At 51.0% G+C, this 57671-nt stretch carries 55 protein-coding genes (1 of these 55 running past the window's edge); 35 read left to right on the top strand and 20 right to left on the bottom strand.

Features of this window, described 5'->3' with window-relative positions; all coding sequences use genetic code 11:
• Together WKJ03_RS05820 and WKJ03_RS05815 are read left to right on the top strand one after the other, a co-directional pair.
• A protein-coding gene (locus tag WKJ03_RS05820) for a TonB-dependent receptor (protein ID WP_337841229.1) crosses the window boundary here: on the top strand, positions 1–1835 show its 3' portion. It extends 1030 nt beyond the left edge of the window; 1835 of the gene's 2865 nt are visible here — the last part of the coding sequence; its start codon lies off the left edge, out of view; its stop codon occupies positions 1833–1835.
• A 98-nt stretch (positions 1836–1933) separates the two neighbouring features.
• The gene (locus WKJ03_RS05815) at positions 1934–3580 is read left to right on the top strand and encodes a sulfotransferase (RefSeq protein ID WP_337841228.1); all 1647 of its coding nucleotides are present in this window, start codon (positions 1934–1936) and stop codon (positions 3578–3580) included.
• Here the strand turns inward: WKJ03_RS05815 and WKJ03_RS05810 are convergent.
• The 3 genes from WKJ03_RS05810 to WKJ03_RS05800 all read right to left on the bottom strand — a co-directional run bounded on the left by WKJ03_RS05810 (position 3549) and on the right by WKJ03_RS05800 (position 7588).
• A complete protein-coding gene (locus tag WKJ03_RS05810; RefSeq protein WP_337841227.1) occupies positions 3549–5339 on the bottom strand; it encodes a tetratricopeptide repeat protein in 1791 nt (596 codons plus the stop codon). The two genes, WKJ03_RS05815 and WKJ03_RS05810, sit on opposite strands and share 32 nt — an antisense overlap.
• A 59-nt stretch (positions 5340–5398) precedes the next feature.
• Positions 5399–7141 carry a sulfotransferase gene (locus WKJ03_RS05805; RefSeq protein WP_337841226.1) on the bottom strand — a complete coding sequence of 581 codons (1743 nt, stop codon included), beginning with the start codon at positions 7139–7141 and terminating at the stop codon, positions 5399–5401.
• Positions 7142–7207: 66 nt separating this feature from the next.
• Positions 7208–7588, bottom strand: a complete 381-nt coding sequence (locus WKJ03_RS05800) for a hypothetical protein (RefSeq protein WP_337841225.1) — start codon at positions 7586–7588, stop codon at positions 7208–7210.
• Between the two features lie 146 nt (positions 7589–7734).
• Here WKJ03_RS05800 and WKJ03_RS05795 point away from each other — a divergent pair, with 146 nt between their 5' ends.
• The 8 genes from WKJ03_RS05795 (at position 7735) to htpG (ending at position 15743) form a co-directional block, all read left to right on the top strand.
• On the top strand, positions 7735–8049 hold the full coding sequence (locus tag WKJ03_RS05795) for a hypothetical protein (protein ID WP_337841224.1): 315 nt from the start codon (positions 7735–7737) through the stop codon (positions 8047–8049).
• Between the two features lie 53 nt (positions 8050–8102).
• Positions 8103–8936, top strand: a complete 834-nt coding sequence (locus WKJ03_RS05790; RefSeq protein ID WP_337841223.1) for a DUF692 domain-containing protein — start codon at positions 8103–8105, stop codon at positions 8934–8936.
• Positions 8926–9651: a putative DNA-binding domain-containing protein gene (locus WKJ03_RS05785; RefSeq protein ID WP_337841222.1), complete on the top strand. Its 726-nt coding sequence runs from the start codon at positions 8926–8928 to the stop codon at positions 9649–9651. Before WKJ03_RS05790 ends, WKJ03_RS05785 begins: the two co-directional genes overlap by 11 nt.
• 231 nt (positions 9652–9882) lie before the next feature.
• A complete protein-coding gene (gene apt / locus WKJ03_RS05780) occupies positions 9883–10431 on the top strand; it encodes an adenine phosphoribosyltransferase (RefSeq protein WP_337841221.1) in 549 nt (182 codons plus the stop codon).
• Between the two features lie 16 nt (positions 10432–10447).
• Complete coding sequence (dnaX, locus tag WKJ03_RS05775; protein WP_337841220.1) at positions 10448–12583, top strand: DNA polymerase III subunit gamma/tau; 2136 nt, start codon at positions 10448–10450, stop codon at positions 12581–12583.
• 141 nt (positions 12584–12724) lie between these two features.
• A complete protein-coding gene (locus WKJ03_RS05770) occupies positions 12725–13054 on the top strand; it encodes a YbaB/EbfC family nucleoid-associated protein (protein WP_337841219.1) in 330 nt (109 codons plus the stop codon).
• Between the two features lie 5 nt (positions 13055–13059).
• Positions 13060–13665 (top strand): recombination mediator RecR, encoded by a 606-nt coding sequence (recR, locus tag WKJ03_RS05765; RefSeq protein WP_337841218.1) that lies wholly within the window; start codon positions 13060–13062, stop codon positions 13663–13665.
• Positions 13666–13814: 149 nt separating this feature from the next.
• On the top strand, positions 13815–15743 hold the full coding sequence (htpG, locus tag WKJ03_RS05760) for a molecular chaperone HtpG (RefSeq protein ID WP_337841217.1): 1929 nt from the start codon (positions 13815–13817) through the stop codon (positions 15741–15743).
• Between the two features lie 60 nt (positions 15744–15803).
• Here the strand turns inward: htpG and WKJ03_RS05755 are convergent, their stop codons facing one another.
• Positions 15804–16100 (bottom strand): hypothetical protein, encoded by a 297-nt coding sequence (locus WKJ03_RS05755; protein ID WP_337841216.1) that lies wholly within the window; start codon positions 16098–16100, stop codon positions 15804–15806.
• 419 nt (positions 16101–16519) lie between these two features.
• Between WKJ03_RS05755 and WKJ03_RS05750 the strand changes: the two genes are divergently transcribed.
• From WKJ03_RS05750 to WKJ03_RS05725, 6 genes are all read left to right on the top strand, one after another.
• Complete coding sequence (locus WKJ03_RS05750) at positions 16520–17047, top strand: sigma-70 family RNA polymerase sigma factor (protein WP_337841215.1); 528 nt, start codon at positions 16520–16522, stop codon at positions 17045–17047.
• Positions 17040–17750 carry a DUF3379 family protein gene (locus WKJ03_RS05745; protein WP_337841214.1) on the top strand — a complete coding sequence of 237 codons (711 nt, stop codon included), beginning with the start codon at positions 17040–17042 and terminating at the stop codon, positions 17748–17750. The genes WKJ03_RS05750 and WKJ03_RS05745 overlap by 8 nt, the downstream gene beginning before the upstream one ends.
• Before the next feature lie 349 nt (positions 17751–18099).
• The gene (adk, locus tag WKJ03_RS05740) at positions 18100–18744 is read left to right on the top strand and encodes an adenylate kinase (protein ID WP_337841213.1); all 645 of its coding nucleotides are present in this window, start codon (positions 18100–18102) and stop codon (positions 18742–18744) included.
• Between the two features lie 52 nt (positions 18745–18796).
• Positions 18797–19780 (top strand): ferrochelatase, encoded by a 984-nt coding sequence (gene hemH / locus WKJ03_RS05735; RefSeq protein WP_337841212.1) that lies wholly within the window; start codon positions 18797–18799, stop codon positions 19778–19780.
• A gap of 2 nt (positions 19781–19782) precedes the next feature.
• The gene (locus tag WKJ03_RS05730) at positions 19783–20163 is read left to right on the top strand and encodes an MAPEG family protein (protein WP_337841211.1); all 381 of its coding nucleotides are present in this window, start codon (positions 19783–19785) and stop codon (positions 20161–20163) included.
• The gene (locus WKJ03_RS05725) at positions 20164–20922 is read left to right on the top strand and encodes an alpha/beta hydrolase (protein WP_337841210.1); all 759 of its coding nucleotides are present in this window, start codon (positions 20164–20166) and stop codon (positions 20920–20922) included.
• On the opposite strand, the gene WKJ03_RS05720 is transcribed toward WKJ03_RS05725, so the two are convergent.
• Positions 20904–21380, bottom strand: a complete 477-nt coding sequence (locus WKJ03_RS05720; protein WP_337841209.1) for an Hsp20 family protein — start codon at positions 21378–21380, stop codon at positions 20904–20906. The two genes, WKJ03_RS05725 and WKJ03_RS05720, sit on opposite strands and share 19 nt — an antisense overlap.
• 123 nt (positions 21381–21503) lie before the next feature.
• Positions 21504–22112 (bottom strand): thiol peroxidase, encoded by a 609-nt coding sequence (gene tpx, locus WKJ03_RS05715; RefSeq protein WP_337841208.1) that lies wholly within the window; start codon positions 22110–22112, stop codon positions 21504–21506.
• A gap of 151 nt (positions 22113–22263) precedes the next feature.
• Here tpx and WKJ03_RS05710 point away from each other — a divergent pair, with 151 nt between their 5' ends.
• The gene (locus WKJ03_RS05710) at positions 22264–23295 is read left to right on the top strand and encodes a response regulator (RefSeq protein WP_337841207.1); all 1032 of its coding nucleotides are present in this window, start codon (positions 22264–22266) and stop codon (positions 23293–23295) included.
• 5 nt (positions 23296–23300) lie between these two features.
• Entirely contained in the window at positions 23301–24263 is a 963-nt protein-coding gene (locus WKJ03_RS05705) for a sensor domain-containing diguanylate cyclase (protein ID WP_337841206.1), read from the top strand.
• Positions 24264–24266: 3 nt separating this feature from the next.
• Here WKJ03_RS05705 and WKJ03_RS05700 read toward each other — a convergent pair whose 3' ends face one another.
• The 4 genes from WKJ03_RS05700 to WKJ03_RS05685 all read right to left on the bottom strand — a co-directional run bounded on the left by WKJ03_RS05700 (position 24267) and on the right by WKJ03_RS05685 (position 29861).
• The gene (locus WKJ03_RS05700; protein ID WP_337841205.1) at positions 24267–25769 is read right to left on the bottom strand and encodes a SpoVR family protein; all 1503 of its coding nucleotides are present in this window, start codon (positions 25767–25769) and stop codon (positions 24267–24269) included.
• A gap of 50 nt (positions 25770–25819) precedes the next feature.
• Entirely contained in the window at positions 25820–27100 is a 1281-nt protein-coding gene (locus WKJ03_RS05695; RefSeq protein WP_337841204.1) for a YeaH/YhbH family protein, read from the bottom strand.
• A gap of 21 nt (positions 27101–27121) precedes the next feature.
• On the bottom strand, positions 27122–29044 hold the full coding sequence (locus tag WKJ03_RS05690) for a PrkA family serine protein kinase (protein ID WP_337841203.1): 1923 nt from the start codon (positions 29042–29044) through the stop codon (positions 27122–27124).
• Positions 29045–29273: 229 nt separating this feature from the next.
• Positions 29274–29861, bottom strand: coding sequence for a Fe-Mn family superoxide dismutase (locus WKJ03_RS05685; RefSeq protein ID WP_337841202.1), 588 nt, complete (start codon positions 29859–29861; stop codon positions 29274–29276).
• Positions 29862–30058: 197 nt separating this feature from the next.
• Between WKJ03_RS05685 and WKJ03_RS05680 the strand changes: the two genes are divergently transcribed.
• Positions 30059–30406 (top strand): Grx4 family monothiol glutaredoxin, encoded by a 348-nt coding sequence (locus tag WKJ03_RS05680; protein WP_337841201.1) that lies wholly within the window; start codon positions 30059–30061, stop codon positions 30404–30406.
• 52 nt (positions 30407–30458) lie between these two features.
• On the opposite strand, the gene rnt is transcribed toward WKJ03_RS05680, so the two are convergent.
• Positions 30459–31148 (bottom strand): ribonuclease T, encoded by a 690-nt coding sequence (gene rnt / locus WKJ03_RS05675; RefSeq protein ID WP_337841200.1) that lies wholly within the window; start codon positions 31146–31148, stop codon positions 30459–30461.
• Positions 31149–31266: 118 nt separating this feature from the next.
• On the opposite strand from rnt, the gene WKJ03_RS05670 reads away from it, so the two are divergent.
• Positions 31267–32133, top strand: coding sequence for an OmpA family protein (locus WKJ03_RS05670; RefSeq protein ID WP_337841199.1), 867 nt, complete (start codon positions 31267–31269; stop codon positions 32131–32133).
• Between the two features lie 57 nt (positions 32134–32190).
• Here WKJ03_RS05670 and mnmC read toward each other — a convergent pair whose 3' ends face one another.
• A complete protein-coding gene (gene mnmC / locus WKJ03_RS05665; protein ID WP_337841198.1) occupies positions 32191–34011 on the bottom strand; it encodes a bifunctional tRNA (5-methylaminomethyl-2-thiouridine)(34)-methyltransferase MnmD/FAD-dependent 5-carboxymethylaminomethyl-2-thiouridine(34) oxidoreductase MnmC in 1821 nt (606 codons plus the stop codon).
• Positions 34012–34167: 156 nt separating this feature from the next.
• Between mnmC and fabB the strand changes: the two genes are divergently transcribed.
• From fabB to purF, 10 genes are all read left to right on the top strand, one after another.
• Positions 34168–35382 (top strand): beta-ketoacyl-ACP synthase I, encoded by a 1215-nt coding sequence (gene fabB, locus WKJ03_RS05660; protein ID WP_337841197.1) that lies wholly within the window; start codon positions 34168–34170, stop codon positions 35380–35382.
• A 182-nt stretch (positions 35383–35564) separates the two neighbouring features.
• On the top strand, positions 35565–36680 hold the full coding sequence (locus WKJ03_RS05655; protein WP_337841196.1) for a 4-phosphoerythronate dehydrogenase: 1116 nt from the start codon (positions 35565–35567) through the stop codon (positions 36678–36680).
• Positions 36681–36696: 16 nt separating this feature from the next.
• Positions 36697–37716, top strand: a complete 1020-nt coding sequence (locus WKJ03_RS05650; RefSeq protein WP_337841195.1) for an aspartate-semialdehyde dehydrogenase — start codon at positions 36697–36699, stop codon at positions 37714–37716.
• A gap of 191 nt (positions 37717–37907) precedes the next feature.
• Positions 37908–40832 carry a FimV/HubP family polar landmark protein gene (locus tag WKJ03_RS05645; RefSeq protein WP_337841194.1) on the top strand — a complete coding sequence of 975 codons (2925 nt, stop codon included), beginning with the start codon at positions 37908–37910 and terminating at the stop codon, positions 40830–40832.
• Between the two features lie 61 nt (positions 40833–40893).
• Entirely contained in the window at positions 40894–41682 is a 789-nt protein-coding gene (gene truA / locus WKJ03_RS05640) for a tRNA pseudouridine(38-40) synthase TruA (protein WP_337841193.1), read from the top strand.
• A gap of 128 nt (positions 41683–41810) precedes the next feature.
• Positions 41811–42683, top strand: coding sequence for an acetyl-CoA carboxylase, carboxyltransferase subunit beta (accD, locus tag WKJ03_RS05635; protein WP_337841192.1), 873 nt, complete (start codon positions 41811–41813; stop codon positions 42681–42683).
• A gap of 9 nt (positions 42684–42692) precedes the next feature.
• Positions 42693–43967, top strand: a complete 1275-nt coding sequence (gene folC, locus WKJ03_RS05630; protein ID WP_337841191.1) for a bifunctional tetrahydrofolate synthase/dihydrofolate synthase — start codon at positions 42693–42695, stop codon at positions 43965–43967.
• Positions 43964–44686, top strand: a complete 723-nt coding sequence (locus tag WKJ03_RS05625; RefSeq protein ID WP_337841190.1) for an SPOR domain-containing protein — start codon at positions 43964–43966, stop codon at positions 44684–44686. The genes folC and WKJ03_RS05625 overlap by 4 nt, the downstream gene beginning before the upstream one ends.
• Before the next feature lie 59 nt (positions 44687–44745).
• Positions 44746–45234: a CvpA family protein gene (locus tag WKJ03_RS05620; protein WP_337841189.1), complete on the top strand. Its 489-nt coding sequence runs from the start codon at positions 44746–44748 to the stop codon at positions 45232–45234.
• Positions 45235–45254: 20 nt separating this feature from the next.
• The gene (gene purF, locus WKJ03_RS05615; protein WP_337841188.1) at positions 45255–46772 is read left to right on the top strand and encodes an amidophosphoribosyltransferase; all 1518 of its coding nucleotides are present in this window, start codon (positions 45255–45257) and stop codon (positions 46770–46772) included.
• A 68-nt stretch (positions 46773–46840) separates the two neighbouring features.
• Here purF and WKJ03_RS05610 read toward each other — a convergent pair whose 3' ends face one another.
• The 3 genes from WKJ03_RS05610 to WKJ03_RS05600 form a co-directional block, all read right to left on the bottom strand.
• Positions 46841–47440, bottom strand: a complete 600-nt coding sequence (locus tag WKJ03_RS05610; RefSeq protein WP_337841187.1) for a Yip1 family protein — start codon at positions 47438–47440, stop codon at positions 46841–46843.
• Between the two features lie 237 nt (positions 47441–47677).
• Complete coding sequence (miaE, locus tag WKJ03_RS05605) at positions 47678–48442, bottom strand: tRNA isopentenyl-2-thiomethyl-A-37 hydroxylase MiaE (RefSeq protein ID WP_337841186.1); 765 nt, start codon at positions 48440–48442, stop codon at positions 47678–47680.
• Positions 48443–48684: 242 nt separating this feature from the next.
• Positions 48685–49329, bottom strand: coding sequence for a hypothetical protein (locus WKJ03_RS05600; RefSeq protein WP_337841185.1), 645 nt, complete (start codon positions 49327–49329; stop codon positions 48685–48687).
• A 144-nt stretch (positions 49330–49473) separates the two neighbouring features.
• On the opposite strand from WKJ03_RS05600, the gene WKJ03_RS05595 reads away from it, so the two are divergent.
• Complete coding sequence (locus WKJ03_RS05595; protein ID WP_337841184.1) at positions 49474–49746, top strand: hypothetical protein; 273 nt, start codon at positions 49474–49476, stop codon at positions 49744–49746.
• Positions 49747–49885: 139 nt separating this feature from the next.
• Here WKJ03_RS05595 and lpxH read toward each other — a convergent pair whose 3' ends face one another.
• Together lpxH and WKJ03_RS05585 are read right to left on the bottom strand one after the other, a co-directional pair.
• Entirely contained in the window at positions 49886–50659 is a 774-nt protein-coding gene (gene lpxH, locus WKJ03_RS05590; RefSeq protein WP_337841183.1) for a UDP-2,3-diacylglucosamine diphosphatase, read from the bottom strand.
• Positions 50631–51128, bottom strand: a complete 498-nt coding sequence (locus WKJ03_RS05585; RefSeq protein WP_337841182.1) for a peptidylprolyl isomerase — start codon at positions 51126–51128, stop codon at positions 50631–50633. Before WKJ03_RS05585 ends, lpxH begins: the two co-directional genes overlap by 29 nt.
• A gap of 151 nt (positions 51129–51279) precedes the next feature.
• Between WKJ03_RS05585 and cysS the strand changes: the two genes are divergently transcribed.
• Positions 51280–52659, top strand: a complete 1380-nt coding sequence (cysS, locus tag WKJ03_RS05580) for a cysteine--tRNA ligase (protein ID WP_337841181.1) — start codon at positions 51280–51282, stop codon at positions 52657–52659.
• 9 nt (positions 52660–52668) lie between these two features.
• A complete protein-coding gene (locus tag WKJ03_RS05575) occupies positions 52669–52986 on the top strand; it encodes a hypothetical protein (protein WP_337841180.1) in 318 nt (105 codons plus the stop codon).
• Positions 52987–53000: 14 nt separating this feature from the next.
• Here the strand turns inward: WKJ03_RS05575 and WKJ03_RS05570 are convergent, their stop codons facing one another.
• Positions 53001–53885, bottom strand: a complete 885-nt coding sequence (locus WKJ03_RS05570) for a LytTR family DNA-binding domain-containing protein (RefSeq protein WP_337841179.1) — start codon at positions 53883–53885, stop codon at positions 53001–53003.
• A gap of 321 nt (positions 53886–54206) precedes the next feature.
• Between WKJ03_RS05570 and WKJ03_RS05565 the strand changes: the two genes are divergently transcribed.
• Positions 54207–54551 (top strand): helix-turn-helix transcriptional regulator, encoded by a 345-nt coding sequence (locus WKJ03_RS05565; protein WP_337841178.1) that lies wholly within the window; start codon positions 54207–54209, stop codon positions 54549–54551.
• A 1-nt stretch (position 54552) separates the two neighbouring features.
• Positions 54553–55515, top strand: coding sequence for a hypothetical protein (locus tag WKJ03_RS05560; protein WP_337841177.1), 963 nt, complete (start codon positions 54553–54555; stop codon positions 55513–55515).
• Positions 55516–55536: 21 nt separating this feature from the next.
• Here WKJ03_RS05560 and WKJ03_RS05555 read toward each other — a convergent pair whose 3' ends face one another.
• On the bottom strand, positions 55537–56664 hold the full coding sequence (locus WKJ03_RS05555) for a sigma-70 family RNA polymerase sigma factor (RefSeq protein WP_337841176.1): 1128 nt from the start codon (positions 56662–56664) through the stop codon (positions 55537–55539).
• A 3-nt stretch (positions 56665–56667) separates the two neighbouring features.
• On the bottom strand, positions 56668–57591 hold the full coding sequence (locus WKJ03_RS05550; RefSeq protein ID WP_337841175.1) for an alpha/beta hydrolase: 924 nt from the start codon (positions 57589–57591) through the stop codon (positions 56668–56670).
• Between the last annotated feature and the right edge of the window lie 80 nt (positions 57592–57671).

Here is a 57671-nt window from a genome sequence, read left to right as displayed (position 1 = left end):
GTCCTTATATGGAAGCGATGTTTATGCGTGACCGCACTGTGGCGCAGATTGCAGAGTCAGGTACTTTCTTTAACGATAACTACCTGATTGATTTTGACAGCCCGCTGCTGACCGATGGTCAGCGTGCTCAGTTGACTGACCGTTTTGGTCTGCAATCCGGCGATCAGTTTGCTGCTTATATCGGTAAACGTAACGTCGAAGGGGGCGGCCGTCAGGACCAGCTGGAGCACAACTCCTTCCGTCTGGTATTAGGGACTGAAGGTGAAATTTCGGACACCTGGACCTACGATACGACGATTCAGTATGGCTCTACCTCATCGTCTTCTGCTTACCTGAATGACTTCTTCGGCCCGCGTATTTTCACTGCGTTGTCAGCCAATGGAGAAGACTGTGCAAGCACAGATGGTTGTATTCCATACGAAGTGTTTAAGTACAATGGTGTGACTACTGAAGCAGCCCGCGCTTTAACTGGTACTGCCATTATGAATGGTGTGACCGAGCAGATTATTTTCGGTGGTTTCGTGACCGGTGAGACTGGTGTGAGCTTCCCTGGTTCAGATACACCAATTTCTGCTGTATTGGGTGCTGAATACCGGAAAGAAAACTACTCACGTACTGCGGATGAAGTGTATGAGCAAGGCCTGTTATTAGGTCAGGGCGGCACCACGAAGAGTATCTATGGTGGTTACTCAGTTCGTGAACTGTACTCAGAATTACGTGTACCACTGGTGCAGGACATCGCCATTGCGGATGGTATTGCTTTAGACCTGGGTTACCGCTGGTCTGATTACAGCACATCAGGTGCCGAGCCTACCTACAAGATTGCGGTCGATTGGGATGTAAACGACGACTGGAAACTGCGTGGCAGCTTTAACCGGGCTGTGCGTGCGGCCAACAATATTGAACTCTATGCGCCACAAAGCGAAGGTCTGTGGCAGGGTGCTGATCCATGTTCTGGCGCCACTCCAACCTTAACTGCTGCCCAATGTGCGCTGACTGGTGTAACAGCTTCTCAGTACGGCAATATCAGTAAGAGCCCGGCAGACCAATACAATGGTTTGTTTGGTGGTAGCCCTGAACTGAAACCTGAAGTTGCAGACACCGTATCTTTTGGTATCGTCGGCAATCCGTTTGAAGATTTTAACTTCTCTGTCGACTACTGGAATATCGAACTGGAAGATGCCATTGGTGCCATTGATGCGGAAATTATCGTGACTCAATGTGCTCTGACCGGCAACTCAGCTTTCTGTGATAACGTACAACGTACTCCGGGTAGTGGCAGTCTGTGGTTAGGTGAAGGCCGCGTCGTCGCGACCAATATCAACCTGGGTAAACTGCACTGGGAAGGTGTGGATTTAAGTGCAAACTACAATATGGATTTATTTGGCGGCAACCTGAATACCAACCTGATTGGTACTTATATGCTGACCAAAGAGTACGACAATATTCCAGGCGTTTCTCCAGCCTTTGATTGCGTCAGCACTCTGGATTATGGCTGTTTTGCCCAGCCAGAATGGCGTCATGTGTTAGCCTTTAACTATGACACCGGCAGCTTCTGGCGTGCCACGTTGAAATGGCGTTTCTACGGTGAAATCGCTGATTACACCGGCACCGACACGCTGGTACAGGATGGCATCGATTCACAAAGCTTTATTGACCTGAAAGGTTCATTCGCTGTGAACGATTACACCACCTTGTTAATCGGTGTGAACAACGTACTGGACCGTGAACCGCCAATGGTGGGTGGCTCTCTGGCAACCAACGGTAATGCGATCGCAGGTTTCTATGACACCTTAGGTCGTTACTTACACGCGTCTGTGACCTTCAAGTTCTAAGCTGACTTGAATTAGAAAAAGCGGGCAAAGGCCCGCTTTTTTATTTATCCTGGCAGCTCAGGCTTCCAGGTTGTTGATTAATAAACGAAGGATCATTCATGCTGGAGCAAGCGTTGACCGCATTAAAAGCCAATGATATGGCTTCAGCCCAGTTGTTGTTAACCCAAGCATTAACAAACCCCACCGAACGCCATGCTGCTTTACGTCTATTGGTCAGGCTATCTGTTGAGCAGAATAATCTGCTGCAGGCCATTGCGTATGCAGAATGTTTAGTGAATGAATTTCCCGAAAAAACAGATTATTACTTTTCATTGTCGCAGTTTTATCTGTTGGACTATCAGCTGCAGAAAAACCAGGATCTGTGGCAGGAATTTGTCCATCAGCGGTCGGCCGACCCCAACGGCTGGTTTCAACTGTCTGTTGCCGCCAGACAAAACAGAAATGCAGAACTGGCGCTGGACGCGTTAAAACACTGGTATGCGCTAACGGCAGAGCACAGCGAATTTCTGTTCCAGCAGGCGTTGATTTGTTCCGAATTGCTCAGGCAAGAAGCGCAGGCTGTGGCTTTATTGCATCAACTGCTGGACATTCGGCCTGGTTACCATGCTGCGTTATTTAATCTGGGTCATCTGTACGAACAGCTAGGCGACCTGAGTCAGGCGACAGCCTGTTTTCAGGCAGCTTGCCACAGCAAAACTGACGATGCGACCAGTTGGGCCCGCTGGCTGGAACTGGCCAAACCTTCTGTTGAGGATTTGCAACACCATCAACCTCAGTTTGAACTCTTGTTATCAGCGCCAGCCAACTTTGCACAGGTGGATCTGTGTTATGCACTGGGGCTCTGTTATGACCGGCTGGGTTTGTATCCACAAGCCTGGCAATACTATCAGCAAGCCAATCAACGTGACCGGCAGTTTTTGCCTGCGTATCAGCCTGAACAAACGCAGCAACTGATGGCATGGTGCCGGCAGCGTCAATTCACACATAATCCGCAAATCCAGACCTCTTCGTTAACCCCCATTTATATCTGTGGCATGTTTCGTTCGGGTTCGACGCTGGCAGAACAGATTCTGGCGGCCAGCGGGCAAGTGGCTTGTGGCGGTGAGCTGGAATTTTTGCACCGGCAGCTGTTTTCTCTGATTGGGCAGCCCCAGGCTTTGCTGAAAAGGGCGGCAGAGCCGGAGTTTCTAAAGGAATACCTGAAGCAGGTCGAGCCCATTCTGCATGGCCGGCAGTACTTTACCGATAAAAGGCCAGAAAACTTTCTGTACCTGGATGTGGTTTTTCAGCATTTTCCCGCCGCCAAAGTCATTTGGACCCGACGCCAGCTGGCTGACAATGCATTGTCAGTGTACTTTCACCGATTGGGGCCCGGTATGAGTTATGCGACCAGCCTGGATTCCATTGTGCATTATGAACACCAGCAACAAGCACTGATGCAGCATTGGCAGCAACTGTACCCCGGGCGCATTTTTGCGCTGGATTATGATGAACTGGTTCAACAGCCGGAGCGGGTGCTGACCACTTTGTTTGATTTTCTTGGCTTGAGGTATAACGATGAAGCGGAGCACTTTTATTTGCAGAAACATGCGGTGAAAACAGCCAGTGTGTCTCAGGTCAGACGCCCCTTGTATCAGCATTCGTCGGGGCGGTATCTGAATTATCAGGAGGATATACTGCAAAGCGGCATGTTTCCTGTCTACTGCCAGCTTCTCAGTTCACTGGCTGCAGATCACAGGGAATAGTGCTGCGTGGCTCAGTGCTTAACAGCGGATAAGTACCATGCCAGAAAAAGCTGGGAAACAGAATGATTTGTCCGGCCTGAGGGCAAATTTCCCGGGCTATTTCTTCCTTGTCACCTAAACCCAGGCAGGTTTCACCCAGTTTCAGCCAGCCGGATTTTGTTGGATCGGCTGCTGACATACAGGAGGGTACCTCGATATAGCTTGGCGCCGATAACCAGCCCGCAGGATGGACATGATTGCTGTGAAAGCCGCCCTGACCCAGTTGCACCGACCAGCTGCCGTTCAGCAGGTAGCTGCCGCTGTTGCGTCTGCAGGTGGGGTGCTTTGGATCCTTTGGTAAGGCGGCCAGATAGGTTTGAATACAGTGTTCCACACTGCGCCGAAACGCCTGTACCAGAGGGTGCGGGCTGGCTAAAAAATGCCCTTCACTTTGGGTGCCCGCGCGGACACTTTGATCCAGAGGCTGGCGCTTCTGGCGCTGATGTAAACTGCGTATGTACTGTGTCAGTTCAAACAAAAAGTCTTCTTTTCGGCTAAAACCTGCTGGTACGGGTAATTCCATCACCCGGAGCAAGTGGTCATAGTTATTCAGCCATAGATGGCGCTCGTCCCCAGCCAGCCGCCAGACCAGCCCAAGATAAGCCCATAACTCCTGATTGTCGGGATTCTGTGGCAATGCAGCTTGCAAATGCTGATCTGCCTTTTGATAATCAGCTTGTTTCAGGTAATGATTGGCCAGGTCAATCTGGTACCGTGCTGAATCTGGTGCCATAGCGGCAGCCTGCAGATAAAAAGGAAAAGCCTGTTCCTCCAGCTCAAGGTAGGACAGAGATACGGCTTTGAGATGATGAAAGCGGGCTTCTGCAGGATGGGCTCTGAGAGCCTGATCTGCTGTATCTGCAGCCTGCTCAGGTTGACCGCTGCGCAGCAACTGGCTGATCAGTGACGCTTGCAGATCCGGATGCGGCTGATACCGTTGCATCACCAACTGATAAGAAGAATGCAGTGCTTCGGTTTTTCCTTGCCCCCAATACAGTTTGTTCAGGCTCTCGTGGGCCGGTACATAGTTAGGGGCAAGCTCCAGTGTATGTTTTAACCACTGCTCACAGAGGTCGGCCTGCTGCAGTTCATAATAAGTACAGGCAATGCTGTAGCCGATCTCCACATGCTGAGGAAAATCCCGTTGCAGAGCCAAAAACAGCGGAAGCGCATCCGCGGCCCGGCCTGTATCCTTGAATGCATTCGCCAGACTATGGCGAAAATACAAATCGCCAGGGTAGAGTTGCAATGCCTGTTGCAGCAGTTGGATGCCCAGAGCCAGCTGTTGGGTTTCCAGCAGCAGTTTCACTTGTAGCCACAGCAGCGTTTTGTCCTGACGTCCCTTTAACTGCCGACTGAGCTGGCTTGCCCTCTTGTAGTATTTCAGTTGCAACAAGGCATCAAAAAGGGCTGCCACCGCCGGTGCATCAGGTACGCTTTGCTGATGTTCAAACAAGTCGACAATCGCCTGATGGTTTTTTTGACGGCTGAACAACTGGGCCAAGGTGCTGCGAATTTGGGATGCCGCCGGAAACTGCAATAAGCCCTGCTGCAGCACTGCTATTGCTTCGGCGGACTGATGTTGCTGAAAAAGAATCTGCGCTTTAAGTAACCAGTGCTCTGGACGCTGAAACCCCGTTTCGGCCAGATGCTGCAGCGCAAGCTCATGATTATTGCGTTGCAGCGCGACTACAGCTGCCTGGTAAAAGTCAGTTTGCATGCTTTTCAGTTCCGTTTAAGCACAGTCGTGACGGATGAATGACAGTGCTGCTCACAAGTTCAGCTCAGAGCTGTCGGCTGGCCGGATTCTACCTTCTTAATTAAAGGCGCCAGAAATTCACTGACCTGCTGCCAGTCGGTCATCGCAGTTTTATACAGAGGTTGCCTGACCTGCATGGCGCTTGGCGTCTGGATTGAACGTTGCGTCTGGTGGAATTGCAGGCAATCCGGGTGATAATCCAGTTTCAGATACTGTGTTATCTGAAGTAAATGCTGTTCCGGAGCCTGCAGTAAGTCTTCGTAAGCGATGGTCAAGAGTTGTGGGCCCAACTGCTGGCGCCAAAACTGCATCATCTGTTCATAGTTCAGGTAATACTGGCCTATTTCCTCCAGGTCATTGGCATAGAGGTGGCCCTCGGCAAATATGTGACGATACAGGCTCCAGCCCGTCGCGATCGGGTCCCGGGTGGTTTCGATAATTTTGGCATCTGGAAACAAGGTTTTAATCAGACCAATATGGTTGCAGTTTGCCGGCAGTTTATCGATCAGGTAGCGCCCTTGTTGCCTGAGCGGGGCGACATAATCCAGATAGCGTTGGGCCAGTGTGTGGCGCTCTGCTTCGCTGAGCTGCGCCAGACCATAGGGACTGCTGTCCTGTTTTCTGGATTCAAGCAACCGGGCTATGCTGCTTATTTCTGAAATTTCATGGGAAGCATCGATTTCTGGGTGTGATGCCAGCATTTGCTCCAACAGAGTGGAGCCTGTTCTCGGCATACCCAGAATAAAAATCAAGCCGCTGGGAGCTGTGCTTCTGTCAGAAAATTGCTGCTGACTGAAAAATGTTCTTAATTGCTTTGAATCATGAACCCTGACGTTATTACCCGCTTTGTATCGCAGCCGATTGGCCTGCTGATAATAATCACAGGCTTCAGCGAACTGTTTTTTCTGCTCTTTCATTTTGGCCAGAGCAAAGAGTAAATACATTTTTTCCTGCGGCGCCAGAGGGCTTTGCAGCAGTTGCAGCATCCGTTCAGATTGTTGCTCATTAAAGCGATAGGTTTTCAGGTTGGCTAAGTGCCAGTAACTTTCCGTTTTATCTTCATGGACAGCCAGGGCCTGCAGGTAATAATTGGCAGCAGCTTCTGCGTCGCCGGCAAAGGTTTTCAGATGCCCGAGCAGATGCAATACAAAGTGTCTCAGTCGCGGATCCTGTTGCAATTGCAGATAGATCCGCTCCGCCTGGTCAATCTGAGCCGTCTTCAGATAGGATTGCGCCATCGCCAATGCGGTATCGGGTGCGTCCAGTAGTTGCTGAAGCGGAATATCTTTGCCTATATCAATGGCTTTATTAAATTGTTTCACTTTGGCCATGTGCTGAATGGCCCGATGCTTGGTTTTGGTATTGGCAAAGTTGTGCCGATGCAGCGTTTCAAATATCTCAGTGGCAGTTTCGTAATCGCCACAGGCCATGGCCAGCTCAGCATAAAGTGCCAGGGCGCGGAATTCTCCGGGTACATCACTCAGCATGGAGTCCAGTATCTCCCTGCAGTGCTGGAATTGGCGTTGTTGCAACGCCTGGCTGGCCAGGTACAGGCGATGATTAAAATAAGCAACCAGCTCGTATTGCCTTTGGGCCTGTTGCTGCAATTCGGCCAGACCCGCTAATCCGGCCCATTCGGCCAGCTGCAACCAAGCGTCATGGTCTGTCGGATGTTGCTTCAGGTACTGCTGAAGCTCAATAGTGGCTTGTTTATACTGGCCTGCGGCCACCAGTGGTGTTAACTCGGAAACTATGTTTTGCATGAGGTGTCTGTAAAACTGAATTTGCCCTACTCTAGCCCAATACGCCCTGGCAGAAAAGTCTGGTTTTTATTGCTGCTTACTTTGTTCGCTTGCTCTGTTGGCATGGGTTTTACATTTATTACAGCGCTGGGCTGCAGGGTCCAGCTGCAGTGCTTCTGGTTCAATAACGCATTCACAGTCAGAGCAAATGCCATACAAATTCAGTTCGAGCTGGCTGAGAGCTGCGAGCACGGCGTTTAGCCGTTCAAGTTGTTGGGCTATGCACCAGGGGCAATTGTTGTTGAGCAGATCTGGCCAGTCAAAAATGGCGTAACTCTGCAGTTTTTCTGCTAACGAGCGTTCGGCAGCCCGCTGTTCCTGCAGCAGGAGTTGGATTATCACTCCTTGTAGCTTTGCCAGTTCCTGCTGCAATTTTTGTTGGCATTGTGCGTGGACTGTCTGAATCATAGGCCCTCCAGTGAGAAGGTGCAGAGTAAAACGAATTCGAAGTGCGGCCCCTGATATAAATCAAATAAATTGTGCAAGCCTGAAATATTTTCTAAGGTTGAGCTGTCTATCAGAGGCAACTTAATGCAAACCAGAGGAACATCATTATGAAATCCACATCGTCAAAAGTCGCTATCAGTGCATTAGTTTTAGGCTCATTATCAGCGGTCAGCTTAGCTGCTCAGGCTAACCCTTTTGCTGCTGAACAACTGCAGGCGGGTTACCAGCTGGCGTCAGCTGAAGCCTCTTGTGGCGCGGATAAGAGCAAAGAAGCCAAATGCGGTGAAGACAAAGCGAAAAAAGACAAAGAAGGCAAGTGTGGTGAAGGCAAATGTGGCGAAGATAAAAAAGACGCCAAAGATAAAGCCAAAAAAGATAAAGAAGGTAAATGTGGCGAAGGCAAATGCGGTGGTGCTGCCTGAGTGTTGTCGGCTGACCTGAGCTCAGGTCAGCCGTTTTTGGAGGAGTAAAGCCAATGTTGATGGAGACCTCTGTGGGGTTGGGGTTAAGGCGGGACTTTGCTGACGAGGTCATTCAACAACCACAGCATGGCATTGATTTTTTTGAAGTGGCACCAGAGAACTGGTTGCCTTATGGCGGGGCTTACCAGAAAAAATTTCGCGCCCTGACTGAACAATACCCTGTGATCTGTCATGGTTTGTCTTTGTCACTTGGCAGCCCGGATCCATTGGACTTTGCTTTTTTACAGCAACTGAAGCAGTTTTTTGCAGAGCATCAGATCACGGTGTACAGCGAGCACTTGAGTTATTGCTCGTTGGATGGCCACTTGTACGATTTGTTACCTATTCCTTTTACTGAAGAAGCGGCGCGTTATGTCGCAGAGCGGATCCGCCAGGTGCAGGATGTGCTGGAAATGCGCATTGCCATTGAAAACGTTTCCTATTATGCAGCGCCGGGCCAGCAGATGACGGAGCTGGATTTTACCAAAGCCGTGCTGGAGCTGGCGGATTGTGACTTATTGCTCGATGTAAACAATATTTACGTGAACTCAGTGAATCATGGGTATAACGCGTCGGAATTTTTGGCCGCTTTACCTGGTCAGCGCATTCGTTATGGTCATGTAGCCGGCCATTACCGACAAAGCGAAAGCTTGTTGATTGATACCCATGGTACAGAGGTCGCTGATCCGGTGTGGCAATTATTGGCCGAAGCTTATCAAATGCATGGCGTGTTTCCGACTCTACTGGAACGCGATTTTAATATTCCTGGCTTGGACGACTTAAAACGGGAATTGCAGATCATCCGGCGGACAGTCGCACAACGACAGGGGCTGGCGTATGCAGTTTAAGCAGGTGCAACAGCAGTTTGTCGGTTATTTACGTAATGCGTCAGCCATAAAACCGCCAGTGCCGGATGAACGTCTGGCGGTGTATCAGGAGCTGCTGTTTAATAATGTCAGTGGTTTTATCGACAGCGCTTACCCTGTGCTGAAATCCTTGCTTGACGCGGAACGCTGGTTGCAGCTGAAACGGCAGTTTTTTGCAGACTTCCGTTGTTCCAGTCCTTATTTCCTGCATATTGCCGGGCAATTTTTGCAGTTTTTGCAGCAAAGCCAGACTGAACCTGAACCGGTATTCTTAGTGGAGCTGGCCCATTATGAATGGCTGGAGCTGGATGTAGCGACGCGCAAAACAACAGCTGTTCAGCAGCAGAGTAACGGGATCGATGGTTTACTGATGGTGTCTGAGCTTGCTGAAGTTCAGGCCTATCATTACCCTGTGCATCAAGTCTGCACAGACTTTCAACCTACAGAAACCAGACCGACATTTTTGCTGTTGTACCGTGACAACGACGATGAAGTTCAGTTTGTTGAACTGAATTCGTTAAGTGCTTTGTTATTGCAATTGCTTCAGTCTCAGCCCGGTTTAAATTTTACCGAACTGACTGCACAGCTGCAGCAGTATTTGCCAGCATTGGAAAAACAGCAGATAGAAAGCGGGGCACGCCAGTTATTGTTGGATTTTGCGGCAAAAGCTGTGGTGCATACTTTCCAACCGGCATGAAATTCATTACCATGTCGGCCTTTGATGTTCTGTGAGTCAAACAAATGGCAGACGAAAATTTTAAAGAGTCTTTTGGTGTTGGCCAGTTACTGGGTCTTGTCGCAGTTTTTGTTGCGCTGCTGTGCCTGGCTCCGATCTTGACCTGGTTAAACATTGCCAGCTAAACCTAGTCTGGTGAGAGAAAACCGCCTGCAGGCGGTTTTTTTATCTGCGCAAATTAAGGAGTGACGCATGTCTTCACAAGCCTTGTCAGCCTTGCTGACACAAGTTATTAAAGCTGTTCCTGATTATCCGAAGCCAGGCATCATGTTTCGCGATGTCACCAGTTTAATGCTGGACGCGGACGCTTTTGCCAAAGTGATTGATGCGTTTAAAGCGCAATATCAGGGCCAGGGCATCACGAAAATTGTTGGGACTGAATCCCGGGGGTTTATCTTCGGTGCCCCGCTGGCTTATGCGATGGGCCTGCCTTTTGTGCCGGTACGCAAACCGAATAAACTGCCGCGTGAACGTATTGGTCAGGCTTATTCGCTGGAGTACGGCGATGACAAGCTGGAAATCCATATTGACGCGATTCAACACGGCGATAAAGTGTTGTTAGTAGATGACTTATTGGCAACTGGTGGTACTATTGCTGCAACATCCAGCCTGGTCCAGCGTTTAGGTGGCACAGTGCAGGCGGCGGCTTTTGTCGTTAATTTGCCTGACTTAGGCGGACAAGCCAAGTTAGAGGCTTTAAATATTCCGGTATTTACGCTGGTGGAGTTTGCCGGCGATTAAAAACAAGGCAGGTGGCATGAGTTATCAGGTACTGGCACGAAAATGGCGGCCACAGCAATTCTCTGAGCTGGTGGGGCAGGACCATGTCAAAGCCGCGCTTGGTAATGCGCTGACCAACAACAGACTGCACCATGCTTACCTTTTTACCGGCACCCGGGGCGTCGGTAAAACCACTATAGCCCGTATTTTTGCCAAAAGTCTGAACTGCGAAACCGGAATTACGGCCACTCCTTGTGGCCAGTGTTCCACCTGTTTGGAAATCGAACAGGGTTTTTATGTGGATCTGCTGGAAATAGACGCGGCCTCGCGCACCAAAGTCGAAGACACCCGGGATCTGCTTGACAATGTGCAGTACGCACCCAGCCGCGGCCGCTATAAGGTGTACCTGATCGACGAAGTGCATATGCTGTCAAGGCACAGTTTTAATGCACTGCTCAAGACGCTGGAAGAGCCTCCTCCACATGTGAAGTTTTTACTGGCCACCACTGATCCGCAAAAACTGCCTGTGACAGTGTTATCCCGTTGCCTGCAGTTCAGTTTAAAAGCGCTGAGTCCGGAACAGATTAAGCAGCATCTGGCTTATGTGCTGACACAAGAAGGTCTGCCTTATGATGAGGAGGCGCTGGCGCTGTTGTCCCGCGCTGCCAAAGGTAGCCTGCGCGACTCGCTGAGTCTGACCGATCAGGCGATAGCACAGGGCAATGCCCAGGTGCGTTTACCTGTGGTACGCGACATGTTGGGTTACCTGGAACAAAGCTGGGCCGAATTGGTGCTCAAAGCATTGCTGGAGAGAGATGCGCCTTTGTTGCAGCAGACGCTGGATCAACTGGTCCAGCAGCACAGTCACTTCAGCGCCGTGTTGGATGATATGCTGGCTCTGTTGCATCTGGCGGCTTTGTGCCAGTTCAACTGGCAGGCGGCAGAGCTGTCGGCACAAAGCTCTGATTTTGTCCGGCAGCTGGCTGAGCAAATCAGCCCTGAAGTACTGCAGCTGTATTATCAGTTATTGATTAGCGGTAAAAAAGAGCTGGCGTATGCGCCAGAGCCCCGCATTGGTCTGGAAATGGCCTTGTTGCGTGCTTTGGCTTTTGTGCCTGCAGACGCTGGCCCTGCAGAGCCTAAAGCAGCCGTGTCGCAGGCCGACAAGCTCAGAGCCAAATTTAATCTGCCAACAACTGCTATTCAAAGCAGCGAGCCAGCCAAAGCCCAACCTGAGATGGAAGCTGAGACGAAAACTGCAGTTAGTGCAACGCCACAGCAACACAGCGGTGTGCAGGCTCCGGCGGCAGCTGAGCCTGCGGCGCTGTCAGCCACAGCCTCTATACTGGCCCGTCGCGGTTTTGGCCCTGCGGCAGACAACGCGGGTGCTGGGCAGGTGACAGCTGCAAAAAAGTCTGATGCCGCTGCGGCGGCAGTGGCGCCTCAACGCACAGTGACAGCTGCAGCGGTTTCAGCCCATGTCGTCGTGGCGACACCAGAACAAGCCGCTGTCGAGCGTCCACCTGTTGCAATGGCCGCTCCTGCCCCTACAGCTTTGCCAGCACAGGAAGAAGGGCCTCCTTGGCACGATACGGACGTGCAACTCCCGGCTGCAACCAGCTCCTTTCACCTGTCTGAGGAAGAGGCTGAGCATGTTGAACCGCTGGAATTCAGTGCAGCTGAACTGGAGAGGGCCGCTGATTGGGCCTGGCAGCAACAGCAGGCCGAGCCTGCGGCTCCTGCTTATCAGTTTGACGGTGTTATTACCGCTGAGAATTTCTCTGTGCGCCTGGCTGCCCAGGTCGACCCTTGGGCAGCCCTGGTGGATGGCCTGGCTTTGGGGGGGCTGATGCGGTTGTATTTATTGCATAGCAGCATGGAGTGGCAGCAGGACACTGCGGTACTGACAGTCTGTCAAAGCCAATCGCATCTTGATAAAGCAAAGTTCCGCCAGGAACTGATGGTGCACTTAAGCCAGGCCTTTGGTAAAAACGTAGAATTAAGCATCCAGTATCAGGAGTGGGTCGAATCCTGTCCTGTGGCTATTCAGCAACGGATCGAGCAGGAACGCAGGGTGTATGTGGAAGAGTTGTTGCAGCAAGACCCGAATGTAAGGGCTTTGCAGCAGTTGTTTCAGGCCGAGTTTTTGCCCGAGACCATAGTGGTGAACTAGGGGAGTGCAGCCGCTTTGCAGGGGGTACTCTCTTCCTGATTCGGGTGGGGTGAACTGATGCGGGCGAAGCAGTTGCCCCTTGAGTTTTGGCGGCTGACTCATTAAGGTGTCGGCCTTTGATTGAATAAAGAGAGCAGACTTATGTTTAAAGGTGGCGGTTTAGGCAACATCATGAAGCAGGCGCAAGCCATGCAGGAAAAGATGCAAAAGGCGCAACAGGAACTGGCGAATCTGGAAGTGACAGGGGAGTCAGGTGCTGGTCTGGTCAAAATCACGATGGCGGGTAATCACAATGTACGCCGGGTCAGTATTGACGACAGCCTGATGCAGGATGACAAAGACATGCTGGAAGATTTAATCGCAGCCGCTATCAATGACGCGGTGCGTCGGGTCGATGAAAGCAGCAAAGCAAAAATGGCATCTGTCACAGGTGGTATGCAGTTACCTCCTGGTTTTAAAATGCCGTTCTAACGCTGATGAGCAAGTTCAGTCCGCTTATCCAGCAGTTGGTTGATTCGCTGCGGGTTTTACCCGGTGTTGGGCCTAAGTCCGCCCAGCGTATTGCATTGCAGCTGCTGGAGCGCAACAGGGCCGGGGCGATGCAGCTGTCCAAAGCACTGGCCAATGCGATGGAGCATGTCGGTCAATGTGCCAAATGCCGGACTTTTTGTGAGACTGAACTTTGCCATATCTGTGCTGACTCACGCCGTTCAGACAGTCCCAGTCTTTGTGTGGTGGCATCGAGCGCTGATCAGTACGCCATAGAACAAACAGGCCAGTTTAAAGGCCGCTATTTTGTCCTGCAGGGCCAGTTGTCACCACTCGATGGTATAGGGCCGGCACAATTGGGGTTGGATAAATTTCAGCAGCAATTGTCTCAGGGAGGTGTCAGCGAAGTGATTCTGGCAACCAACCCTACTGTTGAAGGGGACGCCACCGCTTATTACATTGCTGAACAGTGTAAAAAGTACCAGGTGCAGGTGTCGCGTATCGCTCATGGGGTACCGGTAGGTGGGGAACTTGAATACGTTGATGGGACTACCTTATCCCATGCATTCAGTGGCCGTAAGCCGTTAATTTAACCTTGGCTGTTATTGCAGCAGTTACATGCCTTTCACTAAGAAAGCCTAAATACCCCTCTTGAAAATATGGGGATTACCCCCAAATCCTGACACATCTCATTAAAACGGGCGTTTGCCCTTCAATGTCTTATTTGTGTAAGGAGCTGCCAATGACAGAAACAGTACAAAAACAAACGCATGGCTTTCAGGCTGAAGTGAAGCAACTGCTACAGTTGATGATCCACTCGCTGTATTCCAATAAAGAAATTTTCCTGCGTGAACTGGTCTCCAACGCCTCAGATGCGGCTGACAAATTACGTTTTCTGGCGCTGTCCGACAGCAGCCTGTATGGCAATGATGGCGAGCTGCGGGTGCGTATCAGCCTGGATGAACAAGCGAAAACCCTGACCATCAGTGACAACGGTATTGGTATGACACAAGAGGAAGTCATCACCAATCTGGGGACTATTGCCAAGTCTGGCACCAAAGAGTTTTTCAGCCAGCTGTCGGGCGATCAGAGCAAAGATTCCAAACTCATTGGTCAGTTTGGTGTGGGGTTCTACTCGGCTTTTATCGTGGCTGATAAAGTCACAGTCCGCACCCGTAAAGCGGGGCAACCAGCCGATGCGGCCATTGAATGGGAAAGTTCAGGCGAAGGTGAATACAGCATCAGCCCAATCAGCAAAGAAGGCCGCGGCACCGACATCATTCTGCATTTACGTGACGAAGAATCGGAGTTTTTAAGCCGCTGGAAAGTAGAGTCCATTGTCACTAAATACTCTGACCATATCAGTATTCCTGTTGAAATGTGGCAGGAAGGCACAGCTGAGCGTGATGGTGAAGATGGCGAAAAAATTCCGGCGACCGAAGGGCACTGGAAAGCAGTCAACAAAGCCACTGCGCTCTGGATGCGTGATAAGTCAGAAATCAACGACGACGAATACAACGAGTTCTACAAGCATATCTCCCACGACTGGACTGAGCCTTTGAGCTGGAGCCACAACAAGGTGGAAGGCTCTACTAATTATACGAGTCTGCTCTATGTGCCGAAAAAAGCGCCTTTTGATCTGTGGAACCGCGAAGCCCGTCATGGCCTGAAGCTGTATGTACAGCGCGTGTTTATCATGGATGACGCTGAACAGTTTATGCCGAGTTACCTGCGTTTTATCAAAGGGGTGCTGGATTCGAGCGATTTACCGTTGAACGTGTCACGCGAAATTTTGCAGGACACCAAAGTGACGCAAAGCCTGCGCAAAGGCTGTACCAGCCGTGTGCTGAAAATGCTGGAGAAAATGGCCAAAGCTGACGATCAGACGGAATACCAGACCTTCTGGGCTGAATTTGGTCAGGTGCTGAAAGAGGGGCCAGGTGAAGACTTTGCCAATAAAGAAAGCATTGCCAAATTACTGCGTTTCGCCTCCACCCATGAGGATACTGCTGAGCAAAAAGTGTCGTTGGAATCCTATGTCAGCCGGATGAAAGAAGGTCAGGACGAAATTTTCTTCTTGGTGGCTGACAGCTATGAAGCGGCCAAACACAGCCCGCATCTGGAAGTATTCCGTAAAAAAGGCCTGGAAGTGCTGCTGTTATCTGACCGTATTGACGAGTGGCTGATGCAGCACCTGACCGAGTTTGACGGCAAGAAACTGCGTTCCGTTGCCAAAGGGGGCCTGGATTTATCCAAATTGGATGACGAAGAAACCAAAAAAGCTCAGGAAGAAGCGGAAAAACAATTTGCTTCAGTGGCTGATCGTTTTAAAGCCGCGTTGGGCGAGCAGGTGAAAGATGTCAAAGTCAGCCATCGTTTGACTGACAGCCCGGCTTGTGTGGTCACTGATGAATTCGATATGAGCACACAGATGATCAAACTGATGGAGTCTGTGGGTCAGAAAGTGCCTGAAGTAAAACCCATTTTTGAACTGAACCCAGAACATCAATTGGTAAAACATATTGCTGATGTGCAGGACGAAGTTCAGTTTAAACAATGGGCGGAAGTGCTGCTGGACCAGGCTTTATTGGCTGAACGTGGCAGCCTGAAACAGCCGGCCAGCTTTGTCAGCCGCTTAAACAGCCTGCTGCTGAGCCTGGCTAAAGCCTGAACGTAAAAACAGGCACTGAGAGCAGAACAAGGTTCTGCTCTCAGTGCCATAGTGCCGATATCACCTGTCTATAGCGATGGCCTGACTGTTAGCCCGGATCCCTTCGATCATATCCTGAGAATCCCTGCGTTCTTCTTCGATCCGCTGTTTAGTCCGGCAGCGTTTGCCTTTAATTAACGAGCCCGTGCTGCGGCTTTGCTCACAAACCAATTTATTGTTGTCAGCATGTTGGGCTGTTTTTATTGCAGCAGCTTTTTCTGTAGTTGTATTTGTGGCAGCCCCTTGTTCAGTTTTTGGCGTTTGCTGACAAGCGGCCAGTAACAGAGCAATAAGCACACATCCGGATTGTTTTAGCATCTGTGTATCTCCTTGTGACAGTAGGCTGAATAACTTACCTGCTCCAACCAAAGAGCTCTATGGTCGATTACAATAGTTAACAATTTATTTAAGCTGGGGCGGGACAATGAGTGCGAGGGTAGCGTCTGTGCAACACTGTAAATCAATAAACTCACTATACCCGGTTAACGAGCCCAGCTAATTTAGGATTGCTGATCCCTGGCGCAGTTTACCCAGATCTGTGTTGAATCACACAAACTCTGGAAACGGACTGTACAACTGTGTGAAAGTTTTTCACTGTGTCCAAGGTCTTCTGGTTACAGTGTGTTGGTTGTCCGGTTTTTGGACAGCGCAGGGGACAAACCGTGTCTTTGTTGAACCCTTTCTATAATCAGTTTCGGCCAGACATAAAACAGAGTGTGCAGAATGAGAAATGCAACGTGAGAAGAACTGTGCAGCCTGCAACGACAAGAGAGCAACAGTATCTGCAGCTTGTGCAGTTGCATCAGGCGGATTTGTACCGCTATGCCTGTTGGTTGTGTAAAAACCCGGATACGGCGGCAGATGTGTTGCAGGACACCTTTTTACGGGCCTGGAAAAGCCTGGATAACCTGCAACAGCCAAACTCAGCCAAAGCCTGGCTTTTTACCATTTTGCGCCATGAAAATGCCCGTCGTTTTGAGCGCAGGCAACTGGATTACCAAGAGACAGAGCAGGAGCTGTTACCGGATGAACAGGCCGGGCCTGAGCAATGCTATGAACAGCAGCAGTTACTGGCCATGATGCAAAGTCTGGATGTGCAATACAGTGAGCCGTTGGTCCTGCAACTGATTGGAGGATTCAGTGGCGATGAAATTGCACAGCTGCTGAATTTAAATCTGAACACTGTCAATACCCGCTTATTCCGGGCCCGTAAACAGTTAAGAGAACGGCTGGAACCGCAGCCGGGGGAGCTGCAAATTGGATGAATTAGAAGTACGCCGTCAACTGCTGGCAGATCCTTATCGTTTAACCGCACAGCTGCAACAGGCATTGCGGCAGGATGCTGAGCTGCGTCAGTTTCATCAGTCAGTTTTGGAGCAGGATGAGCTGCTCAGAAATGCGTTGCATCGGACTGTACCACTGAAAATACAGCAGCAACTGCAGTTGTTACCTGTGACCTTAAACCAGCCTCAACGGAAACACTATTCGCGTGGCTGGTTAGCTCTGGCGGCCAGTCTGGCGTTTCTGGTGGGGCTGGGTCTGAACTGGGCCACCTTGTGGTATGGCCCGCAAAACCTGGGTGCGAACTCACTGGCACATGTTTACCATGAAGAGCCTTATGTGAAGCATTTGACGCAGGCGTTGTCTTTGCAGGATGTGAATATCAAACTCGCTGACTTTAATGCCCAGATGCAGCCACAGGGCTGGGCCGTGTTGTATGCCAATTACTGCCATTTTCGTGGCATGAGGTCGTTGCATCTGGTGCTGCAGACGGAGCTGGGGCCCCTGACTGTGTTTGTGGTGCCCAAAGACAGCAAAATGCAGTTTGAACCTGAGTTTGATGACGGCCGTTATTTTGGCCGCGGCATGATGCTGGATGATGCGTTGGTGGTGTTGGTGGCTGAAGGCGAAAGGCGTTTGCAACAGCAGCAGCGTCAGTTGCTGCAGCAGTTGGTGTTTCGTGCCTGAGGTTTGCTAATCTTGGCCTGTTTCAGCCGCTGAAAGCTGTTGAGGGTTTTTTAAACTTTTAAGACAGCTTTCAGCCTTATGGCCGTTCCGGATCAGTGACTTGGTTATATAGAACTACACTTTAGTCGAATAACATCCTTCAGAATTCGTGTTTTTTCGTCTGTTTTTGCGCCTCAGAGCCAGGGAACAGAGCCAGATCTATAATTGCATCACTTAAGACTAAAGACTGCTTGACTCCGTTGAAGCAGGTAGGATGAGCCGACAAATTTCTTGTCTGATGATGCGCATTATGTAAATATTCAGCCCTTGTAACGAATGGAACTATCCTAGGTTAATTGAGGTTTTTTGTATGCGTATAATTTTGTTGGGTGCCCCAGGTGCAGGTAAGGGAACACAAGCCCAGTTCCTGATGAATAAGTATGGGATCCCACAAATTTCTACCGGCGATATGTTACGTGCCGCCATTAAAGAGGGCACAGAGTTGGGCCTGGCAGCCAAGCAGGTGATGGATGCCGGTCAACTGGTCTCAGACGATTTAATTATCGGCCTGGTGAAAGAGCGTATCGCCAAAGCAGATTGTGCCAAAGGTTTCCTGCTGGACGGTTTCCCCCGTACTATTCCACAAGCCGATGCGATGAAAGCAAATGGTGTGGCTGTGGACCATGTGATTGAATTTGATGTGCCGGACGACGTCATTGTTGAAAGGATGAGTGGCCGCCGTGTTCACCCTGCATCAGGTCGTGTTTACCACATCAGTTACAACCCACCTAAAGTAGCCGGCAAAGATGATTTGACCGGTGATGAACTGGTGATTCGTGAAGACGATAAAGAAGAGACAGTGCGTAAACGTCTGGGTATTTATCATGATCAGACTGAACCATTGGTCGGTTATTACCGTAAAGAAGCTGAAGCAGGCCGTACCCAATACCATCATCTGGATGGGACTTTGCCGGTGGAGCAGGTCAGTGCCACACTGGCGGCCCTGTTAGGCTGAAAATTTCTTCAGAAAAAGCCCACTTCGAGTGGGCTTTTTTACGGGACCATACATGACAACTCAACAGCTATCTCATTCGGCTTATGCGGTGGTGCTGGTTAATCTGGGCACACCGGCTGCGCCTGAAGTACCGGCAATCAAAGCTTATCTGAAACAGTTTTTGTCGGATAAACGGGTGGTGGATTACCCGGATATTCTCTGGCAACCTATTTTGCAACTGGCTATTTTGCCATTTCGCAGCCGTAAAGTGGCCAAGGCTTACCAGTCCATCTGGTGGCCTGAAGGTTCGCCGCTGCGGGTGATCACCGAGCGTCAGGTGCACGCCTTGCAACAACAACTGCCCATCAAAGTCTGTTATGCCATGACTTATGGTGAACCTGCCATAGGCAACACCTTACAGGCGCTGACGGAGCAAGGGGTTAAACGCATTGTGATCCTGCCTCTTTATCCTCAGTACTCGGCGACCACCACTGCGGCAGTGTCCGACCAGGTCGGGGACTTTTTGCGCAGTTGCCGGAACCAGCCAGAAATACGCTTTCATAAACACTACCATCAGCACCCACTTTACCGTCAGGCGCTTGCCGCATCGGTACAGCAGCACTGGCAACAGCATGGCCAGGCCGACGCATTGTTATTGTCTTTCCATGGCATTCCGAAGCGCTTTGTCGACTTAGGCGACCCTTATGAGGCGCATTGTTTTGAAACTGCCGCTCAGCTGGCGGAAGATTTAGGCTGGCCACAGGACAAAGTGATTGTGAGTTTTCAGTCTCGAGTCGGCAAGGAGCAATGGCTGCAGCCTTACACGGATCAGCTTCTACAGACGTTACCTGCCCGAGGGATTAAAAATTTGCAGGTACTGAGCCCGGCATTTGCTGCCGACTGTCTGGAAACACTGGAAGAGTTGTCGGAAGAGAATAAAGAAATCTTCCTGCATGCTGGTGGTGAGAGCTATCAGTACATTGCTGCACTGAATGATAGTCAGCCGCATATTGATTTATTTGCAACGATAGTCCAACAACAATTACAGGGGTGGTAAGAATGAGTTTTGCAGTGACCTCGGTTTACGCAGCGGTACTGGCACTAATGTATGTGCTGCTGGCTGCTTTTGTGGTTCGTCAGCGCATGAAATATAAAGTGGGTTTGGGCGATAAAAACCAGCCGCAGCTTTTAAAGGCAATTCGTATTCATGGCAATTTTGCTGAGTATGTACCGTTTTTGCTGGTGCTTTTGGCTCTGCTGGAGGCGCGGGGTTTTGAGCTGTGGCAGCTGCACCTGATTGGTGGCTTGACCTTGGCTGGCCGTGTGCTGCATATGCTGGGTTTGCTGAAGACATCCGGAACCAGTATTTACCGTCTGGTAGGTATGATCCTGACTCTGGCCGCGCTTATCATCGCGGCCCTGCTGTTACTGGTAGGGTAAATGGCGGTTTTACTGTTACACAGTTCGTTGTCCAGTGGCCGGCAGTGGCAGGTGCTGAAACGTCAATGGCCTGACTGTCAGGCGCTAACGCCGGATCTTTTCGGCTATGGTACTGAGCCAGTTGTGCTGCAACGGCCTTTTCAGTTGGCACAGGAGGCTGCACCTTTCGTTTCCTGGTTGTTAGAGCAGCCTGCATCGTCTGTGATCCTGGTTGGCCACAGTTATGGCGGCGCAGTTGCGTTGCATTTGGCCCGTAGTTATCCGCAGCAAATCAAAGCGTTGCTACTATTTGAACCTGTAGCATTCCATCTGCTGGCGCAGCAACAGGACGCCGAAGCACAGCTGTTGTTACAGGAAGTACTGCAGTTAAGTGCACAGATCCCGGCCAGTGATCCGATGCAGGCGGCTGAGCTTTTTGTCGATTATTGGCAATCACCGGGTTACTTTGCTGCGTTGCCGCAGATCATGCGGCAAAAAATGGCGGCTCAGGTCTGGAAGGTGGCTGCAGATTTTGAAGCGCTGATCGCCGAGCCTGCAACACTGCTGCAGTATCAGCGGGCTATTTCATGCCCTGTGCTGCTGATGAGCGGTCAATACAGCCGACGCAGTGCACTGAAAATCACGGAACTGCTGCATGCGGCATTGCCGCAGTCGGTCTGGGTTCAAACAGAAACGGGCCATATGGGGCCCGTTTCACAGCCGGAGTTGGTGAACTCCGGGATACTGAAGTTTTTAGCCGATCAGGCGTTGCTGACCTGAGCCAAAGCCGGAGTGCTGCTGTTCAGCGTAGTACTGCTGCCATTGCTGATGGCAATTTTACGCGGTTTCAGTGCTTCGGGCACTTCGCGCACTAACTCGATATGCAACAAGCCGTTCGCCACAGAGGCCCCCGTTACTTTGATGTAATCCGATAACTGGAACTTACGCTCGAAGTTACGTTCGGCAATGCCTTGATGCAAAAAGCGGCGGCCTTCGGTTTTATCGGCACGCTGGCCTTTCACCAGCAAGGTATTATGTTCGGTTTCGATCGACAGCTCGTCTTCGCCAAAGCCAGCAATCGCCATGGTAATGCGGTACTGATCTTCACCCGTCACTTCAATATTGTAAGGCGGGTAAGCCGGTTGTTTTTCGTTACGCACTGCAGCGTCCATCAGGTTTGCCAGGTGATCAAAACCAATAAATGAACGGTAGAATGGGCTGAAATCTAAGTTGCTCATGACATATTCCTCTTCAGGCAATTTGTTAATTATGCTCTTCAATTGAACGAGCTGGTTACAGGTGCCAAGCTGGCCACCTGTAACCTTTGTATGTCCGGCCAGAGAAATTTCAAGAGGGAAAATTCAGGATTTTTTACCGGCAATTTGTTTCAGCGCGGCCAGACTGTGGGCATAGTCCGGTTCTTTGGCCAGTTCTGGAACCAGCTGTTGATAAGCCAGATTACCTTGGGTGTCGACAATCAATACGGCTCTGGCGAGTATGCCCATGTCTTTGATCAGTAAGCCGTAGTTGCTGCCGAAGTCGCGCCAGACTGCATCAGACAGCACCTGCAGTTGGTCAATTTTTTCCGCCTGGCAATAACGCTTCTGGGCAAATGGCAAGTCCGTTGAAATGGTCAGCATCACCACATTTGGGTCTGCGCTGGCCACTTCCTGATTAAAACGTTTGGTCTGCAGTGAACATATGCCGGTATCCACGCTGGGGACCACACTGATCAACACGGTTTTCCCTTTGAAATCACTCAGTTTTATTTTTTTAAAGTTGTTGTTGACCACTTGAAAATCCGGCGCCTGTTGTTGCAGCTGGACCGGATGGCCCTGCAACTCCACGGCTTTTGTACCCACTTTCACTTCTGACAACCGGACAGGTAAGCTGGCGTTTAAATCGACGGCTTGAGTTCCAGCGCTGAATAAAGCACAAAATGTTATTGTTTTTATCAATCGAATCGTCATTGGTGCAGCTTCCTTGGTTAAATTTGTCACAAATGATAAAATTTTGTAGGTTTTGCTCATTTTTTGTCAGATACTAGAGCCTCTATGACTACTCGCCAAGCAATTGGTTTCTGACTACACTGAAATTAACCAGCCAGACAAAGAGCCTTACATGGTAGCTGCAGTTTTAATCTGTGACGACTCTAACCTTGCCCGTAAACAAATGGCCCGTGTGTTGCCAGCTGAATGGCAAAATCAGTTGCATTTTGCTGGCCACGGCGCTGAAGCCTTGGATATTCTAAAACGCCAGCCCATCGAATTGCTGTTCCTTGACTTAAATATGCCGGTACTGGACGGGTATCAGGTCCTGGCTGCTATTCAGCAGCAAAAACTACAGGTGCGGACCATAGTGGTTTCCGGAGATATTCAGCCTGAGGCCAGGGAGCGGGTGATGGCGTTTGGCGCGCTGGATTTTATCAAAAAACCTGTGGATCAGCATAAACTCCAGCAAGTGCTGGCCAGTTTGCCAGCCCAGCTCAGCCAGCCAGGCCAAACGTCAGAAACGGCGGTTAGTCCCCGCCCCAGAGGGGCATCGTCAGATGCACAACTCTCTGCCGAATTACGGGATGTGTTTCAGGAACTGAGCAATGTGGCGATGGGACAGGCGGGGGATTTACTTGCCCGTTTGTTGAATGTATTTGTCAAATTGCCTATCCCCAATGTCAATCTGATCGAAGTCAGTGAGCTGCATATGGCGCTGGCCTCAGTTGAACAAAAAGAAAGTACCTCAGCCGTGTGTCAGGGTTTTATCGGTGGTGGTGTTGCTGGTGAGGCTCTGCTGATTCTGAATGACTCCAGCTTTAAAGAAATTGCCCGTCTGATGCAGTTTGAAGGCGAGCTGACCACCCAGGTGGAGTTAGAGTTGCTGATGGACATTGCCAATATTTTGATTGGCGCTGTGCTCAAAGGTCTGGCGGAACAAATTGATATGAGTTTCAGCCAGGGCCATCCCGTCGTGTTGGGGCAACATATGCCAGTGGCTGAACTGATCAAAACCAACGCCAGGCGCTGGCGCAAAACGCTGGCTATTGAAATCAGCTATGGCATAGAACATTACGACATTAGCTGTGATTTGTTATTGTTGTTTACCGAAGACAGTCTGAAAACCCTGAATTATAAAGTCGAATTTTTGTTGGAAGAGTAAGCTGTATGTCGCAGATCACTACAGATGTCGCTGAAGTTCATTGGCTGATGGATATGTTCCAGACCGTGGATGTTGGTTTGGTGGTGCTGACCGCCGATTACCGTATTCAGGTGTGGAATGGCTTTATGGAAAACCACAGTGGCCTGACTCCACGTCAGGTGCGGGATCGTTACCTGTTTGATTTATTCTCTGAAATAGATGAAGACTGGCTGCGGCGAAAATGTGACCCGGTGATTTTGCTGAAGAACCGCGCTTTCACCATTTGGGAACAGCGGCCTTATATCTTTAAGTTCCGTAACTACCGGCCTATCACTGGTTCTGCGGAATATATGTATCAGAACTGCACTATTTTCCCATTGACCGATACCCGGGGCGCTGTCACGCATTTATGCATCATTATTTATGATGTAACGGATGTGGCGGTCAGCCGGCTGGAACTGGAGTCGATGAATGGCCAGCTGCGCACCTTATCAAAAACCGATTTTCTGACCGGCCTGCACAACCGCGGCGCCTGGGAAGATGCGCTGATTAATGAATTCCGGCGGACCAAACGCAGTGGTCATCGCAGCACCTTACTGATGGTCGATATAGACCATTTTAAACGGGTCAACGACACCTATGGCCATGCGGCTGGGGATGCCGTGATCAAACAAACGGCGGCAGCGGTGAAGAAAAACCTGCGTTCTACTGATATTGCTGGTCGTTATGGTGGTGAAGAGTTTGCGGTATTACTGGTGGATACATCGGCTGATCAGGCGTTGTTTTTTGCGGAACGACTGCGTAAAAATGTCGAAGCCATGCAGATTGAATTTAATCAGCAATTGCTCAATGTTACAGTCAGCATTGGTATTGGCGAATACAAAGCCGATATGCAGCAGTACAGGGATTGGATAGAGCTGGCCGACAAAGCCTTGTATCAGTCCAAAGCCAGTGGCCGCAACAAGGTGACCATAGCTGGCACAGACTGACGACTAAACCGGGCAACTGCCGAGCAACTGTACCGAGCCATCGTCGTTTTGTTGTTCCAACTGCACATTAAAACCCCAGAGGCGGTGCAGGTGCTTCAGCACCTCCTGAAAGTTTTCTGCCAGCGGCACCCGCCGGTTTGGCACAAAGCGCAGTGTTAACGAGCGGTCACCGCTGATATCTGCAGAATACACCTGGATATTGGGTTCAATTGAGCTCAGGTTGTATTGCGCTGATAAGGTCTGCCTGATTTTCTGATACCCCTCGGCATTGTGGATGGCGGCTATTTCCAGCATATTGTCCTGATCATCGTCGACAATGGCAAACAGATGAAAATCGCGGATCACTTTAGGTGACAGGTACTGGCTGATAAAGCTTTCATCCTTAAAGTTTTGCATCGCGAAATGCAGGGTATCCAGCCAGGGACTGCCAGCAATGTCCGGGAACCATTCTTTATCTTCTGCGGTAGGATGCTCACAGATGCGGCGCAGATCGGTAAACATCGCAAAACCAAGAGCATATGGGTTAATACCCGAGTAGTATTTGCTGTTGTATTCGGGTTGAAATACCACATTGGTATGATTGTGCAGCACTTCGAGCATAAATTTATCGGTCACCAGCCCTTCCTGATACAAATGCTGCAAAATGGTGTAATGCCAGAACGTAGCCCAGCCCTCATTCATTACCTGCGTTTGTTTTTGCGGGTAAAAATACTGGGAAATTTTCCGTACTATCCGTACCACTTCCCGTTGCCAGGGTTTGAGTAAAGGGGCATTTTTTTCGATAAAGTACAGTATGTTTTCCTGAGGTTCTGTCGGGAATCGCAGTTCCGAGGGTTGGGCTGAAGCCGCTTTATTAGGAATGGTGCGCCATAAATCGTTGACCTGGGATTGCAGGTAACTTTCCCGCTCTTGCTGGCGTTTCTGCTCTTCGTCCATGGATATTTTCTGAGGCCTTTTATACCTGTCTACGCCATAGTTCATCAGGGCGTGGCAGGAATCCAGCATATCTTCCACTTCGCTGATGCCGTATTTCTCTTCACACTGGCTCAGGTAGTTTTTGGCAAACATCAGGTAATCAATGATGGACGATGCATCAGTCCAGGTTTTGAACAGGTAATTGTTTTTGAAAAAGGAATTGTGGCCGTAACAGGCATGGGCCATCACCAGTGCCTGCATAGTCACGGTATTTTCTTCCATCAGGTAGGCGATGCAGGGGTTGGAGTTGATCACAATTTCATACGCTAGCCCCATAAAACCACGTTTATAGTTTTGTTCGGTCTGAATAAATTTTTTCCCATAAGACCAGTGGTTATAGCCAATGGGCATACCAACGCTGGAGTAAGCGTCCATCATTTGCTCAGCTGTGATCACCTCGATTTGATTCGGGTAAGTATCCAGTTGGTAAAATTTGGCCACACGCTCTATCTCTGCCTGGTATTGGCTCAGTAGCTCAAAACTCCAATCCGGACCGTCGCTCAATGCTTTGCGTTTTTTGGCTGCGCTCATACAGGATCCTTTTCAATTTATCGCCAAAGTGCCAGAGCGGTCTATTGGGTTCAGGCCGATTGCCGGCTGACACTCTTGCGAAACAACTCTCGGAACACCGGGTAAATATCAGCCTGCTGTCGTATTGGCTGAATGGCAAAATGCTCAAACCGGCTTTGCAGTTTTTCATACTCCAGCCACAGGCTTTGGTGTGGTCTTGGCGTGATCTCTATGTAGGCGTAGTAGCGCACTAAAGGCAATAACTCCCGCGACAGAATTTCCGCACACTGAGGACTGTCATCGGCCCAGTTGTCCCCATCAGAGGCCTGCGCCGCATAAATATTCCACTCAGCTGGATCGTAGCGCTGCTGAATAATGTCACTCATCAGCTTCAGCGCACTGGAGACAATGGTGCCCCCAGTTTCCTGAGAGTAGAAAAACTCCTGTTCATCCACTTCTTTCGCCTGAGTGTGGTGGCGGATATAGACCACATCGACATTTTTGTAGCTGCGGCTCAAAAACAAATACAACAGTATATAAAAGCGTTTGGCCATATCTTTGGTAGCCTGATCCATCGAGCCGGATACATCCATCAGACAAAACATCACGGCTTTACTGGTTGGCTCCGGGCGCTTTTGGTAATTGCGAAAGCGCAGGTCGAAACTGTCGATAAAAGGGACCGCATTGATCCGTTTTTTCAGCTCGTCAGCGTCTTTGTTTAATTGCAACAGCTTTTGTTGATCGGGGACGGGTTCTTGCTCCAGTGCTTCCAACTGGTCTTCAAGCTGACGTAACAGACGTTTTTTCCCGGCCGTCATCGCAACCCGCCGCGCTAATGAGCCTTGTAAAGAGCGAACAATATCAATGTTGGTAGGCACACCGTCAGAGCGGAACCCGGCCCGCACCGTTTTGTATTGCACCAGCTTGTCGAGCTGGTTTTTTTTCAGGTTTGGCAGTTCCAAATCTTCAAATAGCAGGTCGAGGTATTCGTCTTTGGAGATTGAAAACACAAAATCGTCTTCCCCTTCACCATCGGCACTGGCATCGCCCTGGCCAGACCCAGAGCCCTGACCTCCCTGAGGGCGTTTGACTCTGTCGCCCTGGCTGAATTGGTCATTGCCCGGATGCACCCGTTCACGGTGGCCGCCCTGGCCCTGATGAAAAAAGGGTTCACTAATGTCTTTCGCCGGGATCGAAACTTTTTCACCACTGCTGATATCTGTCACACTGCGTTTACTGATAGCGTCGGACACCGCCTGTTTAATCTGTTGCTTGTAGCGGCGGATAAAGCGCTGTCTGTTTACAGCGCTTTTGTTTTTTCCGTTGAGTCGTCTGTCAATAAAATGAGCCATACCACCTCCAGCTCGGATCCGTTATTGGGACTTCCGTACCCGCAGGTACCACTCTGACAACAGCCGGACTTGTTTTTTGGTGTAGCCTTTTTCCATCATCCGATCGACAAAATCATCGTGTTTCTTCTGATCGTCTGTCGAGGTCTTCGCATTAAATGAAATGACCGGAAGCAGCTCCTCCGTGCTGGAAAACATTTTTTTCTCAATCACGGTGCGCAGCTTTTCATAGCTGGTCCAGGTCGGGTTTTTCCCGTTGTTTTTTGCTTTGGCGCGCAGTACAAAGTTGACGATTTCATTGCGAAAATCTTTGGGGTTACTGATGCCAGCTGGTTTCTCAATTTTTTCCAGTTCGGCGTTTAATGCCGCTCTGTCAAACAATTGGCCTGTTTCCGGATCGCGGTATTCCTGATCCTGGATCCAAAAGTCGGCATAAATCACATAACGATCAAAAATGTTCTGACCGTATTCGGAATAAGATTCCAGATAGGCGGTCTGAATTTCCTTGCCGATAAACTCAATGTATTTAGGGATCAGATAGCCTTTTAAATGTTCCAGGTAACGTTCGGCCACATCTGATGGAAACTGCTCGCGCTCAATTTGCTGCTCCAGCACATAAAACAGATGCACCGGGTTAGCGGCGACTTCGGTACTGTCGAAGTTAAATACTCGTGACAGAATTTTAAAGGCAAAACGGGTCGAGAGGCCGGACATGCCTTCATCCACTCCAGCGTAATCCCGGTATTCCTGATAGGACTTGGCTTTTGGATCTGTATCTTTCAGGCTTTCGCCGTCATACACCCGCATTTTTGAGTAGATGCTGGAGTTTTCCGGATTTTTCAGCCGGGATAAGACGGCAAACTGAGCCAATGAGGTCAGAGTGCCCGGCGCACAGGGGGCCGTGGTCAGCTCACTGTGCTCCAGCAGTTTTTCATAAATACGGACTTCCTCGGAGACCCGCAGGCAGTAAGGGACTTTGACGATATAAACCCGGTCTAAAAAGGCTTCGTTGTTTTTGTTGTTGCGAAAGGTCTGCCATTCCGACTCATTGCTATGTGCCAGAATAATGCCTTCAAAAGGCAGCGCAGCGAGCCCTTCAGTGCCATTGTAATTGCCTTCCTGGGTTGCGGTCAGCAACGGGTGCAGCACCTTAATAGGCGCCTTAAACATTTCAACAAATTCCATCAGGCCCTGATTCGCGCGGCACAGTGCTCCGGAATAGCTGTAGGCATCCGGGTCATTCTGCGCAAAGTGCTCCAGTTGGCGGATGTCGACTTTTCCCACCAGAGACGCGATATCCTGGTTGTTTTCATCACCAGGTTCAGTTTTAGCAATGGCGATCTGATCCAGTATGGACGGGTATTTTTTGACGACTTTAAACTGGCTGATATCGCCGTTGAATTCATGCAGACGCTTGCTGGCCCAAGGTGACATGATAGGACGCAGGTAACGTTTTGGGATACCGTATTCCTGCTCCAGGATAGTGCCGTCTTCATTGACGTCAAAAAGGCACAGCGGGCTGTCAAAGACAGGCGAGCCTTTGAGGTAATACACGGGCATTTGCTGCATCAGGGCTTTGAGTTTTTCTGCCAGCGAGGATTTGCCACCACCGACAGGACCGAGCAAATACAAAATTTGTTTGCGCTCTTCCAAGCCTTGCGCTGAATGTTTCAGGTAAGAAACGATTTGTTCTATAGCATCTTCCATTCCGTAAAATTCGGAAAATGCCGGATAGCGGGCAATGACTCTGTTGGAAAACAGCCGGCTGAGTTTAGGATCCTGCGCTGTGTCGGTGAGCTGAGGTTGGCCTATTGCCATCAATAAACGTTCTGCGGCACTGGCGTAACAGCTTTTGTCATTTTTGCACAGCTCCAGAAACTCCTGAATGCTGTATTCTTCTTCGCGGGCAGCCTCGTATCTGGATTTGTAGTGCTCAAAAATACCCATAGCGCACCTCCGGTTTTGGTCTGTAGGGCAACAAAAAAAACGGGGATCTTGCTGTAAGGTTAGACAGGAAAAAACGGCTTCGCTCAACTAATTCACAGAAATTATTGAAAATTTTTTGTATCAGTCCAGTGACACTTTAGGTAGTTATCGCAGCAGTTCCGATTGAAATTTCACTGGCGCCAAAATGCAAAAACCCGGCAAAAGCCGGGTTTGATTCAGGTGGTAAAACTTACTTGGCAAAATTTGCCGCAGCAAATTCCCAGTTGACCAGAGCCCAGAAAGCATTCAGGTAAGTGGGGCGGGCGTTGCGGAAATCAATGTAGTAGGCATGTTCCCACAGGTCGACGGTCAAAACTGGCGTGACGCCTGCTTCTGTGATTGGGGTGCCGGCATTGCTGGTGTTCACAATGTCCAGGCTGCCGTCGGCTTTTTTCACCAGCCAGGTCCAGCTGGAGCCAAAGTTGTTCACTGCACGGTCGTTAAACTCGGTCTGGAACGCAGCGAAAGAACCCCATTTAGCTTTGATGGCATCGCCCAAAGCGCCAGTGGCTTCACCACCACCTTGTGGCGACAGACAGTGCCAGTAAAAGGTATGGTTCCAGATTTGGGCTGCGTTGTTAAACACAGGGCCTTGTTTGGACGCAACAATAATCTCTTCCAGTGATTTACCGGCGTATTCAGTGCCTTCAATCAGACTGTTCAGTTTTACCACATAAGCGTTGTGGTGTTTGCCATGGTGGTAGTCCAGAGTTTCCGGGGAGATATGCGGTAATAAAGCGTCTTTAGCGTAAGGTAATGCTGGTAATTCGAAAGCCATTCTGATTCTCCAAAGGCGTTGTTTATGGGGTCTGCATCGCGTAGACTACAAAACCTGACTAAAATACTCAAGTTCTGCGCGCTGCAGCTTGGTCTGCTTCAACCTTGGTTGGGGCGGAATCTGGAATCTCAAGTGGCAAAATGCAGCACTGTGCGTAAAATGGCAAAAATTTTTCAACCTGTAGTTGTAGAGGCGGATTGATGGAAACCATCGAAAAAATTAAACAGCAGTTAGCTGAGAACCCAATCATTATCTATATGAAAGGTTCACCCAAATTCCCTAGTTGTGGTTTCTCGGCGCAAGCCTCACAAGCACTGATTGCCTGTGGCGAGCCCTTTGCGTTTGTCGATATTCTGCAGCACCCGGATATCCGTGCCGAATTACCCAAGTTTGCCAACTGGCCAACCTTCCCACAGCTGTGGGTGGAAGGTGAATTGGTCGGCGGTTGCGACATTATGCTGGAAATGTTTCAGCGTGGTGAACTGCAGCCGTTAATCAAAGAAACGGCAGCCAAGTACAAACAAGATGAAACGGCGGCAGAATAATTACAGCCGTTGATGAGAAAAGGCAGCCTTGGCTGCCTTTTCTGTTTCTGGCTCAGTCGTCTGCTTCAGCCAACTCGGAGTGGTTTAGCTCCACATCTTCGTCGTCAACTGCCACCAGTGGGGCCGGCCAGCCTCCCAATTGATGCCAGCGGTTGACGATGTAACAGAAGAGTTCGGCCGTACGTTCTGTGTCGTACAAGGCACTGTGCGCTTCTTTATTGTCAAACTCAATGCCGGCTTGCTTACAGGCTTTGGCCAGCACGGTCTGACCTAAAGCCAGAGCGGCCAGTGTGGTGGTGTCAAAAGACACAAAGGCATGAAAAGGGGAGCGTTTCAGTTTCACCCTGTCGATGGCGGCATTTAAAAAACTCTGGTCAAAAGCCGCATTGTGGGCAACTACGACGGCACGCTGACAGCCAGCGTCTTTTTGGGCTTTACGCACCGCTTTGCAAATTTCGGTCAGTGCTTCACGCTCGGAAACGGCACCCCGTAACGGGTTGTAAGGGTCTATGCCATTAAACGCAAGAGAGCTGGCTTCCAGGTTGGCGCCAGCAAAAGGTTCGATGTGAAAGTGCAGTGTTTGCGCCGGTTTCAGCTGACCATCGTCATCCATCGTCAGCATGGTGGCTGCAATTTCCAGCAATGCATCTGTTTTTGCATTAAAGCCTGCCGTTTCGACGTCGATAACTACAGGAAAGTATCCCCGAAAACGTTGTGCTAAGGGATGTAAAGCTTGAGTCATAAAACGCTGGTCCTGTTATGATGAACGGGCATTATGCCAAAGAAATCGGTCAGCGTCTTGTGACAGCATGGTTTAGACTAAGGCTGAAACGGCTAAAATTGCTCTGTTAGGGACCGTTATGCAAAAGACTGTTGTGCTTTTAGGGTGTGCTTTGTTCTCCTTCCAGGTAATGGCTGGACTGCGGCAGTATTCTGCGACGCTTGAACAATCCAGTTGGTCGCTCGCCAGCAACACACCGCTGCAATGTGAATTGCGCCATGACATTCCACGTTTTGGCGCTGCGTTGTTTACCAGTGTGGCAGGGAAAGAATTGAACCTGTCATTTCGCCTCGATATGCTGAAGTTGCCCGATCATTATGGCCTGGCCGAAGTGTTGTCGGTGCCGCCAGTCTGGCGTCCGGGCGAGCAGGCCAAAGCCATTACCTCCATGAAAGTGCTGCGCCAGTTTGATGGGGATTTGGGGAAGGCCGAAAGCTGGACCATGCTGACTGAGCTGGAGCAAGGCTACAGCCCGACCTTCTATTTCAGCGACTGGTATAGCCCTTTTGACCGTATAGCGGCATCGTTGAACCCCATTCGCTTTATGCCGGTCATGGACCAATTTAACCAGTGTGTAAGCCAGCTGCTGCCTTTTAACTTTGACGATATTGCGTTTACAGTGCTGACCTATGAAAGCGGAGGTGACAACCTGACCAAAGCATCAAAGCAGAGGTTGCAGCAAATAGCACAGTATCTGGCGGAAGATAAGAGCATTGAGAGCATCTCCATTCAGGCTTACAGCGACTCCTATGGTGGGCGCTGGATGAACGAGCAGTTGTCGATTAAAAGGGCCAATGCCATCAAGGATATTTTGTTGGGCTTTGGGCTGGAACAAAGCCGTATTGATGTCGAAGGCTTTGGTGAGAAGCGCCATGTGGCATCCAATGAAACCTCCTTGGGGCGGGCCAAAAACCGCAGAGTCGTGATCCAGATGCAGAAGCCTTAAGGTCCGCTGCATCTGTCCTTGTGACCACACACAAACCACTGGGTCTTCAGTGGTTTTTTATTTGGGCTGAAAACGGTCGGGTCTGAGAGCCTTCAGTTGGTGCAGTGACAGCGCAACAGGTTCATTTGACAATAATGCGTTCAGGCTGTTGGCCAAAAGAGGCGCCCAGGTTAAGCCGCGCGCCGCTAGTGCGCCCAATACCCAAATACCTTCAGTTTCGCCCAGCAGTGGCAAATGATCCGGCACTGTGGCTCGCATGCCGGCTTTGGCCGAATGCACCCGCACATCGCTAAACCAGTCAGGTTCAGACAGCACCTGATTGACCAAATTGATATTGTGCTGGTTGTCTTCGTCTTTAAGCTCTGGCTGTGGGCTTTGGCGGTCAAAGGTCGCGCCTACCGAATGCAGGCCCTGGTCCGCCGGGGTGATATAGCCTTTGTGGCAAATCACGGTTTTTAAGCCCTGCATTTTTTCGGATCCAATGTGGCTGACCTGGCCGCGGACTTTACGCTGCGGCAATGCTGCGTCGGGCCAAAGCTCGGTCAATTGTGCGCCGGTGGTCAAAATCAGCTGATCGGCGCTGAAATCCCCTTGGCTGCTCACTGCATTTCCTGCCGTGACAGAACGAACCTGACAATTAAATTCAAAGCGAACGCCCTGACTTTGCAGCCATGCTGTTAACGTCTGGCAAAACTGCTGCGGGCTAAGCCAGCCAGCTTGCGGGAAATACAAGGCAGAAAAGGGCAACTGCAGTCCGGCGATGTCGCTGGCTTCGGTGGCGCTCACGGCCTGGTAGAGGCTGCTGGGACGGCTGGCTATTTTTTGCTGGCGCAGCGCCAATTCATCGTTGCAGGCCAATTGCAGCAGGCCACACCAGCCAGCTGCAAAACCCAGCTCTGGTTGCAGCCTGCGATACCACTGAGTGGCAAATTGAAAGCTTTGGGCACTTAAAGCGGACATCAGACTGTAATCTGCATGCAAATTCGGATACAGAGCCCCTTGGCGATTTTGGCTGGCGCTCTCGCCAGGCCCCTGGTCTGCACAAAGTACAGTGACCTGCCAGCCGGCCCGATGCAGCATAGCCGCGCTGCAAAGACCCGCCAGACCAGCGCCGATAATCAGGGCGCTTTGGGGCAGCGATTGGTCGGCCACCTGAGGTTCTGGGTGGTGAGCCACCAGCATTTCACGCTTACGGCCATAACCCTTTATTTTTTGCACAGCGAAACCTGCAGCGGCAAGGCCCCGTTTCACCAGTCCTGCGCTGGTAAAAGTCGACACTGTGGTGCCAGGCTGGCTTAACCTGAACATGCCCTGAAATAGGCTGTCTTGCCACATATCCGGGTTTTTGCTGGGCGCAAAGCCATCCAGGTACCAGGCGTCCGCTTTATTTTGCAGCGGAATTTGTGGCAGCAGCTCGTTCACGTCGCCCAGCCATAAATCCAGCACCACAGCCCCATTATCCAGCCAGAGCCGCTGTGGGCCAGGAAAAGCCGCTGGGTAAGCGGCAATCAATTCAGCGCTGAGTTCAGCCAGTGCAGGCCAGGCAGCCAGGGCCTGCTGCAAATCTGACTTTTGCAGCGGGTATTTTTCAAAACTGGAAAAATACAGACGTTTGCAACGGCAGCCTTTGGCCCGGGCCTGGCGAAAACGTTGCCAGGTCAGCAGAAAATTCAGCCCGGTGCCAAAGCCGGTTTCAAAAATATGAAAAAAATCTTTAGGGTGAGAAAACCAGCGGGCGGGCAGTTGGTTTTGTTGCAAAAAAACGTAGTCTGTCTCCAGTAAGCCATTGTCATTGGAGAAATACACATCATCGAATAAATCTGAAACCGGCGTGCCTGTTTCGTTGTAATGCAGTTGGGCGTGTTGCAGTTGAGTCATAAAAATCTCTCATGAATTGACGTCATTGTAACTCAGCTGCAATCAAAGCCGATAATAGTGTACAACTGTGCGCTGAAAGCGGACCAGTTTCTGAACGAAACTCCGTACAATGACGACAATTGATTGCAAAGGGCGAAAGCCACGACTGGAGACAACATGAAAAGAGCAGTGATCACAGGGTTAGGTATAGTGTCGAGCATTGGCAACAATCAGCAGGAAGTGCTGGCGTCGTTGCAGCAAGGTCGCTCCGGCATCGCCTTTTCTCAGGAATTCGCTGATATGGGGCTGCGCTCTCAGGTATGGGGGCAGATCAACATCGATACCGCTGCTCTGATTGACCGCAAAGCCCTGCGTTTTATGGGCGATGCGGCCGCTTATGCCTATATTTCAATGCAGCAGGCCATTGAAGATGCGGGCCTGGCGCCTGAGCAGGTGTCGAATATCCGGACTGGTCTGGTGGTGGGCTCAGGTGGCGCTTCGTCAAAAACACAAATTGAGGCCGCAGACACCTTGCGTGAAAAAGGCGTCAAGCGGGTTGGGCCTTATGCAGTGCCTAAGACCATGTCCAGCACCTGCTCAGCCTGTCTGGCGACCCCTTTTGAAATTAAAGGTGTGAATTACTCCATCAGTTCGGCTTGTGCCACCAGTGCGCACTGTATCGGCCATGCATTGGAACTGATCCAACTGGGCAAGCAGGACATTATTTTTGCCGGTGGTGGTGAAGAGGTGCACTGGACTCTGGCGATGGAGTTTGATGCGATGGGCGCGCTGTCGACCAAATACAACGACGACCCAAGCAAAGCATCCCGTACCTACGATGCCGACCGCGATGGTTTTGTGATCAGCGGCGGTGGCGGTATTCTGGTGATTGAAGAGCTGGAACACGCCCTGGCCCGTGGCGCTAAAATTTACGCTGAGATTGTCGGCTATGGTGCAACCTCTGACGGTTACGACATGGTGGCCCCAAGTGGCGAAGGCGCTGTGCGTTGTATGCAAATGGCGATGCAGAGCTTAACCGCGCCTATTGACTACATCAACACCCATGGCACCAGTACGCCAGTCGGCGATGTGAAAGAGCTGGGCGCCATTCAGCAGGTATTTGGCGGTAAGTCGCCAGCCATCAGTGCGACCAAAGCCATGACGGGTCACGCTTTAGGGGCTGCTGGTGTGCATGAAGCTATCTACTCTGTGTTGATGATGGAGCATAACTTTGTCGCGCCTTCCATCAATATCAGCCAACTGGATGAAGCCGCTGCTGGCTTAAACATTGTGACTCAGAGCCGCGAAGCCACACTGAACACTGTGATGTCCAACAGCTTTGGTTTTGGTGGGACCAACGCCACACTGGTATTCAGTAAATACCGGGGCTGAGCTTACACAGCCCTTTCACAAACTGGAAAAGGCGGTGCCGGTGATAAACCTGCACCGTCTTTTTTACTCTCGACAGCCCAACGCAGAAAGGAACGAAAAGATGCTTATTCGGTGGTGCTGCTTATCCTGAGTTCAGGTTATTGAGTACAATGTCGGCCAATGTGTTGCGACAGGTTTTTTTTATGCTGATTTATGCTGATGACAATATGCCTTATGCCCGGGAGTTTTTTTCGCAATTGGGTGAAGTGCGCTTATTCTCCGGGCGCACAGTGCAGCCTCTCCAGTTGCAGGATGCAGAGGTGTTGCTGGTGCGCTCGGTGACCAAAGTCAGTCAGGCTCTGATAACTGCTTGCCCCAAACTTCAGTTTGTAGGCACCGCCACTATAGGTATCGATCATGTCGATGTGGCCGCGCTACAACACCAGGCGGTTGGTTTTAGCAGTGCGCCTGGCTGCAATGCGCAGTCGGTGCTGGAGTATGTGCTGAGCAGCATCTTTATGTTGGCAGAAAAGTACCAGTGGGACTTGTGCAGTAAAACCGTCGGGGTGGTCGGGGTTGGTAATATTGGCCGTTTGGTCGTGCGGGGGTTACAGGCGCTGGGCTTGAAGGTGTTGCAGTGCGATCCGGTGAGGGCTGAGCAAGAGCCGGATTTCCCCCACCTGGATCTGGCGCAGTTACTTCCTCAAGTGGACCTGTTGAGCCTGCATGTCCCTTTGGTCAGGCAAGGGCGTTGGCCAACAGAGCAATTAATCGGCAGCAAGGAACTGAAGCAGTTAAAGGCAAACTGTGCCCTGATCAATGCCTGCCGTGGCGAAGTGGTGAATAACCAGGCCTTGTTGGCGGAGGCTCAGTCCGGTCAGCACAGACCTTTAGTGCTGGATGTCTGGGCTAATGAACCGGATATACTACAAGAACTGGTTCCTTACTGTGATATTGCTACAGCCCATATCGCCGGCCACAGCGTCGAGGGCAAAGCGCGTGGCACCGAAATGTTGTATCAGGCGCTCTGCCAGCAATTAAGGATCCCGCCGCAGTTGACTCTGAAGCAGGTGTTACCCGAACCACAGTTTGCTGAACTGAAAATAAATTCGAATTTTAGCCTTTTAGATGTCCAAAATTTAACCCGGCTGTTATATGATGTGCGCCGGGACGACGCACTGTTCCGGCTGCATCTGCAGCACAAAGGTTTTGACTGGCTCAGAAAGTCATATCCGGCCCGGCGTGAATACAGTTCGCTGCGGCTGACAGGTACTCAGGTACCCACATATTTAAAAGAATTAGGTTTTAGCAGCCAGTAGCAGAGGGGAATATCCAATGGCTCAGCAATACGATATAGCTGTTTTAGGTGCAACAGGTCTGGTAGGTCAACACCTGCTGGACATTCTGGAACAGCGCAATTTTCCGGTAAATAACTTGTACCCCCTGGCCAGCGCGCGCTCCGCCGGTGGCACTGTAACCTTTAAAGGTAAACAGGTAGAAGTGCTGGATGCTGAGACCTTTGACTGGACCAAGGTGCAGATCGGCCTGTTTTCAGCTGGTGGCAGTGTGTCCGCTATGTACGCCCCCCGGGCGGCGGAAGCGGGCTGTGTGGTGATTGATAACACCTCCCACTACCGTTATGAAGCCGATATCCCGCTGGTGGTGCCGGAAGTGAATGCGCACGCTATTGCTGATTACCGCAACCGCAATATTATCGCTAACCCAAATTGTTCAACCATTCAGATGCTGGTGGCGTTAAAGCCTATCCATGATGCTGTGGGGATCAGCCGTATTAATGTTGCAACTTATCAGTCTGTGGCTGGCGCCGGTCAGAAAGGGGTTGAAACCCTGGCTTCTGAAACTGCGCAGCTGCTTAATGGCCGTCCGTTGGAATCCAACGGCAAATTTGCCCGTCAGATTGCTTTTAACGTGATTCCGCAAATTGACGTGATCATGGACAATGGCTACACCAAAGAAGAAATGAAAATGCACTGGGAAACCCAAAAAATTATGGGTGACGACAGCATTGCCGTGAATGCAACCGCGGTGCGGGTACCGGTGTTTTATGGCCATGCGGAAGCTGTGCATATTGAAACCCGTCATCCTATCAGTGTGGAACAGGTGAAAGCTTTATTAGCCAATGCCCCTGGTGTGGTCCTGATGGAAGAGGATGCTGATTATCCGACTCAGGTTGAAAATGCTGCAGGTCAGGATGAGGTGTTTGTCGGTCGTATCCGCAAAGATTATACCCATGAGCATGGTCTGAATCTGTGGGTGGTGGCAGACAATATTCGTAAGGGGGCTGCGACCAACAGTATTCAGATTGCCGAACATCTGATCCGGGATTACCTCTGATCCTGCCTAATGACAAAGGCCCAGACCGGGCCTTTGTTCTTTTTACCACTAGTTCCTGATTCAAGCCCCTGAAAAATCTGCCGATAATCCAGAACATAAGCATGGCTTAGGCCAGTTAACTGGTTTAGTATTTTGTTGTGGAACAATGTTTGCAGGACAAAATGTCCAATCGGAGCCTTAAGGGATCATCAATGCGTTTAGTCGGGCTGTTTATTCTGTTTTTTTGTCTGGTCTCTGGCGCGGCCGCCCAGGTCGAGACACCGGTGCGGCTCAAAGGCCCCAAAAACATGGAAAACCCTGTACGCAGCAGGGTTGGGCCCCTGACAGCCAACGATACGCTCTGGCGTATTGCCGAAGAGGTGCGGCCTCATCCTGGTCTGAATATGTACCAGGTGATGTATGCCATCTTTAAGAAAAATCCCGATGCTTTCCTGGATGACAACTTTAATCACCTGAATCATGGCTCCTTTCTGAGTATCCCAACCATTGACGAAATTTTGGCGGTGGACGCCGTTCAGGCGCAGCGAAAATCAGAAGAAGATGACAGGATCTGGGCACAGCGTGTGCGTGCTGCGGCTGCAGCCAAAGTGCAGGAAGGTCTGGTCACAGCCCGGCAGCAGGATGTGGACAAGGCGCGCGATGAAATAAAAACTGAGCTGAGTCGGGTGGAGGAGCTGCAAAAACAGCAGTTGGTCGAGCTGCAGAAAAAACTGGCAGAGTCCAATGCTACGGTTGAAACCGTGCTGACCGACAATACGGCCCTGAAGGAAAAACTCGACACCCTGACAGAGCAACTGCTGAAGGTGCAGTCACAAGTCGATAAAGACAGCGAAATTCAGAAGCAACTGGAAATGCTGGTGCAACAGCAAACCGAGATGCTGGAACAACAAAGAGCCCAGATCGCCCGTGAACAGGAAGGGTTTAATTTTGCCCGCTGGTGGCAAAAAGTGTCCGACAGTGGTTTGAGTTGGGTATTGATCGGTACCTTGCCTGTGTTGGTGGTATTAACGCTGGTGCTCGGTTGGTTAAAGCGTCGGACCCGCCATACCGAAGATGTAGTGACCGCAGCGACTGCGGTGCCACAGCAGGACCCTCATTACAAATCGCCACTCCCTCCGCTGGATGACAGCCTGGACTTTGATGAAAGCAGCCTGATGACTCTGGACGAGTCTCTGCTTGGCAATTCGGCCAAATCCGGTGTCCGGCTGGATGATGACCCACTGGATTTGTCCGATGATCTGCTGGGTTCAGCCAAGGGATCATCCTTTAATGATGTGCTGCTCGATGATGACGAGCTGCTCGATACCAAAGATTTATTAAGCAGCAGTAACCTGGATGACGAGTTGCTGGATGACTTATTGGACGAAGCTACACCTGAAGCGTCAGGCGGCCGTGCAGATTTCGATCCCGACAATATTCTCTCCGGTACAGACTTAAGTTCCTTGCTGGAAGACGACAGTCTGGATGAATCGGCCGATGACATTTTTGCGCAGGCTGTGGCGGAGCAACTGGCCACTGAAGAAAAACAAAAAGCAGCGCAGAGCACTGAGGAGCCTCCGGCGGATGACGAGCTGATTGAAGAAATTGAACTGGATGATCTGGAGCCTGAAGAGGTCAGTAGTCCGCCACTTCAACCGGACGAGGTGGAAGAAGTTGACTTTGATTCTCTGCTGGAAGAACTGCAGGCCGAACCACCGTTGGTGATTGATGAAGTCGGGCCTGAACTGGTGCTGGCAGAGGAACTGGAACTGGCCGCGGGGTCCGAAACTGACGAATTATTGTCTGAAAGTACCCAGTTTGACAGCACTGAACTGGACGAATTTGCCGAATCGCTGGTGGATGAAGAGCTGACAGCCGATTGGCCTGAGGAAGCGCAAATTGACGATGAAGCTGTGTCACTGGAGCCGTCAGACACTGAATTTCTGACAGGGCAGATGGACGCTGCAGAAGCCGGGTTGTCAGTCAGCGAGGCTGCGCTGCAAAATGAATCGGACTATGACACGGATATAAGCGCGCTGACCGATTTGCAGTCAGCGCAGGAGCCGGCCACTGAAGTCGCCTCTGAGAATGCGCCTGATGCCATAGGTGCAGATCTGGAAAACTCGGGTAGTGGCAGCCTTGAATTTGACGAGGATGATTACCCCTTAACGCCGGACGATGTTGCGTTACTGCTTAATGACGAAGAACGCGCATCCACTGAGATGCCAACACAGTTTCATGCCGACCATCAGGAGCTGACGGACCGGGTGGATGGCAGCGACGAGCTGTTAAACGACAGCTTGGCGGCAGATGATTTACTGTCTGAAGATGAAAGCCAAAGCTGGCAGGAGTTGTCTGAAAGCCTGAGCGATGAAGTGGCTGTAGCGCCAATGCCGGATTTGGACGGTTCTGAAGACGCGACGGTCAGTCGGGTGTCTGAGGCCGCATTGTCAGTAGAGAAACCCAGTCAGGTATTGGAGCAATACCCGGAGCTGGAACTGGGAGATGACTTTGTTGAAGAGCAGGACGAAGAGCTGCAGACTGAATCGGATTTTTTGCCAGGGGCTGAACTGGATCCGGTATCTGAGTCTGATGATGTAACCGATGCTGAGTCCGAACCTGAGCTGCCTGTTGCCCCGCAGAATGAGCTGGATGAACTGGAAAACCTTGATTTTGATCAGTTGTTGGCCGATGTCAGTCAACCAGACCCACAACTTGACGAGCCGCAGGATGAAGATACAGCTGCGGCAGTGTTAGCTGAGTTAGAGCTGGCTACCGCTGCAGAAGCCAGCAGCTTAAGCGGCGATCTGGTCGATGTGGATCAAAGCTTGCTGGAGCTGGACAGTCTGTTGCAAGAGTCAGATGATACAGAGGACGTCACTGAGGGCGCTCCGGCGTCGCTGAGCGTCGATGTTGGGCTTGAAGACTACAAAGAGTTTATTGCCGGACAGCAGGAGAGCGAAGTTGACCCGATGGAACAGATTTATGGGGCGGACCTGGATCTGATCCGTGCTTACCTGGAAATTGGTGAGCAGGAAGGCGCTGAGCAACTGATCGACAGGTTGCTGGCCGCAGACGGGCTGCCGGAAGGTGTTCGGGCTGAAGTGGTGAAACTGCAACAGCAACTGGAGTCGTAATTTTCTGTTCTGGTCCGGGTCTGACGCAGGTATACTTGCGGCCCGAAACAGAGGAGAGAGTATGCGTATCGCCTTGGGTGTGGAATACAACGGCAGTTCATTGTTCGGCTGGCAACGACAGCGGGAAGTGCCCAGTGTGCAGGGGCATCTGGAAGCGGCGTTAAGCAAAGTGGCCAACCATCAGGTTGAAACTTTTTGTGCCGGCCGCACGGATGCCGGTGTGCATGCCACAGGCCAGGTGGTGCATTTTGATACCGATGCGACACGTGATATGCAAGCCTGGGTAATGGGCACCAACTCCAATCTGCCGCCTGGCATAGCAGTGCGCTGGGCTCAACCTGTGTCAGATGATTTCCACGCCCGGTTTTCGGCCACTGCCCGCCGTTATCGTTACGTGATTTACAACCACAAATACAGGCCAGCCATTTTAGGTGCCGGCTTAAGCCATTACCATCAGTCATTGGATGTGGAACTGATGCACCAGGCAGGGCAGTATTTACTTGGTGAGCATGACTTTTCGTCGTTCCGCGCTATTCAATGTCAGTCGCACAGCCCGTTTCGTCACTTAATCCATTTGAATCTGAGCCGGTTTGGCAGCTATATAGTGCTGGATATTAAAGCCAATGCGTTTTTACACCATATGGTGCGTAACATTACCGGCAGTCTGCTGGAAGTGGGCAAAGGCCAACAAAAGCCAGAGTGGATAGCGGAATTACTGGCCGCCAAAGATCGAAACCTGGCGGCAGCCACGGCTAAGGCCGAGGGCTTGTATCTGGTTGATGTGGACTATCCTGCCCATTTTTCCATCCCCAGGATGCCGCTCGGCCCGTTGTTTCTGCCCGACAACTAAGACCAGTTAGCTGTATTTTCTTCCTGACCTTTATGCTTTAATAGGCGCCGTTTGCTGCACGTTCGGCGCTTTTTTACACAATAATGTCAGGCAGGCCATTGAGCCTGCTGTCAGACCAAGGAACAGTTATGAGTTGGTTAGAGAAAATTCTGCCCAGAACTTCGTCATCTGCCCGTCGCAATATTCCTGAAGGGGTGTGGACCAAATGTACCTCCTGTGACGCTGTTTTATACAAAGCTGAATTAGACCGTAACCTGGGTGTCTGCCCTAAATGCGATAACCATATGCGCGTCAGCGCCCGCGACCGCCTGACCCAATTTTTTGATACCAACAGTACCGTGGAATTGGCTGCCGAACTGGAGCCACAGGACTTACTGAAATTCAAGGACAGTAAAAAATACAAAGACCGTATTGTGGCGGCGCAAAAAGAGACCAATGAAAAAGATGCCATGGTGGTGATGCGGGGTTCCTTGCATGGCATGCCTGTGGTAGCGGCTTCCTTTGAATTTGCCTTTATGGGTGGATCGATGGCCTCGGTGGTCGGAGCCAAATTTGTGAAAGGTGTGGAATACGCCTTAGAGCACAAAGTTCCTTTTGTTTGCTTTTCTGCCAGCGGCGGTGCGAGGATGCAGGAAGCTTTATTGTCACTGATGCAAATGGCCAAAACCAGTGCGGCGCTGGCCAAACTGAGCGAAGCCGGCTTGCCTTATATCTCGGTATTAACAGACCCGACCATGGGTGGCGTATCCGCCAGCCTGGCAATGCTGGGTGACATTAATATTGGCGAACCCCGTGCGCTGATTGGTTTTGCCGGCCCACGAGTGATAGAACAGACGGTACGGGAAAAACTGCCGGAAGGATTCCAGCGCAGCGAGTTCCTGCTGGAACATGGTGCCATCGACATGATTGTTGACCGCCGGCAAATGCGCGATACAATTGCCCGTCTGGTAGCAAAATTTATGCGATTACCTGCGCCTGCCAAGGAGCACAGAGTCGCCTGATAAGGTGTTATGACCGTACTTTCCCCGTTAAGCCAATCGTCGCCATCACTGGCCGATTGGCTTTGTTATATTGAACAGAAGCATCCGCAACATCAGATTGAACTGGGTTTAGCCCGCATCCGTCAGGTCGCTGAACAGGCCGGTTTACACCAGTTGCCAGGTAAAAAAATTCTGCTGGCCGGTACCAATGGCAAAGGCACCACAGCCCGGACTCTGGAGCAATTATTGCTGGCGCAGGGGGTTTCGGTGGGTGTGTACAGTTCTCCCCATTTAGTGCGTTTTAATGAACGGCTGCGGCTGAATGACCAGGATGTGGCTGACCCCATCTGGGTAGAGGCCTTTGCCGCCATTGAGCGTCTGCGAGGCGACATTGAGCTGACCTATTTTGAGTTCACCACCTTGGCGGCTTTTTTTATTCTGTGCCAGCAACAGCCGGATTTCTGCCTGATTGAAGTGGGGCTTGGCGGACGGTTGGATGCGACCAACATTATTGAACCGGATCTAAGCCTGTTGACCACCATCGACCTGGACCACCAGGAGTTTCTCGGGCCCGACCGCACCAGTATAGGCCGGGAAAAAGCCGGTATCTTCCGTCCTGCAGTTCCGGCTGTTGTGCTGGAAACCGACGTGCCGCAGTCCGTGCTGGATGTGGCACAGGCACTGCAAACCCCGCTGTGGCGTTCAGGTGAGCAGTACAGCTTTAGTTCAGGCCAGTTATGGGACTGGCAGTCCGCCCGTCATCAGTTATTGCAATTGCCCAAACCGGCCGTGCCTCAGGCCAATGTAGCCGCTGCGCTGATGGCTCTGGAGCTGCTTGACGCTTTACCTGACGCCGGTGTGGTGGAAAGGGTACTGCTGAGATTAAGCCTGCCAGGCCGGATGCAATGGCTGAGTAAAACACCGGCCATTCTGCTGGATGTGGCGCACAATCCGCAGTCTGCTGCTTATCTGGCCGGGCAGTTGGCTGAGCTTCAGGGCCAGTACCACACTGTGCATGCGCTGGTGGGGATGCTGAAGGACAAAGATATCCATCAAAGCCTGCAGTGTTTTGCTGGCAAAATAGACCAATGGCATCTGGTATCTTTGCCAGGTGTGCGTGGGGCCAGTGCAGAGCAACTGGCGGCTGTATTCAGCGATGATTCAGTGCTGCACTGCTATTCCGATCTGGCGGCCGGTTTTCATTCGGCGCTCAGCACATTACACCAAGATGATTTATTGGTGATTTTCGGCTCTTTTGTTACAGTATCGGCAGTTTTGGCGCTGCAAATGGAGACAGAAGTATGAACAGCGCGTTGAAAAACCGCTTGATAGGCAGCAGCATTCTGGTGATTGCTGCCGTGGTGTTTTTGCCTGATTTGCTCGATGGTGAAAAGCAGATAGTACGGGAAGAGTTTAAAGCCATCCCACAGCGTCCTGAATTTTCTACGGTGCAGCAGGAGCAGGTGTTTACCAAAGAACAGCTGGCCGAAAAACAACAAGAGCTGCTCAATGTTCCTGACGACCGGCCCGCGCTGGATACGTTACCGGCTCAGGATTTCGCTCAGGTCACTGCAGGTGCCGCAGGCAGCGAAGCCAGTACCGACACAGCCCAGATGCTGGCAGAGCCAGTGAATCCGCTAGGACCTGGGCCAGAAACAATTGAGCAGGCTGCTGTTCAACAGGCTGATGAACAAACCAGCACAGAGGCGGCAGCGAGTCTGGCGCAAACTGCAGCGCCAGAACCCAAAGGGAACCCCGCGCTGAATGCCGCCGCCTGGATAGTTCAGGTGGGCAGTTTCAGTAAAAGTGACAACGCAGCCGCTTTGGTGAGCAAGCTGAAGCAGGCTGGTTTTACCACCTTTACCCGCGCCAGTACCAACAGTCAGGGACAAAGTATGACCAGTGTGGTGGTTGGCCCTGAGCTGAAAAAAGACCGGCTGCAAAGCCGGCTCTCTGAGCTTGAACAGCTGACTGGCGTGAAAGGACTGAAACTCAGTCCTTTTAAACCCATCGAAAATAACTAGGCGTTGCGGCGCGCCTTTTGATAGAATGCGCGCCGTCTTCAAGCATCCTTTGGTAGCACATGGTTTGGATTGATTATGCCATTCTGGCAGTGATAAGCCTGTCAACCGTGATCAGCCTGGTCCGTGGTTTTGCCAAAGAGGCCATTTCTCTGATTGTCTGGATAGCGGCGTTTTTTGTGGCCAGCTATTACTACCCTTATCTGGCCAGCTACTTCACCGATTTACAGGACGCTATAGTCCGCAACGCTGTGTCTATTGCAGTGTTATTTATCTGTACCCTGATCCTCGGGGCCTTACTGAATTACCTGATTGGCAAGCTGATCCAGTCTACCGGCTTATCCGGCACCGATATGGTGTTGGGCCTGGTTTTTGGCGCCTTACGAGGTGTGCTGATTGTCAGTGCGCTGTTGTTCTTTCTGGACGCTTTTACCATGGCAGACCAAAGCCAGTGGTGGCAAAGCTCCCGGCTAATCCCCGAATTTGGTTTTATTATTGAGTGGTTTTTTGAGTACCTGAAAAGCAACTCCAGTTTTATGCAACGACCTTAACTCTGACGAGGAAATAAACGATGTGTGGTATTGTTGGTATCGTAGGTAAATATCCGGTCAATCAGGCCCTGTATGACGGATTAACAGTACTGCAACACAGAGGTCAGGACGCGGCAGGTATTGTCACAGTGGACGACAACGTGCTGCGTCTGCGTAAAGCGCTGGGTCTGGTCAAAGACGTATTTGAAGCCCGCCATATGCAACGTTTATCCGGCAATATTGGTATTGGCCATGTGCGTTACCCGACCGCAGGTACTGCGAGCACTGCCGAGGCTCAGCCGTTTTACAGCAACAGTCCTTTTGGGATTGCGCTGGCGCATAACGGGAACCTGACCAACTCAGACGAGCTGAAAGAAGATTTGTTCCGTAATGCCCGCCGTCATGTGAATACCAACTCCGATTCCGAAGCGCTGCTCAATGCTTTTGCCTACGAGCTGGAAAAACATGCCGATATGCATGTCAGCCCTGACCATATCTTTAAAGCTGTGGCCAACCTGCACCGCAAAATCCGCGGTGGTTATGCGGTCGTGGCCCTGGTGATTGGTCATGGTCTGGTGGCGTTTCGTGACCCGAATGGCATTCGTCCGTTGGTGATGGGCAAACGCGAAACGCCGCTAGGCACTGAATACATGGTGGCTTCGGAAAGTGTGGCTTTGGATGCGGACGGTTTTACCGTGATGCGTGATGTGGCACCGGGTGAAGCTGTGTATATCACTGAAGGTGGCGATCTCTTTACCCAACAATGTGCTGAAAACCCAAGTTATGCCCCCTGTATTTTTGAATACGTTTACTTTGCCCGGCCGGATTCGACCATCGACAATGTGTCGGTTTATGCGTCCCGTGTTGCTATGGGTAAAAAGCTGGGGCAGAAAATCAAAAAAGAATGGGCACATCTGGACATAGATGTGGTGATCCCTATTCCTGAAACATCCAATGATGCGGCATTACAAATTGCCCATGAATTAGGTTTGCCTTACCGTCAGGGTTATGTGAAAAACCGTTACATTGGCCGGACTTTTATTATGCCGGGCCAGACCGAACGGAAAAAATCAGTCAAACGCAAATTGAATGCGATTTGGCAGGAGTTCGAAGGTAAAAACGTGTTGCTGGTGGATGACTCCATTGTACGTGGTACCACGTCTCAGCAAATCATCGATATGGCCCGTGAAGCTGGTGCGAAGAAAGTCTATTTCGCGTCAGCAGCACCGGAAATCCGTTTTCCGAACGTGTACGGCATTGATATGCCGTCTGCCAATGAGTTGATCGCTCACGGCCATGATGTTGACAGCATTTGTAAAATCATTGGGGCTGATGGTCTGATCTTTCAGTCGCTGGAGGATCTGGTGGATGCTGTGCGCTCAGAAAACCCTGAACTGAAGCGTTTTGAAACCTCTGTGTTCGACGGCGTTTATGTGACCAATGACATTGACCAGGCTTACCTGAACCGTCTGGATGCACAGCGCAACGAAGCGTCAAAAAAGAAAAAACAGGCTGAGTTGACTGCAAGCCTGGAACTGCATAACGAAGGCAGCAACTAAGAGTCAACCGGACTGCCAGAAAAACGAAAGGGTAGCATTTGCTACCCTTTATTCCTTGTTCTTCCTGCCTAGTGTGTAAAAGCCGGGCCGAAACCCGAACTCCAAAGAATAGCGGTAGCGGTCAGTACACAAACCAACAACACCAGACCAACAGTGACCACTGAGCTGGCATAAATAAAGCCGCGCTCTTCCGGAATGTGCATCAGAATAGGCACACCCACATACAACAGATACACCGAATAAGTTAAACCAGCCAGACCCACCATCATGACAAACCAAAGCTCAGGGTAAAAAGCCGCCACACCGACCATAAAAAGTGGTGTTGATGTGTATGCCGAAAGCTCAAGCGTCTGGGTGTAGGTTGGGTCCGCGCCAAAGGTCTGAGCCATCCAGTGCGCCAGATAGGCCAAGGCAAATACACCGGCAATCAAGGCGATATACATAGCGACAGACAGCATCATGGCGCTGTCCGCCGTTAATTTAATAGGTTCGCCGACACCAATGCTCCAGCCAATATGGACTGCAGAATAATAAGCACAAAAGGATGGAATTAAAGCGACCAACAGGATATGAATTAAACTGTATTTAAAGCTTTCGTGACGTTCGTCTATGGTATGCCATTCTTCTTTGGGATGGGCATACAGTCCCCATAAGTGATTCAGAATCATCGTTTTTATCCTTGTCTACTACGTTGTGACCACAGGCAACAGCAAGTACCCTTATCTTTGTTATGGTCAACAGAAAGCGGTTCGTCAAGTTTGCCGTAGATAAAAGCAAAAGCCCCAGGTCCGTTAGGGGTAAGCATAAGCAGCAGTCAGTTTATTTGGGGTGTGTCTGCCAAAAATATTGCCTGCTTGGTGAAGCAGAGAACGAAGGCTGCCGGGACAAATGGCTGCAGCGAATCGTCAGCCTGTAAACTTGCCACTGTGGAATTTAAAGTCGGTGTCTGGTTCCGAAATCAGAGTGCTTTCTAGCTGACCAAAAAAGCGGACCCGTGCAGAGATATCGGTTTTGGAAATAGTTTGCGCCAGTTCAAGGTAGTCGCTGAAATGCCGGGCTTCAGAGCGTAATAATGACACATAAAACTCGGCCAGTTCCTGGTCGACAAAAGTGGCTAACGCGGCGAAGCGTTCACAGGAGCGGGCTTCGATGTAGGCGCCACAAATCAACTTGTCGATAAAAATCTGTGGCTCGTGAGTTTTGCAGTTTTGGATCAAGGTCTTGGCATAACGACTTGCGGTGATATTTTGATAGGGAATAGCGCGATCGCGCATGATTTCCAGCACCTGGCAAAAATGATGCAACTCCTCCCGGATCAACAGCACCATTTTGCTGATAATCAGATCCGAATGCTCAAAGTCCGACCGGCCAATAATGGCTTTGCTCAACTTTTCCGCACTTTTCAGATCGTCCAGATTGCCTTCGAAGCGGTAGGCGAAATCCTCAAATGGTTTTAACCACTGTAACAGATGCTTTGAACTTTCGTCATTGCAGGCGTATCGGCGCAGCAGATACATGGCAGTTTGCGCGGCTTTTAGCTCGCACACCAAATGATCCTGCAACAATATGGGCAGACGTTCAGTTTTGGACGCCTCATTTAACCACTCGTGAGGAGTGGGGCATTGTAAAAACAGGTTGATAGGTTCTAGGAGCTTGGCGTCGAACTGCATTTCAAAAACACTCATTTTTTTAGAATTTTATCACCGCAGGTAAATGCTTGGAAGCCTTGATTTTACTGGGATGAATTAGCCAATTTGATGTAGTTGCGGGGGCGGGGGAAATGTTGTTTGCTGGCGTCGAGTGGCTTTCGCCTGAGACAGCATCAGTGAGTCTGGTCGATTCAGAACGCGCCGTCATTCTGGCTGAACGCTACCTGGTCCAGGGCTGAAATCGCAACCACCACGCTTCGCTCTCATTTAACTGGGTGGAAGCGAATGATCAGTATCGTGTCACCCGACTCCGTCACTTGGTCAGCGATCGAGCTCATGCCGTCCATGGTCGCCATAAGCTGCAAGGTTAGGGAATTTTCCGACAGGTAATGCACCCGGCATTCTTTTAATACCTGGTAGCACTCGGCACTGAAGACGTGTAACCCCTGAGCCTCTTTATCAAGACCATCCAAAAGCTGATTTAGGGTGGCTGTTTTGCCGAAATCCAACTCATCATTTTCAGGGAAAACAGTTTGAGCCGTGGAAGAGGTGGCCCGGCTCATGATTTCATCAAGGGATATCGAACCGTCTTGATGGTGTTGTTGCGTTTCGCTGCCCAGGTCAGATTTTTCTCCAGCAACGTTTTTCATGCCGGCACTGTCCGTGGATGAAGACCCCTCTGCAGGCAGGTCTGCAGCAGTGGCTGAGGTTGCTACTTCAGGGGCAGGCGCCGTTTTCTCTCGATTGGCGCTAACCAATGACGATTCATCCGCTGACAAATGCACAGAAGTTGCCGCGGCTGTCACTCCGGCTGCAGAAGTGGCGTCCTTACTCTTGGTGCCGACAACCGCAAGTGCAATTAACAAAATTGCAGGCGTTAAATAGGTTGCCAGAGTTTTTTTATTCATAAATTATCCATCCTAATAAACCTGAACTCGGGATAAGAAAATTTGAACTAAGGCCCCCTCTCCATCAGGCTGGCTTTCAACCAGGAGAACCCCCTGCACACAGAATGCCTGTGCACAAATTAGTGGAAGTGTTTTGCGGTGTCGATGATTTTTCTGCTGTGCTCATTCCTGGAGGTAAAGCCTCTGTTCAATGATGGGGTGACTACCATGGAACTCCGCGGCCAGATAGCCCTTGTGTTTTTTCAAGGCCCAGCGCATAGCCTGATCCGGCGTTATTGTTCACCGAAAGGGCAAAAACAGCTGATGTCAAACCTGGATTGCTACCAGTGTATTGGCGTAGCAGAAGGCGGTTTTTTTGAAGATGATTTTTTAGAAAATCAAGCGTTAACCTCAGCACTGAATTCGTTGCCGCGTTAATCTATAAAATAATCATTGGTGCTTTTACTGAAGCCGAGCTGATTCAGACACCGGATAGCGAATTCCGTTTTCAGAGCGGACTGTCGCTGACAGGCTCTGAACTTGCGGCCAGAGTGAACCTTAAGCTTAGATGCCGTCTTTAATCGGGCAGGGCGGAAAAATGCAGCTGCCAGCCTGTTGCGCTCACTTCCAGATACGAGCTTTGCTGATACCAATCGCCAAGCACGTAGCGCTGGCCGCTGTGGCCATTGGCGAGAAGAATCTGATGCACTGCCGGTCTGTGGGTGTGACCGTGGATCAGGCGCTGAACGCCATACATGTCCATCACCTTCGGCACTTCGTCTGGTGTCACATCCATAATGTCACTGCTTTTACCGGCTTTGTCCTTAGCGCTGACGCGGCGGGCTTTGCGGGCCAGGTGTTGACGGTACCAAAGAGGTGTTGCCAGGATCAGCCATTGCCACCAGGGCTGGTTCCACCAACAACGGAATTTTTGATAACCCAGATCCAGTGTACAGAGTGAGTCTCCGTGCATCAGCAGGGTGGGGTGGCCGTACAAATCCACCACTGTGGCCGGGGCCAACAGGGTGATACCGGCTTTGGCGGCGTAACGCTTTTTCAGCAAAAAATCTCGGTTGCCATGGCAGAAATACACAGGCACACCATGGTCAGCCAGAGCCTTGGTGGCGCTGGCAACCTGGTCCAATAAGGGCTCTGGGTTATCGTCACCAATCCAGACTTCAAACAAGTCGCCGAGGATATACAAAGCATCGGCCTGCGGTGCTTCCTGCTGCATAAAACGCAAAAAAGCGGCCGTGATATCGGGCCGCTCAGCGCTTAAATGCAAATCGGCAATAAATAGCGTACGGCTATTCGTTGAGCCTTTATTCACCGACGATTTCAGCCTTTTCAAGAATCACAGGCTCGACTGGTACATCGGCGTGACCAAATTTACGGCCTGTAGCCACAGTTTTGATTTTATCAACTATATCCAGGCCTTCGACCACTTCACCAAACACGCAGTAACCCCAGCCTTGAGAAGATTCTGAGCTGAAATCCAGGAAGTCATTGTTGGCCACGTTAATGAAAAACTGACAGGTGGCTGAATGCGGATCGCTGGTACGGGCCATAGCGATAGTGCCTTTTTTATTCGACACTTTGTTGTTGGCTTCGTTTTTAATTGGCTTTTGAGTGTCTTTTTGTTCCATCTCTGGGGTAAAACCACCGCCCTGGATCATAAAGCCGTTAATCACACGGTGGAAAATGGTGTTGTCGTAGAAACCGTCTTTGACATAACTTAAAAAGTTTTCCACAGTCGCCGGGGCTTTGTCAGCGAATAACTGCAGGGTAATAACGCCATAATTGGTGTGCAAACGAACCATCACAAACTCCTTCGGATAAAAGTGCCGCTAGTGTAGCGCAGCTGGTGCTTTTCACAAAACATCCGATTGGCGGAGCCCGGAGGATAGCCCACTCCAAAGTGCAGTGTTAAACTACTGCGTTTTCAACCGGACGAAGTGACCGAGGAGTCCCATGCTGCAGATTTTTAATACCCTGACCCGTAAAAAAGAGCCTTTTGTTCCTTTACAGCCCGGTAAGGTATCCATGTATGTCTGCGGCATTACGATTTACGATTTCTGTCACGTTGGCCATGCCCGTACTTATGTCGCTTTTGATGTGATGAACCGTTACCTGCGTTTCAGCGGTTATGACGTGACTTATGTACGGAATATCACAGACGTGGACGATAAGATCATTAAACGCGCCAATGAAAACGGCGAAAGCTGCGATGCACTGACGGCTCGCTATACCGTAGCGATGCACAATGATTTTCATGCGCTGGGTCTGATGCCAGCCGATATCGAACCTCGGGTGACCACCCATATGCAGGAAATTATTGAGCTGATTGAAACCCTGGTCGCCAAGGGCTACGCCTATGTCGCCAAAAACGGTGACGTGCTGTTTGATGTCAGCAAATACGAAGCTTATGGTCAGCTCAGTCAGCAAAACCTCGACATGCTGCAGGCCGGCGCCCGGGTGGAAGTGGACGAAGCCAAAGACGACCCGCTGGATTTTGTGTTGTGGAAAATGGCCAAACCTGGTGAACCCCACTGGTCGTCGCCCTGGGGCGAAGGCCGCCCCGGCTGGCATATTGAATGCTCGGCCATGAGTGCCAAACATTTAGGCAGCCATTTTGATATTCATGGTGGCGGTTCAGACTTGCAGTTCCCGCACCATGAAAACGAAATTGCGCAGTCCTGCTGCGCCCATGGCACGCCTTATGTCAATACCTGGATCCACACAGGCATGGTCCAGGTGGATAAAGAAAAAATGTCCAAATCGCTGGGCAATTTCTTTACGGTTAAAGATGTTTTGGCTGAACACAATGCCGAAGCCGTGCGTTATTTTCTGATCTCCAGCCACTACCGCAGCCAGCTGAACTACTCCAAAGAAAACCTGGAGCAGGCGCACTCCGCCTTAGGCCGCTTATACACGGCGCTGCGTGAGGTGACACCTGCGGAGCAGGTCAGTTTAGACAACAGCTATGTGGCGAGCTTCAAAGCGGCGATGGACGATGACTTTAATACCGCCCTGGCCTTGCCTGTGCTGTTTGAACTGGCGCGGGACATCAATAAAGAAAAAGCGGGGGATCCGGCCAAAGCCGCAGAACTGGCGGCGTTGCTGAAAACCCTGGGGGGCGTATTGGGTATTCTGCAGGGCGATGCAGAGACTTATCTCAAAGCCGGCACTGGTGCTGACGATGTGGCAGAAATTGAAGCCTTGATTGCGCAGCGTAATGCCGCCCGAGCCGCCAAAGACTGGGCTGCCGCGGATGCAGCCCGCGATGCGTTAACGGCCAAAGGCATTATTCTGGAAGACAAAGCCGGCGTGACCAGCTGGCGTCGCGCCTAATCACCAGCTATGGGCATACTGTCGCTGCAGTCACTGCGCTATTCGATACCGGCCTTACTGGGCAGCACACTGCTGTGGTGGCTGTTACTCAGTGCCACCTCTGCGCATCGCGCTGCAGGTGGCACCCCTATGGAGTTGACCTTTTTTGCCTTGTTTCTGGCACCAATGTCGGTGATCAGCGGCAGCTGGGTACTGCTGTGCTGCCTGAGCTGCAGCCGCCTGGTGCTCTTGAGCTGGTCAGCGCAGAGCTTGCCAGATCGAATCTGGTGGAGTGCTGCGTTACTGCTAAGCCTGGTCCTGCTGGTCGGGCTGTGGATTGTGTTCTGAGCCTGAACCCCTGGTTACACATAGTGCTGCTGTTGTGCATCTTTGAACTGCTGCCATTGCTGCCGGAGTTTATCCCTGAAGCTTTTGCTTAACGGCAACCTTTCACCATTATTCAACAACAAATCGTGGTTGCCGCTTTGCGCATATTCAAGGGTTTGCACCCTGTGCAAATTCACCAGATAAGAGCGGTGGCAACGGACCAGGGGGCTATGACGAAGTGCCAGCTCCAATGCTTTCATCGTGGCCCGCAACAGATAGACTTTGTTCTGAACCTTGACTTCCATATAGTTTCCGCAGGCTCTGAGGTACAGGATCTCGTTCAAACCAACCCAAAGTTCCCCTGTTGATGAGTGCACCAGCAAGGCGTTGGTCTGAACTGCTGAAGCTTTTGTTGCCGGCTGCGCCTTGCCCTCAGCGCTTGTGATTCCTTCAGCATGACTGCCTGCAATGCCTTCTGTCAGCAGCTTCTGCCAAATCACAATAAGCAGCATCAAAAGCCAGACGCCAAGATAAAGAGGCAGGCGTTTATATGCCAGTAACAGCATGGCGTTCATATTGTTGTCGGTCAACAAGGCTTCGGCCAGACAACGTACCAGCACAGCAGACAGAGGAACCCAGAAGGTGGACTGCATTGCCAGCCAGACTAAAGCGCCATTGGACAGTTGCAAACCTTGGTTACGAGCCAATTCTCTGACCAGCAGGGGACTAAGCGCAAGCCAAACGCCCCAATCAGACAGTCCCCAGATCACAGACGTCAGCAGACTTGCCCGGTTTCCTTCCAGTGAGGCCATTAAATAGCAATAGGCGATGGAGCTGAGCATCAATACCAAGCTGACTGAACTTAGCCAGAGCAGGGAATGGCGGGCCCACTCCCGTGCTGGGCGCAATGGCATAGTCATTTGAGGTCTCCTTAGGCACCTATTTTTTTATAAGGCTGGTCTTTGTGTTTGAATCAGGCAAGGCTCAAGACGCAAAAATAGCGTCCCACCCCGGCCACTGAAGTGGTTGTGGGCCTGCCGGATTATCGGCAACGACTGGTCATTTTTGTAGTGATTTGTGACCAACAGCCGTCAGCTGGGATGAGTTTTTCTACTTAAAATCAGCTTGTTAGTTCGGTTCTGTCTTTTTTTTGCACATATGGCTTGCATAAATACTGTGTCACGCATAGTATTTGCTGTGTACGGCACAGTATGTGTCGCACAGTATAAGGAACTCGAAGTATGACAACTTCTCAACTCGATAAAATGCGGCTGGAATTGCGCCGTGGCGTGCTGGTGCTGGCGGTTCTTGCGTCGTTGAAGCAACCGCATTATGGCTATTCGTTACGCAAACAGTTGCAGGATGGTGGCATCGACATTGACGAAGGCACCTTGTATCCACTGATACGGCGCCTGGCAGAACAAGGGTTACTGGACAGTGAGTGGCAACAGGCAGAAGGCCGGGAGCGCCGTTACTACCAGTTGAATTCGCAGGGTCAGCAGTTATTGCAACAACTGCGGCAGGAATGGCTGCAGCTTGGTACGGCACTGTCGCCGCTACTGAGCCTGACTAAAGAGGCAGACTAAGATGGAATTATTGGAACGTTACCTGAGTGCGGTTGCGCGTGAACTCCCTGAACAGCAACGGGATGAGATCCGCCGTGAGCTCAAAGCAAATTTACTCGACAGCGCAGAGCAAAAAGAACAAGAGCTTGGACGGGCACTGTATGCAGAGGAATGGAGTGACTTGTTAAAGCAATGTGGTCACCCGGCCCGGGTCGCCCGGCAATTTGTGCCCAGCCGCGCTTTAGTAGCGGCCGAAGATATGCCACTGCTCTGGCATGTGCTGGCGATGGTGATAGGGATGATTTTTGTGTTCGAAGTGGTCGAGGCCTCGGCCCGGCTGGTCTTTACCGATCCGGATCCCTTCCGTTTTGTGTTTCAGCTGCTTGCAGATGTGATACGTCAGGGCTGCTTTGCCTTCAGTGTGATCGTGATATCCTTCTGGCTGGCGGCTCAGGACGGCCGCAGCCTGTCGTCACGCTGCGCCTTGCAGTGGGAACCAAGCCAACTGCCCAAAGCGGAACAGCCCTGGCGTTACATCAGGTTAAGTGATGTTTTTACCGATCTGGCAACTTATATCTTTGTGCTGGTGCTGGCCACTATGCCGGTCTGGCTGAATGACAGTCAGCAGCACAGTGTACTGCTGGTGTTTAATGGGCAAACCCAGTTATGGCTATGGTTTTTCAGCCCGGTGATGGCTCTGTCTGTGGTGTTTTGTTTCTGGCAGCTGCAGCGCCGTTTGTGGAACAAAACCATGCTGCGCACTGCAGTGGCAATTAACTTCAGCTGGATGATTTTTTTGCTCTGGCTGGGGTTGCAGTTCCCCCTGTGGCAGCAACCATTGCTTGAAGCTCGGCATGAGCCTTTGGCTGGCCTGCTGACTGTGTTGCAACTGGAACGCGGTTTGAGTTGGGGCTTGTTGATAAGTGCTTTGTTTCCGGGCTACGAGGTGCTCAGAGACAGCTGGCGTCTGACGCAGATGACTTAAGCGGCATAAGAAAGCGGGCGCTTACCAGCGCCCGCTTTGCATCAACCCATACACCATACCCAACAGACCTGTGCCATACCCCAACACCAGACCCAGACTACAACCCAGTTTTTGCCAGTACAGGCTGCGCTTGCCCGCAGCACTGAACAGGGCTTTTTCCCTGAGTCCTGGAGCTATCAGTGTCCACATACGATACTGCTGCAGGCCAAGACCGGATAAAAACAGTATAAAACTCAACAGCGGCGCCAGGGCGCCACTCGTCAGCTCGTAGGCGGCCGTCAGCGCCAGCCCCATCAGCAGCACCCAGGCGACAGTCTGATTACGCAACTGACGCAGTTGCTGGCGCAGCGCCTCGGAGCCTGCATTTTTAATAGGTTGCTGCATACCCAAAATGACACCAACCACAGCCACCAGAGCACCCAGCATGGCGCCACTGAGCAGGAACAGCCACTTGCCCCAGCCACTCTGGCTGACGGTCAGACCGGACATGGTGGCTGCCGCAGCCGGTGGAGCCACACTGCTGAGCATTGCACCGACAGCTGTGGTGAGCCCAAGTCCTGGTGCTGTGGAACACAGCACTTCGCCGCCACGGCGCAGCCACTGGGCTTTTAACAGTTCGCGCACCCGTTGCAGCTTTTTTCGCACATTGGTTTCGGTCAGGCCCAGCAGTTGTGCCACCTGCTGGCTGTTTTGTTCTTCACGGTAAAACAGCAGCACTATTTCACGGCTTTCGTCTGGCAATTGTGCTATCAGGCTGGCAATCAGTGCATTTTGTTGCTCGCGGGCCAGGTCCTGTTCCAGTTGCACGCCGGCACAAAAGGATTCCAGCAGAGCTTCAGCCTCTTCTCCGCGCTCCGTGCTTTGCACTCTGTGGTCACGCAGGTAATGAAAAGCGCGGTAGCGGGTGATTTGCCGCAACCAGGGCAAAAAGCTGGCCGGATTCTTTAAACTGCGCAGCTGTTTCCAGGCATAAATAAACACTTGCTGGGTAATGTCTTCGCTGGCATCGAGGTCTTTGACAATGGCCAGTGCTATGCTGCTGACCGTCCTCTGGCTTTGTTGCATCAGTCGGCTGAACGCCTGCATATCGCCTGCTGTGGCAGCCAGCACGTCGGGCAGCAGACGTTGTTCCAGGGGCAGAGTCGTCATGGGTTAGTCCTTTAAAAAAGCCTGTACTTTGGCCAGAAACCAGCTGGGCTGATCGAGCATTATAAAATGCCGTGCTCTTGGGGCAAATTCAAGCTCAAGCTGTTGAATACCTGCCAGTTGTTCCCGATATAGCCGGGCAGCCTGTGCTTGCTGTTCACGGCTTGGCAGCCCGGCATTGGCGCCAAGAAACAGTACTTTATCTTTAATGGCCGGCATTTGCGGCCGGATATCGCTGGTCAGCAGTTCGGCCACTAACTGACCTGTGCGTTTCGGATCTGAGCTGGCCGCCATTTGCATCACCAGGCGCTGCGCAGCAGGAGTCACTGCCTGAATATGGATCCCCTGTTGGGTCATGGCTTTTAGCTGTTCAGCACTCATCGCCTGGTAAAGCGACTTTAACTGCTCGGCCTGAGGCTGCATCTGGGCCGCGCTGGTCTGGTTGCTCTGCGTAAATACTGGTGCCAGGAAGGGTAAACCATCGACGGCGACAACTTTACCTGTTAACTCAGGGTATTGACTGGCCAGGTTCAGCGCCAGAAAGGAGCCCATACTGTGGCCTATTACTGCCGGCTGCTGCAGTTTCAGCTTGCGGATGTAGTCTGCCAGCTGTTCCGTCAGGGTTTGCAGCAACGGGCCTTGATACCCTGAGCTCGCGGTCTGGCCCAGACCTTTGACATTGATCAGATGCAGTTGGTGGTCCTGGCTCAGCACGGTCGCGCTTTGTTGCCAGACGCGTTGGTCGGACATCAGGCCAGGGATCAGAATGACCGCGGGCCCTTTGCCTTGAACCTCTACGTCAAACTGGCGCTCTTCTGCTTTGAGATTGCCAGCCAACATGCCAGCCACTATGGTCAGGCTGATGGCAAGGTGAGTCCAGAAACCTGGTTTTTTGTTGGTGTTTGTCGCTGTGATCGTTTTGTCTGTCATGGCCGTATTCTCCGTCTGATTTCAAGATAAAAAAGCTGTCTTTATCTTCAAGTGCCGGCAACCTGTACTGCTGTGACAAA

The organism is Rheinheimera sp., from assembly GCF_037442525.1.
In the GTDB taxonomy this organism is placed as follows: Bacteria; Pseudomonadota; Gammaproteobacteria; order Enterobacterales; family Alteromonadaceae; genus Pararheinheimera.
This window is presented reverse-complemented; position numbering and strand designations above follow the sequence as displayed.

Coding starts and splice junctions, on each gene's coding strand:
- WKJ03_RS05815 (WP_337841228.1), top strand. CDS start 1,934: ATGCTGGAGCAAGCGTTGACCGCATTAAAAGCCAATGATATGGCTTCA.
- WKJ03_RS05810 (WP_337841227.1), bottom strand. CDS start 5,339: ATGCAAACTGACTTTTACCAGGCAGCTGTAGTCGCGCTGCAACGCAAT.
- WKJ03_RS05805 (WP_337841226.1), bottom strand. CDS start 7,141: ATGCAAAACATAGTTTCCGAGTTAACACCACTGGTGGCCGCAGGCCAG.
- WKJ03_RS05800 (WP_337841225.1), bottom strand. CDS start 7,588: ATGATTCAGACAGTCCACGCACAATGCCAACAAAAATTGCAGCAGGAA.
- WKJ03_RS05795 (WP_337841224.1), top strand. CDS start 7,735: ATGAAATCCACATCGTCAAAAGTCGCTATCAGTGCATTAGTTTTAGGC.
- WKJ03_RS05790 (WP_337841223.1), top strand. CDS start 8,103: ATGTTGATGGAGACCTCTGTGGGGTTGGGGTTAAGGCGGGACTTTGCT.
- WKJ03_RS05785 (WP_337841222.1), top strand. CDS start 8,926: ATGCAGTTTAAGCAGGTGCAACAGCAGTTTGTCGGTTATTTACGTAAT.
- apt (WP_337841221.1), top strand. CDS start 9,883: ATGTCTTCACAAGCCTTGTCAGCCTTGCTGACACAAGTTATTAAAGCT.
- dnaX (WP_337841220.1), top strand. CDS start 10,448: ATGAGTTATCAGGTACTGGCACGAAAATGGCGGCCACAGCAATTCTCT.
- WKJ03_RS05770 (WP_337841219.1), top strand. CDS start 12,725: ATGTTTAAAGGTGGCGGTTTAGGCAACATCATGAAGCAGGCGCAAGCC.
- recR (WP_337841218.1), top strand. CDS start 13,060: ATGAGCAAGTTCAGTCCGCTTATCCAGCAGTTGGTTGATTCGCTGCGG.
- htpG (WP_337841217.1), top strand. CDS start 13,815: ATGACAGAAACAGTACAAAAACAAACGCATGGCTTTCAGGCTGAAGTG.
- WKJ03_RS05755 (WP_337841216.1), bottom strand. CDS start 16,100: ATGCTAAAACAATCCGGATGTGTGCTTATTGCTCTGTTACTGGCCGCT.
- adk (WP_337841213.1), top strand. CDS start 18,100: ATGCGTATAATTTTGTTGGGTGCCCCAGGTGCAGGTAAGGGAACACAA.
- hemH (WP_337841212.1), top strand. CDS start 18,797: ATGACAACTCAACAGCTATCTCATTCGGCTTATGCGGTGGTGCTGGTT.
- WKJ03_RS05730 (WP_337841211.1), top strand. CDS start 19,783: ATGAGTTTTGCAGTGACCTCGGTTTACGCAGCGGTACTGGCACTAATG.
- WKJ03_RS05725 (WP_337841210.1), top strand. CDS start 20,164: ATGGCGGTTTTACTGTTACACAGTTCGTTGTCCAGTGGCCGGCAGTGG.
- WKJ03_RS05720 (WP_337841209.1), bottom strand. CDS start 21,380: ATGAGCAACTTAGATTTCAGCCCATTCTACCGTTCATTTATTGGTTTT.
- tpx (WP_337841208.1), bottom strand. CDS start 22,112: ATGACGATTCGATTGATAAAAACAATAACATTTTGTGCTTTATTCAGC.
- WKJ03_RS05710 (WP_337841207.1), top strand. CDS start 22,264: ATGGTAGCTGCAGTTTTAATCTGTGACGACTCTAACCTTGCCCGTAAA.
- WKJ03_RS05705 (WP_337841206.1), top strand. CDS start 23,301: ATGTCGCAGATCACTACAGATGTCGCTGAAGTTCATTGGCTGATGGAT.
- WKJ03_RS05700 (WP_337841205.1), bottom strand. CDS start 25,769: ATGAGCGCAGCCAAAAAACGCAAAGCATTGAGCGACGGTCCGGATTGG.
- WKJ03_RS05695 (WP_337841204.1), bottom strand. CDS start 27,100: ATGGCTCATTTTATTGACAGACGACTCAACGGAAAAAACAAAAGCGCT.
- WKJ03_RS05690 (WP_337841203.1), bottom strand. CDS start 29,044: ATGGGTATTTTTGAGCACTACAAATCCAGATACGAGGCTGCCCGCGAA.
- WKJ03_RS05685 (WP_337841202.1), bottom strand. CDS start 29,861: ATGGCTTTCGAATTACCAGCATTACCTTACGCTAAAGACGCTTTATTA.
- rnt (WP_337841200.1), bottom strand. CDS start 31,148: ATGACTCAAGCTTTACATCCCTTAGCACAACGTTTTCGGGGATACTTT.
- WKJ03_RS05670 (WP_337841199.1), top strand. CDS start 31,267: ATGCAAAAGACTGTTGTGCTTTTAGGGTGTGCTTTGTTCTCCTTCCAG.
- mnmC (WP_337841198.1), bottom strand. CDS start 34,011: ATGACTCAACTGCAACACGCCCAACTGCATTACAACGAAACAGGCACG.
- fabB (WP_337841197.1), top strand. CDS start 34,168: ATGAAAAGAGCAGTGATCACAGGGTTAGGTATAGTGTCGAGCATTGGC.
- WKJ03_RS05655 (WP_337841196.1), top strand. CDS start 35,565: ATGCTGATTTATGCTGATGACAATATGCCTTATGCCCGGGAGTTTTTT.
- WKJ03_RS05650 (WP_337841195.1), top strand. CDS start 36,697: ATGGCTCAGCAATACGATATAGCTGTTTTAGGTGCAACAGGTCTGGTA.
- WKJ03_RS05645 (WP_337841194.1), top strand. CDS start 37,908: ATGCGTTTAGTCGGGCTGTTTATTCTGTTTTTTTGTCTGGTCTCTGGC.
- truA (WP_337841193.1), top strand. CDS start 40,894: ATGCGTATCGCCTTGGGTGTGGAATACAACGGCAGTTCATTGTTCGGC.
- accD (WP_337841192.1), top strand. CDS start 41,811: ATGAGTTGGTTAGAGAAAATTCTGCCCAGAACTTCGTCATCTGCCCGT.
- folC (WP_337841191.1), top strand. CDS start 42,693: ATGACCGTACTTTCCCCGTTAAGCCAATCGTCGCCATCACTGGCCGAT.
- WKJ03_RS05625 (WP_337841190.1), top strand. CDS start 43,964: ATGAACAGCGCGTTGAAAAACCGCTTGATAGGCAGCAGCATTCTGGTG.
- WKJ03_RS05620 (WP_337841189.1), top strand. CDS start 44,746: ATGGTTTGGATTGATTATGCCATTCTGGCAGTGATAAGCCTGTCAACC.
- purF (WP_337841188.1), top strand. CDS start 45,255: ATGTGTGGTATTGTTGGTATCGTAGGTAAATATCCGGTCAATCAGGCC.
- WKJ03_RS05610 (WP_337841187.1), bottom strand. CDS start 47,440: ATGATTCTGAATCACTTATGGGGACTGTATGCCCATCCCAAAGAAGAA.
- miaE (WP_337841186.1), bottom strand. CDS start 48,442: ATGCAGTTCGACGCCAAGCTCCTAGAACCTATCAACCTGTTTTTACAA.
- WKJ03_RS05600 (WP_337841185.1), bottom strand. CDS start 49,329: ATGAATAAAAAAACTCTGGCAACCTATTTAACGCCTGCAATTTTGTTA.
- WKJ03_RS05595 (WP_337841184.1), top strand. CDS start 49,474: ATGATTTTTCTGCTGTGCTCATTCCTGGAGGTAAAGCCTCTGTTCAAT.
- WKJ03_RS05585 (WP_337841182.1), bottom strand. CDS start 51,128: ATGGTTCGTTTGCACACCAATTATGGCGTTATTACCCTGCAGTTATTC.
- cysS (WP_337841181.1), top strand. CDS start 51,280: ATGCTGCAGATTTTTAATACCCTGACCCGTAAAAAAGAGCCTTTTGTT.
- WKJ03_RS05575 (WP_337841180.1), top strand. CDS start 52,669: ATGGGCATACTGTCGCTGCAGTCACTGCGCTATTCGATACCGGCCTTA.
- WKJ03_RS05570 (WP_337841179.1), bottom strand. CDS start 53,885: ATGACTATGCCATTGCGCCCAGCACGGGAGTGGGCCCGCCATTCCCTG.
- WKJ03_RS05565 (WP_337841178.1), top strand. CDS start 54,207: ATGACAACTTCTCAACTCGATAAAATGCGGCTGGAATTGCGCCGTGGC.
- WKJ03_RS05560 (WP_337841177.1), top strand. CDS start 54,553: ATGGAATTATTGGAACGTTACCTGAGTGCGGTTGCGCGTGAACTCCCT.
- WKJ03_RS05555 (WP_337841176.1), bottom strand. CDS start 56,664: ATGACGACTCTGCCCCTGGAACAACGTCTGCTGCCCGACGTGCTGGCT.
- WKJ03_RS05550 (WP_337841175.1), bottom strand. CDS start 57,591: ATGACAGACAAAACGATCACAGCGACAAACACCAACAAAAAACCAGGT.